Origin of the sequence: Pseudomonas sp. UFMG81 (assembly GCF_015354575.1) — a bacterium.
In the GTDB taxonomy this organism is placed as follows: domain Bacteria; phylum Pseudomonadota; class Gammaproteobacteria; order Pseudomonadales; family Pseudomonadaceae; genus Aquipseudomonas.
Genome location: NZ_JACAFQ010000031.1, coordinates 1 through 57,671 on the forward strand (window position 1 = coordinate 1; position 57,671 = coordinate 57,671).

A 57,671-nucleotide genomic window follows, 5' to 3' on the forward strand; every position below is an offset into this window, starting at 1 on the left:
GGTGATGGTTTTACGCTCGGGAGAGCTCAGCGGCAGGCCTTTACGCGTAGCATCAACCCAGTTGTCGAGCGTTTTGACGGACATCTCAAGCTGACGTGCAGCTTCAGTTCTGCCAACGCTTTCGGCTAGAGCTACGGCTTGCGTTTTGAACTCATCGGTGTAGTTGCGGCGAGTACGTGGGTACATGGCGACCTCCAAGAGAACGATGTAAGTATCGCTTCTTGGCGTCCGTTGTCAGGGGACAGGCCCACCAAAAAATGCTCGCTCCATTCATACGGCCCCTGCGCTGCGCTCCGGGGTTCCCTCACTCCGGTCTTGCTCCCGGGAGTACGCACCGAAGGGCCATCCATGGCCCATCGGTGCTCGACGGGCATCCATGCCCGTCGCCTCCCTCCGCAAGCCCTCCGATCGGCCTCCTGAAGTCGCGAAGTTAGGGGCGGCGCCTATATTGGCGCAGCTGTCGCTGGTTGATTGTTTTGTTGAACTTCAAACTGCAATCGCTGGCAAGTCGCAGCGGCGAACCGCAGCTCCCACAGGTACTGTGCTGAACTCGAAACTTACGCGAACACTGTGGGAGCCGGCTTGCCGGCGATGAGGCCATTTCAAACAACAGATCAAGAACTATTTAACACTCGCCGCTCTTGCTCTTGCTCTTGCTCTTGCTCTTGCTTCTAAGCGCGCGATAGTCCAGTCACCGCCAAACGCGACTTCAGGAGGCCGAACGTAGGACTTGCGGAGCGGGGCGATGGGCATGGATGCCCATCGAGCACTGATGGGCCATGGATGGCCCTTCAGTGCGTCCACGCGGGAGCAAGGCCGGAGTGAGGGAACCCCGGAGCGAAGCGTAGGGGCCGGATGATGGAGCAAGGATTTTTTGGTGACTTTTTGATCCTTCAAAAAGTTACCCGCCGTAAGGGCGGAAAGGTAAATGAGCGTCTCCATCGCCAATGGATACTCACTCAATACCAATACCCACACACTACATGCTCGACCTCGACCTCGACCTCGACCTCGACCTCGACCTAGCCCCCATCTTCAATCCCGCGCCAGCCCCTTAGAACCGCACATCCATCGCCACCTCAAACGTCCTAGGCGCCCCCATGTAGTACTGGGTGTTGTACGCCTGCTTGGCATACACCTCATCCGTCAAATTACGCACCCGCGCAGTAAGCGTGGTATGCGCATCCACCCGATAACGCGCAAAAGCCCCGAACAACGTATAGCCAGGCGCCTTGAGCGTATTGGCGTTGTCGGCATACACCGAATCGACGTAACGCGCATCCACGCCCGCCGTCCAGTCCGGGGTAAAACTGTAGGTCAGCCACAGGTTGCCCACGTTGGCCGGCACGTTGACCGGCGCATTGCCCTTGCGCGACACCGACTTGCCGGCCACCGCTTCATTGAACTCGTCATACCGCGCCTCGACGTAGGCATAGTTGGCTTCGGCCAGCAGCTGGGGCGTGACCTGCAACCGCCCCGACAGCTCCACCCCGCGCGAAGTCTGCTGCCCAGCCTGCACGGTCTGGTTGGGGTTGTTCGAATCGGCCACGGCAAAGTCCTTGCGCACGATCTGGTACACCGCCAGCGTCGCCGCGCCCCGGCCATCGAGGAAGTCGAACTTGCTGCCGGCCTCCCATTGCTCGCCCTTGGACAAATCGAACAGACCGACGTTGGAGTAAGTCGCCGCGGCCAGCGAACCTGCCGGCAGGTCAGCCGCAGTGCTGTATTGCACGTAGACATTGGCCGATGGGGTCAGCGCGTAGGTCAGGCCGATACGCCCGGACAGCGGCTCCCAGCGGCGCTCAAAGAAGGCCGGTGCAGTGGGGGTGACGGCACCGTAGTTGGTCACCTCCATGTCCAGGTAGTCGTAGCGCAACGCCGTCAGCAGGGCCAGGCGGTCAGTCAGTTGCAGGCGGTTCTCGGCGAACAGTGCGCGGTTGGTCGTCACATGGCGGCGCTGTTTGCTGAGCCCGGTGTTCACCCCCGGGATGTCGTAGAAGCTGCCTGGGTCGAAGTGGTCCGGGTCGACCGTGTCGCTCCAGCTGCCCGATTTGGGGTAGAGGCTCTGGCGCATCTGCGACCAGTCCAGCCCCGCCGACCACTGGCTGGCCAGGCCAAACAGCGTGTTGTCGTGGCGCAGTTCGAGGCGGTTGCCCAGCACGCTCTGCTGGTGGCGTTGCAGGTACGGGCTGGAGCGCACCACGTTGCCGGCGCCGTTGTAGCGGTAGCGCTCCAGGTTGCGGTAGTCGCGCTGGGCTTCGTACTGGTACAGGGTGTTGTGCAGGCTGGTGCGGTCGCTGACCTGGTAGTCGAGCATCGAGCGCAACCAGCGCACCCGCTGTTCGTAGCGGCCATCGGCGACGTTGTAGTTTTCGAAGCGCCGGCTCTTGTCGATCTTCATGGTGCTGCGCCCGGGCAGGATCGGCGAACCCCAGTAAGGGCTGTCCTCCTTGTCCTCCTGGTATTCGATGGCCAGGGTGTGGGTCAGGTCGGGGGTCAGGTCGCTGAGCAGCGAGAAGGCCAGGCTGTCGGTCTGGCGCTCGTTGCGGTCGATGTAGCCGTTGCCCTGGCTGCGGCTGAAATCCAGACGGGCGAAATGGCGAGCGTCGGCGGGGTTGTCGGCCAGCGCCTGGTTGATGCCGAAGGCGTATTCGGCGTCGTCGTAGCTGCCATAGCGGATGCGCCCGTCAACGGTCTGCTGGTCGCGGCTGGCCAGTTTGCTGATGTAGTTGATCGAGCCGCCCACGGCGCCGGCACCGTGCAGGAACGACGACGGCCCACCCAACAGCTCGACGCGGTCGATCACCCAGGCATCCACCGGGCGGGTGGCGCTGCTGTAGCCCAGGTTGATGCCGTTGTACAGCTGGGTCACCTGGTTCTGGGTGAAGCCGCGGTAGGTGACGAAACCACCATAACCAGGGTTGGCCGAGGCGTTCACGCCGGTCATGGCGTTGATCACTTCCTGGGTGTCGCGGGCATCGCGCTGCTCGATCACCCGGCGGTCCGAGACGCTCACCGAGGCGGGGGTTTCCCGGGCGGTGAGGCCCAGGCGCGAGCCGGTGGCGATGGGTTCGTCCAGCTGCACGCCGCTGGGTGCTTCGCGTTCGCCATCGACGGTGGTGGCGGTCAGTTCGACAGGCGCGCCTTGCGCCCAGGCACAGTGGCAGGTGGCACTCAGCACGAGCACCAGAGAGGAGTTGCGGATCATGTTGTAAGGGTTCCACGCAAAGGTCTTGGCGTGCCTGGCCCACAGGCGCACACACGAGCGTGCTGGCCAGGGTCAGGCGAAGTGAAGGGCTGCGGGGAACGGGGGAGGGGAGGCGCGGGGGTNGGTTGATGGCGTGGCGCAGGTAGCGTGGCGGTGGTTGTGCCCAGCTGCGGGTGACGATGGGCGCCGGGGCCTGGCCATGTGCGGCGGTGAAGGTCCAGCCGGCACTGCTCAGCGGTACGGCCATGGCGAACGAGGAGCACACCGGGCAGTCCAGCTGCGCCATGTGCTGGTCGCCGCCGGTACCGTCCAGGTCGATGGCCGGGCCGTGGCCGCTGTCCATGCTGCAGTAGCCGCCTTCCAGGCCCGACAGGCGCAGGCCAGTCATCTGGCCATGGTGCAAACCACACAGCAACAGGCTGAACAGGACGCTGGCGTAGAGCGTCCATGCGGTCAGCGAGCGTGTCCGACGAGTGGTTTTCATGGCGGCGAATCTACCATTTGAAGGGTTTCACCGGGCTTTGGGTTGGTGTGGTGGATTGTCGCAGGGCGTAGCGTTTGCCTGCACCGGCCCTATCGCCGGCAAGCCGGCTCCCACAGATGTTGCGCTGATCCTGGCTTAGCGCTGTACCTGTGGGAGCCGGCTTGCCGGCGATAGGGCCCTGGAGGCGAACTCAGCTGTTGCCCAGCGCCTTCACCACCTGCTCCACGCTGGCCTTGAGCCCGGCCACGGTGTCCTGCGGGTCGCTCTCCACCACCAGCAACCGGGCACCTCCGGCCTCGATCGCGGCGGCAACCTTGGCGTCCGGCTGATGGTGGTGCAGCACCAACGCCACGTCCTGCTGCTTGAGGTTGTCGGTCAGCGCCTTGAGCGTGGCGTCGTCCCACTGCTCGCCAGCCGGCAGCGGCTGTTCCACCACATCCAGGTTCAACCCGCTGGCCAGGTAGCCCAGCCGCTCGGACAGGCTCACCACGCTGAGGTTATCGACCTCGGCCAGCTGCGCCTGGCTGCTGGCACTGAGCTCCAGCATCTGCCGCTTCAGGCCAGCCAGGTTGCCCTGGATCTTGGTCTTGTCCGCCGGCGACAGGCGCTCCAGGTCATTGGCCACCACATCGGCCATACGCCCGAGGTTGGTCGGGTTCAGCCACGGGTACGCGGCGAAGGCCTCGTCGCCCTTCACCGCGATACCGGGCAGGGCGCCGTCCACCGGGCGTGCGGCATCGATCTCGACGATGCGGATATTGCTGCGCCGAGCCATCGGATACAGCGGGTCGTCACGCCAGATCGAACGTACACCGATCACCGCGTCGGCCTGCTGCGCGGCCTTTTGCAGGCTGGCGCCGCCACGGCCCTCGAAGTAGGACGGCTGGCGGCTGGCCGGCAGATTGCCCGGCACGGCGCTTTTCAGCTGCACCGAGGTACCGTCGAGCAGCACTACCGCCAGGCTATGGGTCACCGGCAAGGTGGTCAGCACTTGCGTGGCGTTGGCCAGCACCGGCAGGCCGGCCAGAGCCAGCGCCAGGGTGAGTTTTTTCAGGGTCATGCCGGGTTTCCTTGCAGGCGGGGGACGAGGGCGCGGGCCAGGGCGCAGAGGGCGAAGCAGCTGCCGGCGACCAGGATGATCGCCGCGCCCGACGGCACCGGCAGGTCGAACACTATCGGCAGCAGGATGCCGAGCAGCGTGCTGACGGTGGCGATCAGCACCGAGATGAAGAAGAAGCCCTTGAGCGATTGGCTGACCAGGCGCGCGGCAGCGGCCGGGATCACCAGCAGGGCACCCACCAGGATCGCCCCGATCACCTTCACCGCCGCCACCGTGACCAGGGTCACCAGCACCACGAACAGGTAGTCCAGGGTCTTCACCGCCACCCCGCGCACCGCCGCCAGCTGCGGGTTGAAGCTGGCCAGCATGATGCGGTTGTACAGCGGCAGCGCCAGGGCCAGCACCAACACCGCGACGATGCCCAGCACCACCAGGTCCTGGCCACTGACGGTGAGCACCGAGCCGAACAGCACGTTCTCGAGGATGTGCACGTTGATCTTGCCGGCCAGCATCAGCAGCAGGCTCGCCCCCAGTGCCAGCGACACCGAGAGGAACACCCCGATCAGGGTGTCTGGCGACAGCCCCGTGCGGTTGCGCAGGAAGTTGAGCAGGATGCCGAACAGCAGGCAGTAGCCGAACAAGCTGCCATAAGGGCCGGTGTAGGGCTCGCCGAGCAGGATGCCGATGGCCACGCCGGTGAGCGCGGCATGGCCGACCGCCTCGGAGAAGAAGGCGAAGCGCTTGACCACTACCAGGGTGCCCAGCCCGCCCAGCACCGGGCCGATCATCAGGCCGGCGAGCAGGGCGTTGACCACGAAGCCGTAGGCCAGCGCCTCGGGCAGGTAACCCGCGCCGGCCCACTCCTGGACCAGCTGGCGGAAGGTTTCGAAACTCATGCAAGGCTCTCGCTGCGAGGGTGGACGGAGAACAGGCTGAGCAGGCGCTCGGGGGTGAGCGCCTCGGCCGGCGGGGCGTCGAACAGCACCTGGCGGCTCAACCCGGTGACCCGGTCGGCCAGGCGCAGTACCGCCTGCAGGTCGTGCTCGATCCACAGCACCGTGGTGCCGGCCTGGCGCCAGCCCTGCAGCAGTTGCTCGAACACCTGGATACCGGCCTCGTCGAGGGCCGACATCGGCTCGTCGAGCACCAGCAATTGCGGCTCAGGGATCAGCCCCTGGGCCAACAGCACCCGCTGGCGCTCGCCACCGGACAGCGCGCCCATGCGCCGCTTGCGCTTGTCGAGCATGCCGACCTTGGCCAGCGCCGCATCGATGGCCGGGCGCACGCGGCGCGACAGCCCCAGGAACGCCGGACGGCGCTGGCACATGGCGGCCATGAAGTCGTCGACGGTCATCGGCAGGCCACGGTCGAACTCCAGCGCCTGGGGCACATAGCCGATCACCTCGCGCTCGCCTGGCCAGTGCAGGGTCAGCTGGCCCTGGTGCGGCATCTGCCCGAGCAGGGTCTTGATCAGCGAACTCTTGCCGCCGCCATTGGGGCCGACGATGGCGTGCACGCTGCCGGCGGCGACGTTGAAGCGCACGCCTTCGAGGATGCGCGTGCGGCCCAGCGTGAGGTCGATGCCGTCGAAGTCGATGCGCGGCCCGCTGGCGGCGCTCAGGTTGGCGGCGGCGGTCACGCGCGGTTCTCCTGGATGGCGCGGACCACGGTGTCGAGGTTGCGCTTCATCTCCACCTCGTACTTGTCCTTGGTGTACTCGCCGTAGGAGATGTGGGTGAGCGGGTACAGGCGCACGCCCGATTCGCGCTGGATGGTCTCGACATAGGCCGACGGGAAGTCCATCTCCGAGAAGATCACCTTCACGTCCAGCGCCTTGAGCTGGTCGATGGTCTTTTTCAGCTGCGCCGGGCTCGGCTCGATGCCATGGGCCGGCTCGACCACCGCGGTGACTTCCAGGCCGAAATCACGCACCAGGTAGTCGTAGGCGGCGTGGATGGTGGCCACGCGGAAGGTCGCGTCCGGCGCCTGGGTGACCTTGGCCAGCGCCTCGGCACGCAGGGCACGCAGGCGCTTGGCGTAAGCGCGGGCGTTCTGCAGGTAGAACTTGGCGTTGTCCGGGTCGAGCTTGCCCAGCTCGCGGGCGATGTTGTTGACCTGGGCGATGGTGGCGCTGATCGACAGGAAGGTGTGCGGGTTGACCACCTTGCCGGCACCCCGGGCGGCGATGCCGGTGGCCGCCAGCAGCGGCACGTTGGCGTTGGCTTCGATGGTCTTGATGTCGGGTTTTTCGCTGGCGGCGATCATGCGGTCGGCGAAGTCATCGTGGCCGACGCCATTGAGCACCACCACGTCGAGGCTGCCGATGCGCTTGATGTCCTCGGCGCGCGGCTCGTAGGCGTGGGGGTTGAAACCGGCTGGGATCAGCGGCACCACTTCGGCCTTGTCGCCGACGATGTTGCTCACGTAGCTGTAGTAGGGGTGCAGGGTGATGCCGATGCGCAGCGGCTTGCCGTTGTCGGCCAGGGCCAGGGCGGGCAGGGCGCAGGCCAGGAGCAGCGCCAGGGTGCGGCGGGCGAAGCGGAACATGGGCAGGTCCTTAATGACGGTGTTGGCGGGTGACCCCGGCGTCGTAGTGGGTGACGACCTGCCGCCAGCCGGCGGCGATCAGCGTGTCGTGGTCCAGCGCGTCGGGGGCGAGCGCGCTGCTGTCGCGGCGCAGCCAGATATCGGGCTGGGCGTCGGCGGCGCTGGGCAGGATCAGCAGGAAGCTGCCGGCCACCTGCGCGTCCTGGCTGCGGCCCAGGTAGGCACCGTTGCCCAGCAGGGTCCATTGCGGGTTGCCACGGCTCTGGCTGCTGGCATCGGCCACGAACGGCGGTAGGCCTTCTTCGGCCAGGGCCTGGGCGTCGGGGGCGACGCCGGTGTCCTCGTGCAGCGCGCGAATCTCCTCCACGGCCACCCACAGGTCGGTGTGGATGCCCTGCTCGGCGGCGTTGAGGTCGCGGCGGGCGTCGAGCTGGTGGGCGGCGATGGCCTGCTCGTCCTCGCGCTCGCCGCGCAGCGCCACTACGCTTGCGGCCAGCAGCACGATCAGCGCGGCGGCCAGCAGTACATAGAGGGTTTCATGCCCGGCGCCGGCCGGGCGTACCACCTGTGCGCGGCTCATGGCGCACCGATGTCGGCGTGGTCCACTTCCACCACGTGGCCGGGGCCGGCGTCGAACAGCACGTAGAACTCGCCGTCGGGGCGCTTGAAGGTCAGGGTGGAATCGTCACCGAGCTTGCTGGCCAGCAGCACCTGCTCGTCGTAGCCGATCACATCCAGGGTCACCCCCGGTGCGCCGCTGCCATCGGAGAAGCCGCCCTTGCAGGTGATCTGCTCGCCGGCTTCGGTGCATTCGCACATCGGGTTGTGCGCCAGCGCCGGGGTGGCGGCCAGCAGCAGGAAGGGCAGGGCGAGCCTGCGCAGCTGCGAAATCATCATTTGCCTCCTTGTTTCTCGAGCCAGGCCACGGTGGCCGGCGATGCCTTGGCCAGCGGGATCGAAGTCTGGTGCATCTGCCCGTCCCAACCCTCGAAGGTGAGCCACAGCTCGGCGTCGGGCTTGGTCTTGGCCGGGATGTTGACCACCCCGGTCATGCGGTACGGGGTGCCGGAGAACAACGCCCCGGCGGCGCGCAGGCTGCGCGGCTTGCCCACCCGCAGGTACACCGCCTTGACGTCGTTGCATTGCGCGCACAGGGCGATCTTGAACTGCTTGAAGTAGCCGGCCGGGCCGTCGGAGCGCGGCGCCTCGTCGAAGCGCTCGGCGATACGCACGCTCCACGGGCCGGCCTGCAGCTCGCCGAGCTCGCGCTCGCCCAGGCCGATTTCGCCACGGTTCATCGAGGCTTCGTGCAGGTACTTGGGCATCAACCCGAGCGGGATCAGCACCAGCAGGATGTTCAGGTGGAAGCGCCATTTCAGCCACAGGCGGCGCGCGGGGGATTGGGGCAGGGCAGTGCGCGTGCTCACAGGCTGGCCTCCGAAGGGGTGTCGAGGGTGGCGCGCGGCTGGCGCTTGAGCGCGGCGGCGGTGGCCTGGGCAGTGCGCTTGGTCCAGATCAGCAGGCCGCTGAGCACCATCAGGGTGAGGATCAGGCCGAAGAAGGCCCAGATCAGCTTGACCCAGATGCCGCCGAAATCACCGGTGTGCAGCGGGCGCATCGACTCGGTGACGAACTCCAGGGCAGTGCGGTCGCCGACCATGAACGAAGCCTCGACCTTGTTGTTGTAGGGGTTGACGTTGACCGTCTCGAACATCAGCGGGTACCAGCCGCGCCCGCCCATGTAGTAGTGGCTGTAGGCGTTGCCGGGCAGGGTGATGAAGGTCACCTCGAAGCCGGGGAAGCGTTCGTGGGCGGCGCGCTCGGCATCGTCCAGGCTGACCGGCTGCGGAACCTGCCCGTCGCTGCCGCGCGGCACGTCCTCGCGGGCGATGGCCGGCACGATCGGTTCGCTGGAAATGGTCACGTGGTTGTCGGCCAGGGTCGCCTGGATCAGGAACCAGGTGCCGGTGATGGAGATGGTGGCGATGAACCAGATCGACCACACCCCGCTCAGGCGGTGCAGGTCGCCCCAGAAGATCCGCGAACCGTGGCCCAGGCGTGGCAGCTTGAAGAAGCCCTTCCAGAAGCGCTTGTACACCACCAGCCCCGTGACCAGCGACGCCAGCATCGGCAAGCCCAGCAGCGACACCAGGTACCAGCCCCAGCTGTAGCCATTGGTGAACGGCACCAGCCACCAGCCGTGCAGGGCGCGGGTGAAGGCCTCGAAGTCGAAGGTCGGGCTCTGGCCCTGGATCACCCCGGTGTAGGGGTTGACGTAGAGGATCGGCGAGGTGCCGTCGGGGTAGGTGACGCTGGCGGTCAGGGCGAAATGCGACTCGCCCGGCTTGCTGATGTAGTTCACCGCAATGGCCGGGTCGGCCTTGTGGATGGCGTCCAGCACCTGCTGGTAGCTCAGCAGCGCGGCGTCGTCGTGGGGTTTGCTGGCGCGCACATCGGGGTTGGCCAGCCATACGATTTCCTGGCTGAGCACGGCCAGGGTGCCGGTGAAGGAGACGATCAGGACGAAGAACCAGATGGGCAGCGCCAGCCAGCTGTGCACCAGGAACCACAGTTTGGAGCGGGACTTTTTCGACATGGGGACCGGTCTTTTTGCGCAAATAGGGTACGACAGCGCGCAGTGTCGCTTGGGCGACTGGTCGCAACTGAATCGCATTCGTTTCTATTTAGGACGGATGAGATGGAAAAACCTGCCAAAGAAAATGCAAACAAATGTTTCAAAGTGCGCCGAGGTGCGCCGCGCGGGTGGCCTAAATCCGTTCATTTGAGTTTCGTTCCTAACTGCATGCGTGTGCCCCGGCACCACGAACGAACCTGAAGGAAGACGCCCAGCATGAAACCCGAAGACGCCGAGAAGCTTGCCCGTCGCTTTATTGCCCTGCCGCTGGAGAAGCGCCAGCTGTTTCTCCAGGTGCTGGGCCGCGAAGGGGTGGAATTCTCGCAGTTGCCCATCCCCGCCCGGGTCGAGGGTGTCGAGCGCGCCAAGCCGTCCTACGCCCAGCAGCGCATGGGCCTGCTCTGGCTGCTCGACCCGCAGGGCGCGGCCTACAACCTGCCGGGCGCCGTGCGCTTGCAGGGCCGTTTGGATGTGGCGGCGCTGACGCTCGCCTTCGAGGCGCTGGTAGCCCGCCACGAGCCGCTGCGCACGCTGTTCCGCCTGGAGGAGGGTGTCTGGTACCCCGACGTGCAGGCGCCAGCGCCACTGCCGCTCGAGTTTCATGACTTCGCCGCTGGCGAAGAGCGCGAGCAGCGCCTGGCGGCCTGCGCCCGCGAGCAGGCGAGCCTGCCGTTCGACCTGGAGCGCGGCCCGCTGCTGCGCGTGTGCCTGGTGCGCATGGCCGAGCAAGAGCATGTGCTGCTGGTGACCCTGCACCATATCGTCGCCGACGGTTGGTCGATGAACGTGCTGATCGACGAGTTCAGCCGCCTGTACGCCCAGTGCCTGGCCGGCCAGGCGCCGCAGCTGCCGGCGCTGCCGATCCAGTACGCCGACTACGCCCTGTGGCAGCGCAGCTGGCTGGAGGCCGGCGAATTGCAACGCCAGCTCGACTACTGGTGCGCGCAGTTGGGCGACGAGCAGCCGGTGCTGGAGCTGCCCACCGATTTCCCGCGCCCGGCGGCGCCGAGCTACCAGGGCGTGCGCCTCGAATTTGCAATCGACCCGGCGCTGACCGCGCGCCTGCGCAGCCTGGCCCAGCAGCAGGGAGTGACCCTGTTCATGCTGCTGCTGGCCTCGTTCCAGGTGCTGCTGCACCGCTACACCGGCCAGCAGGACATCCGCGTCGGCGTACCCGTGGCCGGGCGCGGCAAAAGTGAAACCGAGGGCCTGATCGGCCTGTTCGTCAACACCCAGGTGCTGCGTGGCCAGCCCCGTGGCGACCAGCCGTTCAGCGCGCTGCTGGCCGAGGTGCGCAGCGCCGTGCTGGGTGCCCAGGCGCACCAGGAGTTGCCGTTCGAGCGCCTGGTCAACACCTTGCAACCCTCGCGCGATACCGCCCACTCGCCGCTGTTCCAGGTGCTGTACAACCACCAGCCACTGATCACCGACGTCGAGCAGTTGCAGATTGCCGACGGCCTGAAGGCCTCGCGCCTGGAGCTGGGCGGGCGCACCACCCAGTTCGACCTGGCCCTGGACACCCTGGAGAAGTCCGGCGCGCTGCATGCGGCCTTGACCTACGCCTGCGACTTGTTCGAGCAGGCCAGCATCGAGCGCCTGCGCCAGCACTGGCTGAACCTGCTGCAAGGGATCGTCGAGGCGCCCGATGCGCGCCTGGGCGACCTGCCGCTGCTGGCGGCGGATGAGCGCCAGCACATGCTGCTCGACTGGAATGCCACGGCCCAGCACTACCCAGGCGGCCCCTGCGTGCACACCCTGATCGAAGCCCAGGCCCGCCTGACGCCGGATGCCCCGGCGCTGGCCTTCGCCGACCAGCAGCTCAGCTACGCCCAGCTCAACGCCCGGGCCAACCGCCTGGCCCATCGCCTGATCGAGGCCGGCGTCGGCCCCGAGGTGTTGGTGGGCATCGCCGTGGAGCGCTCGCTGGAGATGGTCGTCGGCCTGCTGGCGGTGCTCAAGGCCGGCGGCGCCTACGTGCCGATGGACCCGGACTACCCGAGCGAGCGCCTGGCCTACATGCTCGAAGACAGCGGCGTGCGCCTGCTGCTCAGCCAGGCGGCGCTGCTGCCGCGCCTGCCGGTACCTGACGGGTTGACGACCCTGTGCCTGGACGCCGCCGACGGCGACTGCGCCGGCTACCCCGCGCACGACCCGGTTTGCCGCGTCAGCGGCCACAGCCTGGCCTACATGATCTACACCTCCGGCTCCACCGGCCGGCCCAAGGGCGCCGGCAACAGCCACCAGGCGCTGTTCAACCGCCTGGCCTGGATGCAGCAGGCCTATGGCCTGGGCGCTGCCGACAGCGTGCTGCAAAAGACCCCGTTCAGTTTCGACGTGTCGGTGTGGGAGTTCTTCTGGCCGTTGATGGTCGGTGCCCGCCTGGTGGTGGCCCGCCCCGGCGCGCACCGCGACCCCGCGCAGCTGATCGAGGTGATCCGCGCCCAGGGCATCACCACGCTGCACTTCGTGCCGTCGATGCTCCAGGCGTTCATCCATGAGCCGGGCGTCGAAGCCTGCGTCAGCCTGCAACGCATCGTCTGCAGCGGCGAGGCGCTGCCCGCCGAGGCCCAGGCCCAGGTGTTCGCGCGCCTGCCCGGCGCCGGGCTGTACAACCTCTATGGCCCCACCGAGGCGGCCATCGACGTCACCCACTGGACCTGCGTCGAGGACGGTCGCCACAGCGTGCCGATCGGCCGCCCGATCGCCAACCTGCGCACCCATATCCTCGATGCCGAGCTCAACCCGGTGCCGGCCGGCGCCGCCGGTGAGCTGTACCTGGGGGGCGTGGGCCTGGCTCGTGGCTACCACCGCCGCCCGGCGCTGACCGCCGAACGCTTCGTGGTCGACCCGTTCGGCTCGGGCGAGCGCCTGTACCGCACTGGTGACCTGGCGCGCTACCGCGAAGACGGGGTGATCGACTACCTCGGACGCCTGGACCACCAGGTTAAGATCCGTGGCCTGCGCATCGAGCTGGGCGAGATCGAGGCCGGGTTGATGGCCCATGCCGCGGTGAAGGAAGCCGTGGTGCTGGCCCAGGACAACAAGCAGCTGGTGGCCTACCTGGTGGCCCCGGTGACCGATACCACCGCGCTGGAGGCTGAGCTGCGCGCGCAGCTGCAACAGAGCCTTCCACTGTTCATGGTGCCGGAGTTCTTCATCCACCTGGCGCAACTGCCGGTAACCGCCAACGGCAAGCTCGACCGCAAGGCGCTGCCCCGCGCCGGTGCCGAGCGCCAGCAGCACGCAGCGCCGCAGAGTGAGCGCGAACAGGCCCTGGCGCAGATCTGGCAGCAGCTGCTGGGCGTCGAGCAGGTCGGCCTGGACGACAATTTCTTCGCCCTGGGCGGCGATTCGATCATCGCCATCCAGGTGGTCAGCCGCGCCCGTCAGGCCGGCCTGCGCCTGAACCCGGCGGATGTATTCAAGCACCAGAGCCTGCGCGCCCTGGCCGAGGCCGTCGAGCAGGCGCCGGTGCTGAATATCGAGCAAGGGCCGCTGCACGGCGCGGTGGCCCTGACGCCGATCCAGCACTGGTTCTTCGCGCAAGCCATCCCCCAGCGCCAGCACTGGAACCAGGGCGTGCTGCTGACCCCGCGCGAGCCCTTGCAGGCCGAGCGCCTGCACGCCGCGCTGGAGCGCCTGGTGCAGCAACACGATGCCCTGCGCCTGCGCTTCCGCGAGGTGGCGGGCGTGTGGCAGCAGGCCCACGCCGACGCCGCCCCCGTGCAGCTCTGGCAGCGCGAGGCCAACAACGCCGAAACCCTGCGCCGGCATTGCGACGAAGCCCAGGCCAGCCTCGACCTGGCCGACGGCCCGCTGCTGCGCGCGCTGCTGGTGCAGATGAGTGACGGCAGCCAGCGCCTGCTGCTGGCGGTGCACCACCTGGTGGTCGATGGCGTGTCCTGGCGCGTGCTGCTCGAAGATGTGCAACAGGCCTACCGCCAGCAGGCGCTGCCGGCCAAGACCACCGGTTACCAGCAATGGGCCGCGCGCCTGGGCGACTACCTGCCACACGCCCGCCAGCAACTGCCGTTCTGGCTGGCGCAACGGGCCGCCGCCGAGCTGCCCCAGGACCACCCCCAGGGGCGCAGGGTCAATGCCACCGAGGCTTCGCGCCGCTGGCGCCTGGATGCCACGCGCACCCGCCAGCTGCTGCAAGGCGCAAGCACCGCCTACCGCACCCAGGTGAACGACCTGCTGCTGGCCGCCCTGGCGCGCAGCGTGACCCAGTGGAGCGGGCAGCCGGACTGCCTGGTGCTGCTCGAAGGCCATGGCCGCGAAGCGCTGTTCGACGACCTCGACCTGTCGCGCAGCGTCGGCTGGTTCACCAGCCTGTTCCCGGTGCGCCTGAACGCGGCCGAGGCGCCGCAGGCGCTGATCAAGGGCGTGAAGGAGCAATTGCGTGCGGTGCCGGACAAGGGCGTCGGCTACGGCGTGCTGCGCTACCTCGATGCCGAGGCGGGTGCACAACTGGCGGCCCAGGCGCAGCAGGGCATCCTGTTCAACTACCTCGGCCAGCTCGATCAGCAGTTCGGCGACGACGCACTGTTCGGCCCCGCCGGCGAGGGCAGTGGCCAGGCCCAGGACCCGCAGGCACCGCTGGCCAGCGCCCTGAGCCTGGAAGGCCAGGTGTACGAAGGCGAGCTGATGCTGGAGTGGCGCTACTGCCGCGAGCGCTTCGACGCCGCCACCATCGAGCGCCTGGCCGAAGGCTATGGCGTGGCGCTGAACGCGCTGCTCGACCACTGCCTGGCGGGCAACACCGGGGTGACCCCATCGGACTTCCCGCTGGCCCGGCTTGACCAGGCGCAGCTCGACGGCCTGGGCCTGGACTGGGCCCAGGTGGAAGACCTGCTGCCGCTGTCGCCCCTGCAACAGGGCATGCTGTTCCACAGCCTCTACGAACCCCAGGCCGGCGCCTATATCAACCAGTTGCAAGTGCGCATCGACGGCCTCGACGTGGCGCGCCTGACCGCCAGCTGGCAGGCCGCCATCGAGCGCCACGCCGTGCTGCGCAGCCGTTACCACTGGGAAGGCCTGGCGCGGCCGCTGCAATCCATCGCCCGCCAGGCAACGCTGCCGGTGCACGTGGTGCAGGGCGATCCCGAAGCGCTGGCCCGCGCCGAACGCGAGCAGGCCTTCGCCCTCGACCATGCGCCGTTGCTGCGCCTGCTGCTGGTGCAACTGGGCGGCGACAGCTACCAGCTGATCTACACCAGCCACCACATCCTCATGGACGGCTGGAGCAACGCCCAACTGCTGGGCGAGGTGCTGCAACGCTACGCAGGTGGGCAACCCGCCGTCAGCGCCGGCCAGTACGCCGACTACCTGGCCTGGCTGGAACAGCGCGACCCGGCCCGCGACGAGGCGTTCTGGCGCGAACAACTGGCACCGCTGGAAGCACCGACCCTGCTGGCCGAGCTGCTGCCCAACGAGCGGGCAGCAGCCGGGCAGGGCGAACTGCTGCACGTGCTGGACGCAGGCTTCAGCCAGCGCCTGGCGGCCTTCGCCCGCGCGCGCCAGGTTACCGTCAGCGTGCTGTTCCAGGCGGCCTGGGCGCTGCTGCTGCAACGCTACGCCAACCAGGCCAGCGTGGCCTTCGGCGCCACCGTGGCCGGGCGCCCGGCGCAGCTGCCGGGGATCGAGCAGCAGGTGGGCCTGTTCATCAACACCGTGCCGGTGGTCTGCGCGCCGCGCCCGACCCTGAGCGTCGGCGACTGGCTGGCCGAGGTGCAGGCGCAGAACCTGGCCCTGCGCGAATACGAATACACCCCGCTGGTGGATATCCAGCGCTGGGCCGGCCAGCAGGGCGCGCTGTTCGACAGCCTGCTGGTGTTCGAGAACTTCCCGGTGGCCGAGGCCCTGCGCCAGGGCGCGCCGGGCGGCCTGCGCTTCGGTGCGGTGAGCAACCATGAACAGACCAGCTACCCGCTGACCCTGGGCATCGAGCAGCACGCGGGTCTTGAGCTGACCTTCAGCCATGACCGCACCCGCTTCGCCGACGCCCAGGTCAAGCAGCTGCGCGATGGGCTGGTGTGGCTGCTGGAGCAGTTCGTCGCCGATCCGGCCCAGCCATTGGCCAACCTTGGCCTGCTCGATGCCCATCAGCATGCCGAGCGCCTGGCCCTGGGTGGCCAACCGCGCCTGGCCCTGGACAGCCCGCTGCTGGCGCACCAGCGCTTCGAGCGCCAGGCGGCGCTGACCCCGGACGCGCTGGCGCTGATCGCCGGTGACCAGCAGCTGACCTACGCCCAGCTCAACGCCCAGGCCAACCGCCTGGCCCACCGCCTGCGCGACTGCGGTGTCGGCCCCGGCCAGCGCGTCGGCCTGTCGGTTCGCCGGGGGCCGGCGATGATCGCCAGCCTGCTGGCGGTGCTCAAGGCCGGCGCCGCCTACGTGCCGCTGGACCCGGACTACCCGGCCGAGCGCCTGGCCTACATGATCGAGGACAGCGCCCTGAGCCTGCTGCTGATGCAGCCGGGCCTATTGCAGGTGCCAGAGGGCATGCCGTGCCTGTTGCTGGAGGAGGGCGAACAGTGGCTGCAAGGCTACAGCGCCGCCAACCTGGCCAACCTGGCCCGCGCCCAGGACCTCGCCTACCTGATCTACACCTCCGGCTCCACCGGCCAGCCCAAGGGCGTGTCGATCGAGCACGGGGCGCTGCGCGAGTTCTGCGTGATCGCCGCCGATTATTCGCAACTGGTGCCCGAAGACCGGGTGCTGCAATTCGCCACCTTCAGCTTCGACGGCTTCGTCGAGCAGTGCTACCCGCCGCTGTGCGTCGGCGCCTGCCTGGTGCTGCGCGGCGACGAGCTGTGGGACACCGCCACGCTGTACGAGCAGATCATCAGCCACGGCGTGAGCCTGGCCGACCTGCCGGCCGCCTACTGGTTCCTGCTGGCCCAGGAATGGGCCGCCAGCGCCCCGCGCAGCGCCGGGCGCCTGCGCCAGGTGCATGTGGGTGGCGAGGCGATGTCGGCCGAAGGCCTGAAGCTCTGGCACGCCGCAGGGCTGGGCCATGTGCGCCTGGTCAACACCTATGGCCCGACCGAGGCCACGGTGGTGTCCAGCACCCACCTGTGCCAGCTGGCCGACAGCGCCGGCGCCATCCCCATCGGCCGTGCGCTGCCCGGGCGCGGCCTGTATATCCTCGACGGCCACGGCAACCTGGCCCCGGCGGGCCTGGCCGGCGAGCTGTGCCTGGCCGGCGGTGCGGGCCTGGCGCGCAACTACCATGGCCGCGCGGCATTGACCGCCGAGCGCTTCGTGCCCGACCCGTTCGCCGACGCACCGGGCCAGCGCCTGTACCGCAGCGGCGACCTGGCGCGAGCGCGGGTCGATGGCGTGGTGGAGTACATCGGCCGTGCCGACCACCAGGTGAAGATCCGCGGTTTCCGTGTCGAGCTGGGCGAGCTGGAGGCCCACTTGCAGGCGCTGCCGATGATCCGCGAGGCGGTGGTGCTGGTGCACGAGGCGGCCACCGGCAAGCAGTTGATCGGTTATGCCGTGGCCACTGACCCGGCGCAGAGCAGCGCCGAGCTGACCCGCGCCGTGCGCCATGCGCTCAAGGCCAGCCTGCCCGACTACATGCTGCCGGCCCAGGTGATCGCCCTGGCGGCGTTGCCGCTGAACCGCAACGGCAAGCTCGACCGCAAGGCCCTGCCAGCGCCCGAAGTGCAGCAGGCCAGCGCCAGCGAACCGCTGCGCGAAGGCCTGGAGCAGCGCCTCGGGCAGATCTGGCAGCAGGTGCTGGGCATCGACGGCCTGGGCCGCGACGACAACTTCTTCGAGCTCGGCGGCCACTCGCTGCTGGCCACCCAGATCGTCTCCCAGGTGCGCCTGCAACTGGGGCAGGTGGTCAGCCTGCGCGCACTGTTCGAACACCCACGCCTGTGCGACTTCGCTGAACAGGTGCAAGCCGCCAGCGGCCAGGCCGCCCCTGAGCGCCCGGCGATGGTCCGTGGCGCGACGGGCGACCGGCCGCTGTCGTTTGCCCAGCAGCGCCTGTGGTTCCTCTGGAGCCTGGAGCCGCACAGCTCGATGTACAACATGCCTGGTGCGCTGCGCCTGCGCGGCCCGCTGGACCCTGACGCCCTGCAACGCACCTTCGAGGCGCTGCTGGCACGCCACGAAGTGTTGCGCAGCACCTACCACGAAGCCGACGGCGCCACCTGGCAACGGGTGCGTGACGACCTGCCGCTGGCCCTGCGCCACAGCGACCTGCGCGGCCAGGCCGACGCCGAGGCTCGCGCCCAGTTGCTGGCCCGCGAGGAAGTGGCGCAGCCGTTCGACCTGGTCAACGGCCCGCTGCTGCGCGTGCACCTGCTGCAGCTGGACGCGCAGGACCATGTGCTGCTGATGACCCTGCACCACATCGTCGCCGACGACGGCTCGTTCCGCGTGCTGATCGACGAGTTCGTCAGCCTCTACGGCGCCTTCGTCGCCGGGCAGCCGCAGCCGCTGCCGGCCCTGGCCCTGCAATACGCTGACTTCGCCGGCTGGCAGCGCCAGTGGCTGGAGCAGGGCGGCGAGTTGCAGCGCCAGCTGGACTGGTGGCAAGCGCGCCTGGGCGAGCGCCACGAGGTGCTGGAACTGCCCCTGGACCCAACCGCCGAAGCCGCCGTGGACGGGCAGGGCGGCAGCCTGCACTTCACCCTGGCGGCCGAGCAGAGCGCGGCCCTGCGCCAGTTTGCCCAGCAGCGCCGGCAATCGTTGTTCAGCGTGCTGCTGGCGGCATTCAACGTGGTGTTGCAGCAGCGCACCGGGCACACCCGCGTGCGCATCGGCACCGACATCGCCAACCGCAACCATGCCGAGCTTGAGCGCATGGTCGGCTTCTTCGTCAACCAGCTGGTGCTGCAGGTCGACCTCGACGCCGAGCTTTCCAGCGACCAGCTGCTGGCCCGTTGCAGCGAGAGCCTGATCGGCGCCGCCGAACACCAGGACCTGCCGTTCGAGCGCCTGGTCGAGGCCCTGCGCCTGCCACGGCGCAGCGGCCGCTCGCCGCTGTTCTCGGTCAAGCTGATCCACCAGGAGGGGGTTGGCCGCCTGCCGTCGATGGGCGCGCTGAGTGTCGAAGACTTCCCGTCCGGGCGCCAGGCCGCCGAGCTGGACCTGGTGGCGGCGTTCTACAACGACGACGCCCACATCCACCTGAGTTTCGAATACCCCGCCGAGCGCTTCGCCCCAGCCACCCTGGAGGCGATGTTCGAGCAGGTCCGCGCGGTATTGCAGGCCCTGCTCGATGGCGCCACTTCCCTGCGCGAACTGACCGCGCAGGCCGAGCGGGTCTGGCGTGAATGCCAGGACCGGCAGAACAGCCAGCGTGCCGCACGCCTGAAAGGGCTGCACCCGATCCGCCGACGCCGCTCCAGCGCCGTCGAATGAACCCCTTATCCAACGCTTCTCGCGGCGGCGGGTCACCCGCCGCCCCGGCCCAGTTCCAGGAGGAGTCATGTCTGTAACCCCATTGTCCTCGCGCCCCATGCGCGGCGCGCGCAAGAGCATCTCGAGCGACACGTCGAGCCTGGTCAGTTTCCGCCCGCTGTTCGACGAAGGCTTCCCGCTGCTGTGCACCCCCAACGTGCCGGGCGTCGACCTGGTGGCCTGGGCGGCGCAGAACCGCGCGCTGATCCAGCAGCAGATGCACAAGGGCGCGGCGATCCTGTTCCGCGGCTTCGACGTGCCCGGCATCGATGCCTTCAACCAGTGCATCGACGCCATTTCCGGCGGTGCCTTGCAGTACCTGTTCCGCGCCTCGCCACGCACGCAGATCACCGGCCAGTTCAATATCTACAGCTCCACCGACTACCCGTCCGGCGAGCGCATCTTCCCGCACAACGAGCACTCCTACTCGCCAGTGTTCCCGCTGCACCTGTACTTCTACTGCGACACCCCGTCCGAGACCGGCGGCGAAACGCCGCTGGGCGACACCCGGCTGATCCTCGAGCGCGTCGACCCCCAGGTGCGCGAGGAATTCGCCCGCAAGGGCATCCTCTACGTGCGCAACTACGGCGACGGCATGGGCCTGCCCTGGCAGACCGTGTTCCAGAGCGAGGTTCGCAGCGAGGTCGAGGCGTACTGCGCACAGATCGGCGTGGAGGCCGAGTGGAAATCCGGCAACCGCCTGCGCACCCGCCAGCGCGGCCCGGCCATCGTCCGCCACCCGCAGACCGGCGAGCGCATCTGGTTCAACCACGGCACCTTCTTCAACGCCTTGACCCTGCCCGACAGCATCCGCGACAACCTGCTGCGCGAGTTCGGCCCGCTGGACCTGCCGCAGAACACCTTCTTCGGCGACGGCACCGCCATCGACGACGACGTGGTGCGCCACCTGCAACAGATCTACCGCGACGTGATGGTCGAGTTCGCCTGGCAGAAGGGCGATGTGGTGCTGCTGGACAACATCCTCACCGTGCACGCGCGCAACGCCTTCACCGGCCGCCGGAAAATCCTCACCGCCATGGCGATCGCGCAGAAAAGCGCCGACCTGGCCCTCGATTAAGGAGCTTCATACATGACCACTCAACACCAACCCGGCCATGGCGAAGCGCCAAGCGGTGAACTGTTCCAGACCTCGGCCCAGCAGGCACTGAGCCTGCAGCAGGCCGGCCATGCCTGGGTGCACCTGGCGCTGGCGCGCCTGCCCGAGGCCGCCGAGCTGAGCGTGCACCTGGCCACCCTGGGCGCGCGCCACGAAGTACTGCGCACCCTGTACCGCCGCCTGCCGGGCATGACCTGGCCGCTGCAGGAGGTGCTGGAGCAGCTGCCGCTGGCCCTGCATGCGCAGGCCGACCGCGACCTCGACCAGGCCCTGGCCTGGGCCCGCGAACACGTCGCGGGCGCCAGCCAGTTCAGCCTGGCCGTGAGCGCCGTGGCCGGCGCGCAACCGAGCCTGCTGCTGCTGGGCAGCGCCGCCAGCCTGGACCGCGCCACACTGGTGGCGCTGGCCGATGAGCTGGCCACGCTGTGTGCCGGCGGCACCCTGGCCGACAACGAGGAAGAGTTGCAGTACGTCGATTTTGCCGCCTGGCAACAGGAGCTGCGCGACGACGAACTGGGCCGCCAGGGCGCGGCGTTCTGGCAGGAGCGCTTGCGCGGCTACCAGGTCGCGCACCGCCTGGCCTTCGAAACCGCCGGCGCGGCGAGCACCGCGCGTCATCAGGCCAGCCGTGCCGGCGACAGCCTGTTGGCGGCCGTGGCAGGCGAGGGCGGTGAAGCCCGGGTACTGGCGCTGTGGGCAGCCTTCCTGGCCCGCATCAGCCAGCAGGACCGCCTGCTGATCGGCGTTGCGGTCGATGGCCGCAACGAAGAGCTGGCCTCGGCCTGGGGCCGCTACAGCCGCGCGCTGCCGGTGGCCTTCGACAACCGCCGCAGCGCCAGCCTGGATGAGCTGGCCGGCGAAGTGGCGGCCAGTATCGAGCAATCGCGCTCGTGGCTGGACTGCCTGAACGAATTCGAGCTGGGCCTGTGCAGCTATGGCTTCGCCCATCAGCCGTCCACCGCCCTGGCACTCGACGCCGAAGGCCCGGCCGAGCGCCTGCGCCTGGTGCTGGGCACGGGCAAGGCCTGCCTGGATGGCGATGCCGAGGCGTTCAGCGTCGCGGCATTGGAGGCACTGCTGGGCCAGTTCCTGCACTTCGCCGAGCAGGCCCTGGCGGCGCCCGCGCAGGACCTGGGCCACGCCGGGCTGCTGGATGCCGCCGGCCGTGAGCAGGTGCTGCATGGCTTCAACCCGCAGGCCGCATCGCTGCGCCAGGCCCGCACCCTGCAATCGCTGTTCGCCGAGCAGGCCGCGCGCAACCCCCAGGCCATCGCCCTGAGCGTTGGCGGCGAGCGCCTGAGCTACGCCGAGCTGGACCGCCAGTCCAACCAGGTGGCCAACACCCTGCGCGCCCAGGGCGCCGGCCCCGACCAGGTGGTGGCGGTGTACGGCCAGCGCAGCCGCGAGCTGGTGGTGGCCCTGCTGGGCATCCTCAAGGCCGGCGCCGCCTACCTGCCGCTGGACCCCAACTACCCGGCCGAGCGCCTGGCCTTCATGCTCGCCGACGCCGGTGCCCGCCAGGTGCTGGCCGGGCTGCCGCTGCCCGAGGGCTGGGCGCAGGATGCGCAGTTGCAGGTGACCGAGCTGGCCGCCGGCGCGCCGGTCTGGTCGGCCAGCGAACAGGCCCCGGCCGAGCTCGGCAGCGCCGACAACCTGGCCTATGTGATCTACACCTCCGGCTCCACCGGCAAGCCCAAGGGGGTGATGGTCAGCCACGCCAACGCCGTGGCCTCGACCCTGGCCCGTGGCCAGTTCTACCGCGAGCCGCTGGGCAACTTCCTGATGCTTTCGTCGTTCTCCTTCGACAGCTCCGTGGCCGGTGTCTTCTGGGCCCTGAGCCAGGGCGCCACGCTGACCCTGCCCGACGAGCACAGCCACAAGGACCCGCAGGCCCTGGCCGCGCTGATCGCCCGCGAAGGCGTGACCCACTACCTGACCCTGCCGTCGTTCCACGGGCAGATCCTCGAACAGCTCGACGCCCCGGCCCTGCGCTGCGTGATCGTTGCCGGCGAAGCCTGCGCCAGCGAGGTGCTGCAACGCCACGGCGAGCGCCTGCCGGGCGTGGCGCTGGTCAACGAGTACGGCCCCAGCGAAGCCACCGTGTGGTCCACCGCCACCTACCTGGACCTGGCCGACCGTCACGGCATCGCCATCGGCAAGCCGGTGCCGGGCCTGCGTGTGCACGTGCTGGACGCCGACCTGGAGCCGGTCGCGCCGGGCCAGGAAGGCGAGCTGCACGTGGCCGGCGACGGCCTGTGCCGTGGCTACCTGCAACGCCCGTCGCTGACCGCCGAACGCTTCCTCCCCGACCCGTTCGCCAGCGCCCCGGGCCAGCGCCTGTACCGCAGCGGCGACCTGGCGCGCTACCGCGTGGACGGCAACCTCGACTACCTCGGGCGCCTGGACCACCAGGTGAAGATCCGCGGTTTCCGCATCGAGCTGGGCGAAATCGAGAACGCCCTGCGTGGCGGCCGGGGGGTCGACGATGCCCTGGTGATCGCCCGCGACACACCGGCGGGTAAACAATTGCTGGGCTTCGTCGTTTCTACACAGGAAGGTCACGAGCAACTGGGTCTGGACCTGCACAGCCACCTGTCCCAGGTGCTGCCCGAGCACATGCTGCCGGCGCGCATCCGGGTTCTGGAACGCTTCCCGCAGACCCCCAATGGCAAGCTCGACCGCAATGCTTTGCTCGCCCTGGACAGCCGCCGCAGCCAGTACATCGCGCCGCGCACGGAGCTGGAGCAGACCCTCGCCGCGATCTGGGCCGATGCCCTGCAAGTGGAGAAGGTCGGTGTGCTGGACAGCTTCTTCGAGCTGGGCGGCCACTCGCTGCTGGCAACCGGTATCCGCACGCGGATCCAGGAAGCCCTGGGCCTGAGCATCCCGCTGCGGGTGTTCTTCGAGGGCGAGACCCTCGAGCGCCTGGCGCAGGAGATCGAAGCATTGCGCGAGCAAGCCGGTAATCAGCAAAACACAGTGGACTCCCTGGAGGCGCTGTTCGACGAGGTTGAAGCTCTATGAATGCGGTACCGGACAGAATGCTGGCGCTGGCGCAACGTTTTGCAGGCATGTCGGGCGAAGCCCGCCAGGCCCTGCAAGGCAAGATGCGCGAGCAGGGCCTGACCCTGGAAGCACTGCCGATCCCGCCGCGCGCGGCGGGTGTCGATGTGCTGCCGGCGTCCTACGCCCAGCAACGGCTGTGGTTCATCTGGCAACTCGAACCCCAGGCGCACGCCTACAACCTGACCGGTGCCTTCCGCCTGCGCGGCCAACTGGACCGCGCGGCCCTGGAGCAAACCCTCGGCGCGCTGCTGGCGCGCCATGAAGTACTGCGCACCACCTTCCGCCTGGAAGGTGGCAGCGTGCAGCAAGTGATCCATTCGCGCATGGCCTGCCCGCTGGAGCAGGTCGATGCCGACCCATCGCGCCTGGAGGCCGCCCTTGCCGAGGCGGCCCAGGCACCCTTCGACCTCGAGCATGGCCCGCTGCTGCGGGCGCGCCTGATTCGCCTGGCCGAGCAGGACCATGTGCTGGTGCTGACCCTGCACCACATCGTCACCGACGGTGCGTCGCTGCCGATCCTGATCGAGGAGTTCACCCGCCATTACGCCGCCTTCGCCAGCGGCCAGCAGCCTGACGTCCAGGCGCTGCCGATCCAGTACGCCGACTTCGCCCAGTGGCAACGGCTGTGGCTGGAAGCCGGCGAGGGCGAGCGCCAGTTGCACTACTGGCGCGAACAGCTGGGCGACCAGCACCCGGTATTGAGCCTGCCGCTGGACCGCAAGCGCCCGGCGGTGTCCAGCCAGCAGGGCGACAGCGTCAGCCTGCAAGTGCCCGCCGAGGTGCTCGAAGGCTTGCGCCAACTGGCCCGGGAGCAGGGCTGCACGCTGTTCGTGGTGCTGATGGCCGCGCTGCATGCGCTGCTGCACCGCTACAGCGGCGAAAGCGATATCCGCGTCGGCGTGCCGGTGGCCAACCGCACCCGCAAGGACGTGCAGGACCTGCTGGGCTTCTTCATCAACACCCAGGTGTTGCGCAGCCAGCCTGTGCCGGAGCAATCCTTCGCCAGCCTGCTCGACGCCCTCAAGCGCGCGGCAGTGGATGCCCAGAGCCACCAGGACGTGCCCTTCGACCAGCTGGTCGATGCCCTGCAACCGGAGCGCAGCCTCAACCACAGCCCGCTGTTCCAGGTGATGCTCAACCACCAGCAGGCCGCCGCCGAGGGCAATGCCCGCTGGGCACTGCAAGGGCTGGAGGTCGAGGTGCTGGGCGTGGACGAACGCAGCACCAAGTTCGACCTGATGCTCGACACCGTCGAAGCTGCCGACAGCCTGAGCGCGGCCTTCACCTACGCCACCGAGCTGTTCGACGCCAGCACCATCGAGCGCCTGGCCGGCCACTGGCTGAGCCTGCTGCGCGCCATCGTGCGTGACCCGCGCCAGGCCCTGGGCGACCTGCCGATGCTCGATAGCGCCGAACAGGCCGCCGCCCTGGCCGAGTGGAACCCGGCGCCGGCGCTGTATGAAAGCGACGACTGCCTGCACCAGCGCATCGAGCGCCAGGCCGCCCTGCGCCCGCAGGCCACCGCCGTGGTGTGCGATGGCCAGCGCCTGAGCTATGGCGAACTCAACCGCCGCGCCAACCGCCTGGCCTGGCACCTGCGCGCCCAGGGCGTGGGCCCGGACGTGATGGTCGGCATCGCCATGCCGCGCTCGCTGGACATGCTGGTGGGCCTGCTGGCCATCCTCAAGGCCGGCGGCGCCTACGTGCCGCTGGACCCGGAATACCCCGAGGAGCGCCTGGCCTACCTGCTCGAAGACAGCGGCACGCGCCTGCTGCTCAGCCAGGCCGAACTGGCCGCGCGCCTGCCATTGCCCGAAGGCATCAGCACGGTGCTGCTCGACGGCGAGCCGGCCTGGCTGGCCGAATGCCCCGAGCATGACCTGCCCAACCTGACCGGCCCGGACAACCTGGCCTACGCCATCTACACCTCCGGCTCCACCGGCAAGCCCAAGGGCACCTTGCTGCCGCACCGCAACGTGCTGCGCCTGTTCGATGCCACCCAGGGCTGGTTCGCCTTCGACGAGCGCGACGTGTGGACGCTGTTCCACTCCTATGCCTTCGACTTCTCGGTGTGGGAGATCTTCGGTGCGCTGCTGTACGGCGGCACCCTGGTGGTGGTGCCGTTCGCCACCAGCCGTTCGCCCCAGGACTTCCATCGCCTGCTGCGCGAGGAAGGGGTGACGGTGCTCAACCAGACCCCGTCGGCGTTCCGCCCGCTGATCGAGGTGGCCTGCGCCGCCCGCGACCAGGGCCCGCTGGCCCTGCGCACGGTGATCTTCGGTGGCGAGGCGCTGGACGTGGCCGACCTGCGCCCATGGTTCGACGCCTTCGGCGACCGCCAGCCGCAGCTGGTGAACATGTACGGCATCACCGAGACCACGGTGCACGTGAGCTACCGCCCGCTGAGCCGGGCCGACCTCGATGCGAGCAACAGCAGCCCGCTGGGCGCGCCGATCGGCGACCTGAGCTGGTACGTGCTGGACAGCCGCCTGAACCCGGTGGCCAAGGGCTGCGTCGGTGAGCTGTATGTCGGTGGCGCGGGCTCGGCCCGTGGCTACCACCAGCGCCCCGACCTGACCGCCACGCGCTTCATCGCCGACCCGTTCAGCCCGCAACCCGGCGCGCGCCTGTACCGCACCGGCGACCTGGCGCGCTACAGCGCCGACGGCAGCCTGGAATACATCGGCCGGATCGACCACCAGGTGAAGATCCGTGGTTTCCGCATCGAGCTGGGCGAGATCCAGCGCTGCCTGCAAAACCACCCGCAGGTGGCCCAGGCCCTGGTGCTGGTGGACGAAAGCGGCCCGAGCAAGCAATTGGTGGGCTACCTGGTGGCCAAGGCTGGCGTCGAGGCCGGTGGCAGCACCTTCCGCCAGGGCCTGCGCGACTACCTGCGCAGCGAACTGCCCGACTACATGGTGCCGGCGCACCTGATGGCACTCGATGCCTGGCCCTTGACCAGCAACGGCAAGCTCGACCGCAAGGCGCTGCCGAAACCCGACGCCAGCCTGTCCCGTGGTGCCTGGGTGGCACCGCAGGATGCCTTGCAGGCCGAGCTGGTGGCGCTGTGGGAAGAAGTGCTCAAGCGCCAGCCGATCAGCATCGACGACAACTTCTTCGAACTGGGCGGCGACTCGATCATCTCCATCCAGCTGGTCAGCCGCGCGCGCCAGGCGGGCATCCGCTTCAGCGCCAAGGACCTGTTCCAGCACCAGACCGTGCAGAGCCTGGCGCGGGTCGCCCAGCGCAGCGAAGTGCTCGCCCAGGACCTGGGCCCGGTGGTTGGCGAGGCGCCGCTGACGCCGATCCAGCACTGGTTCTTCGAACAACCGGTGGCGCACCGCGCGCACTGGAACCAGTCGGTGCTGCTCGACCTGCGCAGCCCGATCGACCCGCTGCACCTGCGCGGCGCGCTGGCCAGCGTGCTGCGCCAGCACGACGCGCTGCGCCTGCGCTTCACCGAACAGGCTGGCCAATGGCAGCAGCACCACGCCGCCGAGGGTGCCGAGCAAGCCGTGCTGCACCTGGCGACTGCCAGCGATGAAACCGAACTGCTGGCGCTGTGCAACCAGGCCCAGGCCAGCCTCGACCTGAGTGCAGGCCCGCTGCTGCGCGCCTTGCTGGTGGACCTGGCCGACGGCGGCCAGCGCCTGCTGCTGGTGGTGCACCACCTGGTGGTCGATGGCGTGTCCTGGCGCGTGCTGCTCGAAGACCTGCAACAGGCCGCCCGGCAACTGGCCGCCGGCCAGCAACCGAACCTGCCGGCTAAGACCTGCGCCTACCAGCACTGGGCCCAGCGCCTGCAACAGTACGCCACCAGCCCCGCGCTGCTGGCCGAGGCCGGCTACTGGCAGGCCCAGTACGAGGGTGTCGAGCCAGGTCTGCCTGGCCAGGCGGAGCAGGGCGCCACTGCCGGCGAAGTCCGCGCCGTGGAAACCCGCCTGGACGCCGAGGCCACCCGCCAGCTGCTGCAACAGGCCCCGGCGGCCTACCGCACCCAGGTCAACGACCTGCTGCTGACCGCCCTGGCCCAGGTGATCTGCGCCTGGACCGGCCAGGCCTCGACCCTGGTACAGCTGGAAGGCCATGGCCGTGAAGAACTGTTCGACGAGATCGACCTGAGCCGCACAGTGGGTTGGTTCACTTCGATCTTCCCGGTCAAGCTCACCCCCGCCAGCGACGCCGCCGGCAGCATCAAGGGCATCAAGGAGCAGCTGCGCGCGGTGCCGAACAAGGGCATCGGCTTCGCCATCCTGCGCTACCTGGCCGATGCCGGCCTCAACGGGCTGCCGGCCCCGGCGATCACCTTCAACTACATGGGCCAGTTCGACGCCAGCTTCGACGCCCAGGCGGCCTGGCAGCCGGCCCGCGAGAGCGGCGGCGACGAGCAGGCGCCGGGCGGCAGCGTGCTCGATGGCCTGAGCATCAACGGCCAGGTGTATGACGGCGAGCTGTGCCTGAGCTGGTCGTTCGCTGCGCAGCACTTCACCGAGGCGCAAGTGCAGGCCTTGGCCGATGCCTACGGCCAGGCCCTGCGTGCGCTGGTCGCCCACTGTCTGGCCAGCGAAGGCGGGCTGACCCCGGCGGATGTGCCGCTGGCGCAACTGCAACAGCCGCAACTGGATGCCCTGGGCCTGCTGGCGCGGGATATCGAAGACCTCTACCCGCTGTCGCCGATGCAGCAGGGCATGCTGTTCCACAGCCTCTACGACGACGAGCCCGGGGCCTATGTGCACCAGCTGCGCCTGGACGTCGAGGGGCTGGATGTGGAGGCCCTGCGTGGCGCCTGGCAAGGTGCACTGGACGCCCACGACACCCTGCGTGCGCGCTTCCTCTGGGGCGACGAACTGCGCCAGCCGTTGCAGGCCATCCAGCGCCAGGTGCGCCTGCCGCTGGACTGCGTCGACCTGCGTGGGCAACCGCGCGCGGCGCTGGACGCCTTCGCCGAGGCCGACCGCCAGCGCGGTTTCGACCTGGCCCAGGCACCGCTGCTGCGGGTCAGCGTGCTGGACAGCGGCGAAGGCCGTCAGCACCTGATCGTCACCCACCACCACATCCTGCTCGACGGCTGGAGCACCTCGCAGCTGCTGGGCGAGGTGATGCAGCGCTACGCCGGCATCGTTCCGGCCGTGGGCGCCAGCCGCTACCACGACTACATGGCCTGGCTGGCGCGCCAGGACGCCCAGACCGCCCAGGCCTTCTGGAACGGCCAGCTGGCCGAGCTGCAAGAGCCGACCCTGCTGGCCGGCTGCACCCTGGGTGACGCGGCGCAGGCGGGCTTCGGCGAGTACTTCCAGGTGCTCGACCAGGCCGCCAGCGACCGCCTGGCGGCGTTCGCCCGCCAGCACAAGGTGACCCTCAACAGCCTGGTGCAGGCCGCCTGGCTGCTGCTGTTGCAGCGCTACAGCGGGCAAGCCTGCGTGGCCTTCGGCGCCACCGTGGCCGGGCGCCCGGTGGAGCTGCCGGGTATCCAGCAGCAGCTGGGGTTGTTCATCAACACCTTGCCGGTGATCGCCAGCCCGCAGCCGGCGCAGTCGGTGGCCCAGTGGGTGCAGGCGGTGCAGGCGTTGAACCTGGACCTGCGCGAATACGAGCACACGCCATTGGCCGAGGTGCAGCGCCTGGCCGGGCTGGGCAACCTGTTCGACACCTTGCTGGTGTTCGAGAACTACCCGCTGGCCGAAGCCCTGCAACAGGGGCCGGACACTGGCCTGCGCATCCTCGATGTCGAGGGCCGCGAGCAGACCCACTTCCCGCTGACCGTGTCGGCCGACTTCGGCGCGCGCCTGTCGCTGCGCTACAACTATGCGCGCAGTGCCTTCGCCGACGCGTTCATCGAGCGCCTGCACCAGCACCTGGGCAACCTGCTGCTGGGCATGGTCGAGGACGCCGAGCGCGCCTTGGGCCGCCTCGACCTGCTGGCCGCCCCTGAGCGCGACCGGCAACTGCTGGCCTGGAACGACACTTCGGTGGCATTCGCGCCGATGCAACCGGTGCAGCGCCTGTTCGAGTGGCAGGCCGAGCGTGCGCCGCATGCCCCGGCGCTGGTGTTCGGCGAACAGCAACTGGACTACGCCGAGCTCAACCGCCGCGCCAACCGCCTGGCCCACCTGCTGCGCGCCGAAGGCGTGGGGTCGGAGGTGCTGGTGGGTATCGCCGCCGAGCGTTCGCTGGAGCTGGTGATCGGCTTGCTGGCGATTCTCAAGGCTGGCGGCGCCTACGTGCCGATGGACCCGGACTACCCGGCCGACCGCCTGCACTACATGCTCGAAGACAGCGGCGTGAAGCTGCTGCTGACCCAGGCCGGGCTGCGCGAACGCCTGCCGCTGGCGGACGGGGTGCAGGTGCTGTGTCTCGACCAGCTCGACCTGACGGTTGGCCCGGACCACAACCTGGGCTTGAACTGCGACGGCGCCGCGCTGGCCTACATGATCTACACCTCCGGCTCCACCGGACGCCCGAAAGGCGCCGGCAACCGCCACGACGCGCTGTACAACCGCCTGGCCTGGATGCAGGAAGCCTACCCGCTGGGCGCGGGCGACACGGTGTTGCAGAAGACCCCGTTCAGCTTCGACGTGTCGGTGTGGGAGTTCTTCTGGCCGCTGATGACCGGCGCCCGCCTGGCCATCGCCGAGCCGGGGGCGCACCGCGACCCGGCGCAGCTGGTGGCGCTGATCAACCGCCATCAGGTGCACACGCTGCACTTCGTGCCGTCGATGCTGCAGGCCTTCGTCCGCGACGAGGGCGTGGCCAGCTGCCACAGCCTGCGCCAGGTCATCTGCAGCGGCGAGGCGTTGCCGGCCGAGTTGCAGCGCCAGGTGCTGCGCACCCTGCCCAAGGCCGGCCTGTACAACCTGTACGGCCCCACCGAGGCGGCCATCGACGTGACCCACTGGACCTGCCGCGACGACGGCGGGCACAGCGTGCCGATCGGCCAGCCGATCGCCAACCTGCACACCTTCATCCTCGACAACAGCCTGCAATTGCAGGCCGCCGGTTGCGTCGGCGAGTTGTACCTGGGGGGCGTGGGCCTGGCGCGTGGCTATCACCAGCGCCCGGGCCTGACCGCCGAACGCTTCGTCGCCTCGCCGTTCAATGCCGGCGAGCGCCTGTACCGCACCGGTGACCTGGCGCGCTACCGGGCCGACGGGGTGATCGAGTACGTCGGCCGTATCGACCACCAGGTGAAGATCCGCGGCCTGCGTATCGAACTGGGCGAGATCGAGGCGGCGCTGGTCGAGCAGCCAGGGGTCGCCGAAGCGGTGGTGCTGGCGCTGGACATCGGCAAGAGCAAACAGCTGGTCGCCTACCTGGTGGCCGACGGCGGTGCCATTGACCAGGGCGTGCTTAAAGCCGCGCTGGGCGAGCGCCTGCCGGAGCATATGCAACCGGCGCAGTTGATCGAGCTGGACAGCATGCCGGTGACCGCCAACGGCAAGCTCGACCGCCGCCGCCTGCCGGCGCCGCAGGCACGCACCTCACTGGGCCGCGCCCCGCGCAGCGTGGAAGAGGCCAGCCTGCTGGCGATCTGGCAGGCGCTGTTCGAGCGTGACGATATCGGTATCGAGGATGACTTCTTCGAGCTCGGTGGCGACTCCATCGTGTCGATCCAGGCCGTGGGCCTGGCGCGCAAGGCGGGGCTTGCGATCAGCCCGAAAGACCTGTTCAGCCACCCGACCATCGCCGCCCTGGCGCAGGTTGCCACCGGCGTGGCGCCGGTCACTGCGGCCGTACCGGAATTGGCCTCGGTGGTGCTGTCCGAGGCGCAGCTGGCCACACTTGGCCTGACGGCCGGGCAAGTGGCGGACGCCTACCCGCTGTCGCCGATGCAGCAGGGCATGCTGTTCCACTCGCTGCAGGACGGCGACGACGGGCTGTACGTCAACCAGATCGAAGTGGGCGTGGTCGGTGTCGATCCGCAGCGCATGCTCGCGGCCTGGGCGGCCGTAGCCGAGCAGCACGCGATCCTGCGTACCGCGTTCCTCTGGGAAGGCGAGAAAGAGCCGCTGCAAGTGGTGCTGCGCGAGGCGCCGGCGCTGCTCGAGGTGCTCGACTGGCGTGACCGCCCGGATGCCCGCGATGCCGTGCGCGCCCTGGCCGACGCCGAGCGCGAGCGTGGTTTCGCCCTGGGCCGCGCGCCGCTGCTGCGGGTGCTGCTGGTGCGCACCGAGGAACAGCGTTACCGGTTGATCTGGACCTACCACCACATCCTCATGGACGGCTGGAGCGTGTCGCGCCTGATCGGCGATGTGCTGCGCCACTACACCGGCGAACAACTGCCGGCCGTGGCCGAGTACCGCCACTACATCGGCTGGCTGCAACAGCAGGACCCGGCTACCAGCGAGGCATTCTGGAAAACCGCATTAGCCGAACTGGAGGGGCCGACCCACCTGGCCCGCGCCTTGCCGGTCAAGCAACCGCAGAGTGGCTACCACGCACTGTACAGCCACCTGGACGCCGCGCAGACCGGGCGCCTGCAACAGTTCGCGCAAAGCCAGCGGGTCACCCTCAACACCCTGGTGCAGGCTGCCTGGCTGCTGCTGTTGCAGCGTTACAGCGGGCAGCCCACGGTGACCTTCGGTGCCACGGTGTCCGGCCGCCCGGAAAGCCTGGACGGCTCCGAGCAGATGCTCGGGCTGTTCATCAACACCCTGCCGGTGGTCAACACGGTGCCCACCGAACAGCCGGTCGGCGACTGGCTGCGTGAGGTGCAGGCCTACAACCTGCGTATCCGCGACCACCAGCACACCCCGCTCAGCGATATCCAGCGCTGGGCCGGGCAGGGTGGCCAGGCGCTGTTCGACAGCATCATCGTGTTCGAGAACCAGCCGGTGGACCGCACCCTGCGCGAGTGGGACGGCGAGTCGCTGCGCTTCGAGGACGTGTCGGACTTCGGCCTGACCAGCTTCGCCATGGACCTGATGGTCAGCGTCGACGACGGCGGCCTGCGCATCGAGTACATGCACCAGCGCGAGCAGTTCGACCTGGCCACGGTCGAGCAACTGCGCGCGCATATGGAGAGCCTGCTGAGCCGCCTGTGCGACGACGCCGCGCAGCCGGTCGGCCGCCTCGGCCTGGTCGAGGGCACGCCGCGTCAGTTGCAGGCGCCGTTCACGCCCGTGGTGAATACGCCGGTGCACGAACTGATCGCCCGCCGCGCCAAGGAACAACCGGAGCACCCGGCCCTGGTGCTGGGCGACGAGGCGCTCGACTACGCCACACTGGACCGCCGCGCCACCGCGCTGGCCGTGCGCCTGCGCGAGATGGGCGTGGGCCCGGAAACCGTGGTCGGGGTGTTCATGGAGCGGTCGCTGGAACTGGTGGTGTCGCTGCTGGCGGTGCTCAAGAGCGGCGGCGCCTACGTGCCGCTGGACCCGGAATACCCGGCCGAGCGCCTGCGCTACATGATGGGCGACGCCGGCATGGCGGTGCTGCTGACCCAGCAGCGCTTGCTGGGCCGGGTGGACACCGCGCTGAATTGCCTGGCGGTGGACACCCTGGACCTCGACGCGCCGGTGGCCGACACGACCCTGCCGGCCGCCCGTGACCTGGGCCTGGCCTACCTGATCTACACCTCCGGTTCCACCGGCAAGCCCAAGAGCGTGGCGGTGGCCCATGGCGCCATCAGCATGCACGTGCAGGCCATCGCCCGGCTGTACGAGATGGACAGCAGCAGCCGCGAGCTGCACTTCATGTCGTTCGCCTTCGACGGTGCCCACGAGCGTTGGATCACCACCCTGATCAGCGGCGGCACCCTGGTGATCCGTGACAACAGCCTGTGGACCGCTGAGCAGACCCTGCAGGTGCTCAAGGCCCAGCGCATCAGCATCGCCTGTTTCCCGCCGGCCTACCTGCTGGAGCTGGCCGAACAGGCCGAGGCGCTGGGCGAGGCGCCGCCGGTGCGCATCTACTGCTTCGGCGGCGATGCGGTACCGGACGCCAGCTTCGAGCGGGTCAAGCGCAGCCTCGCGCCGCAGTACCTGGTCAACGGCTACGGCCCGACCGAGACGGTGGTCACGCCATTGCTGTGGACGACCCCGGTGAGCGGGCACTGCGAGGCGATGTATGCGCCGATCGGCCTGGCCGTGGGGGCGCGCACGCTGTATGTGCTGGATGGCGACCTCAACCCGCTGCCGCCGGGCTTCGTCGGTGAGCTGTACATCGGTGGCGAGGGCGTTGCCCGTGGCTACCATGGGCATGCGCAGCAGACCGCCGAGCGCTTCGTCGCCGACCCGTTCGGCGCGCCGGGGGCGCGGCTGTACCGCACCGGCGACCTGGTGCGCATGCGTGCCGATGGCGTGGTCGACTATGTGGGCCGGGTCGATCACCAGGTCAAGGTGCGGGGCTTCCGTATCGAGCTGGGCGAGATCGAAGCGCGCCTACGTGAGCAGGCAGGGATCAAGGATGCCCTGGTGGTGGTGCGCGACACCCCGCAAGGCCGTCAGTTGATCGGTTATGTGGTGGCGGCGGCCGAGGAGGGGTTGGCCCAGCGCCTGCTGGCGGCCCTGCGCGAGCGCCTGCCGGACTACATGGTGCCGGCCCAGGTGGTGGTGTTGGCACAGTTCCCGCTGACCCCCAACGGCAAGCTCGACCGCAAGGCATTGCCCGACCCGGACTTCGCCAGCCGCCGCCACGTGGCGCCGCGCACGCCGTTGCAGGCAAGCCTGGCGCAGATCTGGCAGCAGGTGCTGGGGGTCGAGCAGGTGGGCATCACCGACAACTTCTTCGAGCTGGGCGGCGATTCGCTGCGCACCCTCAAGGTGATCTCCAAGGTGCGGGCGATACCAGCGCTGGGCTTCGAGCTGAAGCTGCGCGACATGATGGCCAACCCGACCATCGAAGGGCTGACCGCAGGCCAGGCCCAGGCGCCGGAGCCGCTGTTGCTGCTCAACCAGCAGGTGGCCGACAGCGCACCGCTGTTCTGCCTGCACGCAGGCTTTGGCACGGTGTTCGACTACGAGCCGCTGGCACGCCGCCTGGAAGGGCTGCGCACGGTGTATGGCGTGCAGTGCCGGATGCTGCTGGACCGACAGTGGCAGGACAGCTCGCTGGAACAGATGGCGGTCGACTATGCCGCGGCCATCCGCGCCAAGCAGCCGGAAGGGCCGTATCACCTGGTCGGCTGGTCGCTTGGTGGCGCCCTGGCGTTGCTGGTCAGCCGTGAGCTGGAGGGCCAGGGGCAGGCGGTGCGTTGGTTGGGCCTGGTGGACAGCTATGTGCCGTTGGATGTGGAGCCGGTTGCCGACGAGGCGCGTGAGGACTTGCAGGAATTCCTTTGTGCCACCCTGGGAATGGACCCGGCGGCGGTGCAGCCGGTGCTTGCAGGGTGCCAGGTGGTCGAGCCGGCGCAGGTGGCTGGGTTGATCGACGGGGTGATCCAGGCGCTGCCGGAGCAGGCTGATGGCTTGGCGCTGCTGGGTGCCGACGAGCTGGCGCACACCTTTATCGTCAGCCAGCGGCTCAAGCAGTTGTCGCGGGAGTTGCCGGTGTTGCCGGTGCCAAAGGCGGCGCTGCGCTGCTGGTGGGCCAGCGGTAATGTGACGGGGGAGCGGGCGGCGTTGTTGGCGCAGCAGCCGCGGGTTGTCGCCAGTGAAGTGGTGCAGGCCAGTCACTATGACATCCTGCACCGGGTTGAATGCCTGGATGGGTTGATTGCCACTTTGCAGGGGGAAATGGTGGGGCAGGTGTAGGGTCAGGCGATGGTCTTGCAGCGATCTTGAGATCGAGCGCCGCCCGCGCGGCGCATCGCTGGCAAGCCAGCTCCCACATCTGTTTCGGGCCAGTTATTTCTGGTCCATCTCCACTGTCCGCCCTGTTTGTACGACGCGGTTTCAGCGTTGGCGCTGATGCCGCCCCACCAGACTTGAGTCATGCACCAAGGCGGACAGTGGAGACNTCACAGGATGGATTGGCCCGAAACAAATGTGGGAGCTGGCTTGCCAGCGATGCGCCGCGCGGGCGGCGCTCGATCTCAAGGGCGCCACAACCCTCTCGCCAAACACCTCGAAAACCCACCTCGAAAACCCACCTCGAAAACCCCTCACTCAGCCCCCGCGACTAAATACCCACGCTCGACTTACGTCAGTGAGTCGAGCGTGATTTTTTCTGGAGGCCGAACGATGCCGCTGCACCCCGATATTGAAGGATTCCTCGAACTGGTCGAGTTCGGTCGCCTGACCGGCAAGAGCCAGCCCATGCACGAACTGACCCCCCAAGAAGCACGGCGCCAGTTCGAGGCGGCCTCGCTGCTGCTGGACAGCGCCCCGGCCGGCAACCTCGAAGTCACCCAGCTGAGCATCGCCACCCGCGATGGCGCGCAGCTGGCGGCGCGCGCCTATCAGCGGGCGCAACCGAGTGCGCAGGCACGCCCGGTGCTGCTGTATTTCCACGGAGGCGGCTACGTGGTCGGCAGCCTCGACTCCCACGACACCCTGTGCCGGCGCCTGGCGCTGGCCGGGGATTTCGTGGTGCTGGCAGCCGACTATCGCCTGGCCCCGGAGCACAAGTTCCCCACCGCCTTCAACGACGCCGAGGATGTAGCGCTTTGGCTGCTGGCCGAAGGCGCACGGCATGGCCTGGACGCCGGGCGGGTAGCACTGGCCGGTGACAGTGTCGGCGGCAGCCTGGTGGCGGCGCTGGCCATCCGCGCAGCTTCGGCGCCGGAGCAGTTGCCGTTGCAGCCACGGGTGCAGGTGCTGCTGTACCCGGTACTGGACGCAGCCGTGGAGCGTGCCTCGCTGGAGCGCTTCGCCGAAGGCTATCTGCTGGAAAAGGACTCGCTGCGCTGGTTCTACCGCCAGTACGAACGCGAAACGGCGGACCGGCTGGACTGGCGTTTCTCGCCGATCTACGCCGAGCTGCCGGCGCAACTGGCGCCAACCGTACTGTGGCTGGCTGAGTTCGACCCGTTGCTGGACGAAGGACTGGCCTACGCCGAGCGCGTGCGCGCGGCGGGCCTGGCGATCGATTGCGAGGTCAAGGCCGGCATGACCCACGACTTCGCCCGCATGGGCGAGGTGGTCGCCGAGGTGCCGGGTATGCTCGAGGCCCTGGCGCAACGCATCGGCCAGGCGCTGGCGGGCTGAGCCTCAGGCGGCCCGCTCCAGCACGTCGAGCAGCTCGACGAATTCCTGCGCCAGGCGGTGCCGGGGTGCCAGGTGCACCAGCGGCACTGCGGCTTCGTGGGACTCGCGCATCTTGATCGAGCTGCTCAGGTACACCGGCAGCACCGGCAGCCCTTCACTGCGCAACTGCTCGACCAGGGTCTGGTGCAGGGCGGTGCGGTTGGCGAACTGGTTGACCACCACGCCTTCCACCTGCAACGCCGGGTTATGGTCCTGGCGCAGTTCCTCGACCTCGGCCATCACGCTGAGCAGCGCCTGGCGCGAGAAGCTGTCGCAGTCGTAGGGGATCAGCAGCCGCTCGGCCGCCACCAGGGCGCTGAACGTGTAGAAGTTCAGCGCTGGCGGGGTGTCGATGTAGATGCGCTCGTAGTCCGCCGACAGCGCCACCAGCAGCTTGCGCAGTTTGTTGATCTTGAACTTGCTCTCCAGCTTGCCTTGCAGGTCGGCAAGGTCGTGGCTGGCGGTGACCAGGTGCAGGTTGGCGTAGCGGGTTTCGGTGATCGCCACCCGGTGCTGCTTGCCGGTGGCCGGGGCGGGGGCGAGGGTCTGGCGGAAGAAGTCGGCGATGCCCGACGGGATTGCATCGCCGGTGAGCCCGGTGAGGTAGAAGGTGGCGTTGGCCTGCGGGTCGAGGTCCACCAGCAGCGTGCGATAGCCCTCGGCGGCACTGGCGGCGGCGAGGTTGCAGGCGATGCTGGACTTGCCGACTCCGCCTTTCTGGTTGAACACGACGCGACGCATGGCTGGGTCATCCTTGAGGAAAATGTCAGGTTTGGGTCAATCCTATGACCGCAACATGACAATTTTAAGACAAGGTTTGTTACATGTAGGCCTTGTTGGCGGACAGGGGTGATCTCACAGGCATCGCTGGCCCGAAACAGATGTGGGAGCCGGCTTGCCGGCGATGCGCCGCGCGGGCGGCGCTCGATCTTGAGGGCGCTGCAAAGCTGTCGGCAGGCACTTGGTGGCCCTCATGCGATCTAAAGACAGGCGCATGGGTGTCACACCGCTGGACTTGGATAAGCAGTATTGCGCGCTGGCCTGCGGGTGCATGTCTGGGTATCGCTTGAGGGCCACCAGGTGCTAGCCGGTGCTCTTGCAGCGTTCTTGAGATCGAGCGCCGCCCGCGCGGCGCATCGCCGGCAAGCCGGCTCCCACATCTGTTTCGGGCCAGTTTTGCCTGTGAGGTCACCGCCGTCCGCCTTGCTGGCATGACATGGCATCACGGGGCGGCCTGTTGCAGACCTCGCAGCTCCTTCTCGACCTGCTGCATCCGTTCTTCGGCCACCGCCTGCACCTGCGGGTCGCGGGCGCTTTCGCGCATGAAACCGGTGAGTTTCTCACTCAGGCGCTTGCCTTCCTCGGTCTCGCCCAGCGCCTTGGCCTTGGCCGGGTCGCGGGTGGCGGCGACGATGGTGTCGAACTCGGCGTCGCTGAAGTGCTGCTCGCTGTAGAGCTTGAACAGGTCCTGGCGCTGGTCCTCGACGGTGAGGTGCTTGCGCAGCACCGTCTTGATCTGTTCTTCGGGCACTTGCGGGTGGGTCATGGCCAGCAACTGCGCCATGCGCCCGATGTTGTGCTCGTAGGCCTCCTGCAAAGGCAGGTTGGCGAGGATCTGTTCTTCGCGGCTGGGCTTTTGGTCGCAGGCGGCGAGGGCGGCGAGCAGCAGGAAGGGGAGCAGCAGGTTCGGCAAACGGGGCATGGGGTGGGGCCTTGGGCACGGTCAGGCTGGCGAGTGTACTGCATGCGCTTGGCGCCTGTGCGTGGCAAATGGCCTGATCAAGGCCTGGGTCAAACATGACGTTGTTTGACGGCGCTTGTACCGTCATCTAGTTATGTCCTGCCGACTCACCAATCCCACCAATGCATGACAGGACAAGGCCATGTACGACAACGAAGTGATCGAGTATGCCAAGGAGCAGGAAGCGCAGGCCGCAGTCCTGGAGTACCGTGTCCACGCGGTGGACCATGGGCGCTCCATGGGGCGTCAGGCACTGATGCGGGACTATGCACGGATCTTGTACTCCTCCTCGTTCCGCCGCTTGCAAGGCAAGATGCAGTTGCTGGGTATCGACGCGGGGCGCTTCAATCGTAATCGCCTGACCCATAGCCTTGAGGTGGCACAGATCGCCCGCTCCATTGCCAGTGACCTGAACATGAGGGAAACCGTAGTCGTCGAGGCGGCCGCGCTGGCCCACGACATTGGCAACCCGCCGTTCGGCCACCATGGCGAAACCGTGCTAAACGAGCTGTGCGGCGGGTGTGGCGGCTATGAGGGCAACGCCCAGGCGTTTCGCATCCTGCGCACGCTTGAGCGCAAGCACCATGCCTACGACGGGCTGAACCTGAACGTACGCACGCTGATGGCGGTGACCAAGTATTTCCACCTGCGCCAGAACAATCCGAAGAAATTCCTCTACGACGATGACCACGCGTTCCTCAGCGCCGAGCTGGACAAGAAGGAACTGCACATCAGCAAGAGCATCGACGCCGAAATCATGGACCTGGCCGACGAGATTGCCTATGCCGCCCACGACCTTGAGGATGCCTTGAGTTTTGGCCTGATCAGCCTTGGCGAGATCCTCCACGAGTTCAAGATCAGCGCGCGCTTCAGCGAGGCCTACCCGGTCATCGAGACCTTGGCCAAGGAGGTTCAGGCCGATGCCATGCAGGCCAAACGGTTAGGCACTTCGGAAGAGTACGCCATGGTGCTGAAGAAGGAGCTGACCTCCAAGATCGTGCACATTCTGTGTTCCGATATCGGCTTGGTCGACGGCAAGCTGGGTTACAAGGCGCACGCCAAGTTGGCCGAGGGCCTGAAAAAACTGCTGTTCAAGGCAATCCTGCGCAAGAAGGACGTGCAGTTGTACGAAAAGAAGGGCGAGCAGGTCATCAGGAAGTTGTTCGAAGTCTACAGCGACCCGCAGTACAACAAGGGCAACATGCTCCTGCCGCCGGAGCTACGGTCGATCAATGACTGCCAGCAACGCCTGGTGACCGACTACATCGCCGGGATGATGGACCTGTATGCCATCCAGGAGTACGAGCGTTACTTCGGCAAGGGCAGCCTTGATCGTTACTACTTTGGCTGAGCGCTCCTGGCCAAGCGGGCGTTACACCAGCAGCGCCGACCAGGCTGTCACCAGCAGCAACTCGCCCAGGCCCAGGCCGATGTCCTGGTCGACGTGCGCGTGCAGGTAATCGCGAGCCACCTGGGCGCTCAGTGGCAGGCGCGGGTGTTTAGAACGATTGTGCAGTCCTTAGCGCTGAGCGAACGCCAGGTTGATACCCAGCCCGGCGAACGAGGCGGCAAAGCCCCGGCGCAACCAGGCCTGAACCTTGGGCGAGTCGATCACCGCGCGACGGAACAGGTGGGCGAGCAGGCCGTAGAGCACGAAGACGATGAAGGTCATCAGCATGAACACTGCGCTCAGGCCGAGCATCTGCACGGTGGCCGAGCCTGCCTGCGGGGCGATGAACTGCGGCAGGAAGGCGAGGAAGAACAGCGTCAGCTTGGGGTTGAGGATGTTCAGCAGGCAGGCCTTGAGCACCCGCTGGCTGGCGGCGGCTGGCGGGGCTTTTTCGTCCACGGCGAAGGCTGCGCGATCACGCCAGGTGGCATAGGCCAGGTACAGCAGGTAGGCCACCCCGGCGAACTTCAGGCCCTGGAACGCCAGGGCGCTGGCGTGCAGCAGTGCCGACAGGCCGAGCACCGAGGCCAGCAGGTGCGGGACGATGCCCAGGGTGCAGCCCAGCGCGGTCCACAGGCAGGCACGGCGCCCGGCAACCAATGCGCTGGAGACGGTGAGGATGACCCCGCTGCCGGGGATCAGCACGATGATCAGGGCGGTGATCAGAAACTCCAGGCTAGGCATGAATGACAGCTCCTTGCAGTCGGGGGAAACGCCACTATACGCCGGGGCCGACGGGCTGCAACACGCCCTCCGGGCGCAACGCGTCGAAGCGTTCGCGCAGCCAGCCATGCAACTGCGCCACCGCCGGGGTGAGCTGCTTGCGGTGCGGGCACACCAACGTGACCGGGGTGGATTCGCCGGGGTATTCGGGCAGCACGATCTCCAGGGCACCGGCGGCGATGTCGGCGCTGACGTCCAGCCATGACTTGTAGACGATGCCTTCGCCTTCCAGGGCCCAGCGCCGTACCACGTCGGCGTCGTCGCTGAACAGCGGGCCGCGTACCTGCACGGTGCGGTTGCCCAGGCGCCATTTGTCGTACACCCGGCTTTGCTGCGAGTACAGCAGGCAGTCGTGCTGCTGCAGTGCTTCGGGCGTTAGCGGCCGGCCGTGGCGGGCCAGGTAGTCGGGGGCGGCGACCACCACCCGACGGTTCCAGGGGGCCAGGGGCAGGGCGATGTAGTTGGCGTCTTCGTTGAGGCCGTAGCGGATGGCGACATCCACCGGGTCGCGGTACAGGTCGGCCATCTGGTCGGAGAGCAGGAAACGCAGGCTCAGGCCGGGGTGCTCGCGGCGGAACGCGCTCAACCACGGGCGCAGCAGGTTGCGCCCCAGGTCCGAGGGCGCCGCCACCTGCAATACACCGCGCAGGCTGCTGTGGTCACCGTGCAAGTCTTCGCGGCCCTGGCGCAGGGTGTCGAGCACGCGTTGCGCGGTGGGCAGGTACAGCTCGCCCTCGGCGGTCAGGCGCAGGCTGCGGGTGGTACGGGCGAACAGGCGCACGTCGAGTTCGCGCTCCAGGCGCTTGATCGCCGCGGCCACCTGGCCGGGCAGCAGGTCGGCCTCGTGGGCGGCGGCGGTGAAGCTGCCCAGCGCAGCGGCGCGGGTGAACAGTTCGAGGTCGGCGAGGCGCAGCATTTTCACTCCAGGGATGAAAGTGTTGCTGCATTGTGCTGGTTTTTCTTTGCGGTGGCGAAGATAAGATGCGCCTCAATCCCGATCATCCAAGGAGTCACCGCTGATGGACACCGTTGCCCTGGCCAAGCGCCGCTACACCACCAAAGCCTACGATGCCAGCCGTCGCATCCCCCAGGCCACCATCGACGCGTTGCTCGAACAGCTGCGCCACAGCCCTTCGTCGGTCAACTCGCAGCCCTGGCACTTCATCGTCGCCGACACCGCCGAAGGCAAGGCGCGCCTGGCCAAGAGCACCGAGGTGGGCTTCACCTACAACACAGCGAAGATCCTCAATGCGTCCCACGTGATCGTGTTCGCCACCCGCACCGACATGACCGAGGCGCACCTGCACGCGGTGCTGGAGCAGGAAGGCAAGGACGGTCGTTTCCGCAGTGACGAGGCCAAGGCGGGCCAGGACCAGAGCCGGCGCTTCTACGTCAACCTGCACCGTCACGACAACAAGGACTTGCAGCACTGGATGGAGAAGCAGACCTACCTGGCTTTGGGCACCGCGCTGCTGGGGGCCGCGGCGTATGGTCTGGACGCCACGCCGATCGAAGGTTTCGACCCCAAGGTGATGGATGCTGAACTGGGCCTGCGCGAGCGCGGCTACACCAGCGTGGTGGTGCTGAGCCTGGGCTACCACAGTGAAGAGGACTTCAACGCCGGGCTGGGCAAGTCGCGCCTGCCAGCGGCCGAGGTGTTCACCTTCCTGTAAGCGCATCACCTCGCCCCTGGGGGATCCGCCTGCCCATCCCCAGGGGCAGCCTTGCGCGGGGTGTTGATCCGGCCACGATAAAACCGGTCAGTGAGTACCTGCCCGCGCAGGGCCGCCATGCCAGGACGATGTACATCACCTGACCAGGCGAAGTTAGTTCCCGTGCTGTTTCCCCGCCAATGCTGCTATTCCTACGAGACCGCAGGAAACTTCCCAAGCTGTTTGGCCTGACATGATTGGTTTCAAGTTCAGAGACGTCCTACATATCGGCAGCTGTTCTTCTGCAAGACGGTTCTGAAAGCGTCCGCCAACGGGCTGACTGACAGGCAGGGCGTGGTCAATACTCACGCCTTCATTGCAGAAGGATATTGCCGTGCCGAACCCCACCGCCTCGCAGATGATCGATGCCCGTATCGCCGCCCTGACCGACTGGCGCGGGCGCCGTCTGGCCCACATACGCGCCCTGATCCGCAAGGCCGACCCGGTGGTGCGCGAAGAAATCAAGTGGCTGGGTACGCCGGTGTGGTGCCATGCCGGCATCATCTGCACCGGGGAATGCTACAAGGACAAGCTCAAGCTGACCTTCCTCAATGGCGCGCACCTGGACGACCCGGCCGGGCTGTTCAACGCCAGCCTCGATGGCGGCAAGCGGCGTGCCATCGACCTGTTCGAAGGCGACCGGCTCAATGAGCGGGCCTTCATCGCGCTGATACGGGCGACGGTGGTGTTCAACCTGGGCTGAGGCTTTACCGCGCAGCGTGAACGTCTACTACCAGAGTGCAGCGGCTGCGGCGCCGATTACCCGCGTGAACACCTCGATCGCCTTTTCCACCTCTGCCTCACTGGTGTAGCGGCCAATGCTCAGGCGCACGCTGTTTCGCGCCTGTTGCTCGCTCAGCCCGAGCGCCAGCAGCACGTGGGAGGCCGCATTGCTCGCCGAATTACACGCCGAAGTGGTGGACAGCGCCAGCTCGCTGGCCAGCAGACGGCTGTTGAAGCCGCTGGCCTCGATTCGCAGGTTGAGGGTGTGGGGAATGCGCTGTGCCGCACAGCCATTGAGCGACACCCCAGGCAGCGCCAGCAGGCCGTCGCGCAGGCGTCGGGCGAGCTGCTCCAGGCGCTGGTGTTCGGCATCGCCTGGTTGGCCGGCGAGCTCGAAGGCACTGCCCATACCAACGATCTGGTGGGTGGCCAGGGTGCCGGAGCGCAAGCCGCGCTCATGGCCACCACCGTGCATCTGCGCGCGCAGGCCGTTGCGGGCGCGGGGGCCGACGTACAGCGCGCCGATGCCCTTGGGGCCATACACCTTGTGCGCTGAGAACGACATCAGGTCGACCGCCTGGGCGGCCAGGTCGATGCGCACCTTGCCCACCGCCTGGGCGGCGTCCACGTGCAGCAGGGCGCCGTGCGCGCGCACCAGGGCGCCGATGGCGGCGAAGTCGGTGAGGGTGCCGAGTTCGTTGTTCACCGCCATCAGCGACACCAGGCGGGTGTCCGTGCGCAGTGCTGCGCGCACGGTTTCGGGTTGGATCAGGCCGTTGGCATCGGGGGCCAGGCGGGTCACCGCCCAACCTTGGCGCTCCAGTTCTGCCACGGTGTCCAGCACCGCCTTGTGCTCGAGTTGGCTGGTGACCAGGTGGCCGGGCTGTTCGAACGCTTGGGCGATGCCCTTGAGCGCGAGGTTGTTGGACTCGGTGGCGCCGGAGGTCCAGACCACGTCGTCTGGGTGCGCGCCGATGCGCTCGGCCACCTGGCGTCGGGCGTGGTCCACCACCTGGCGGGCAGCCTGGCCGTGGAAGTGGCCGCTGGAGGCGGGGTTGCCGAACGTGGCCGCGCGCCCCAGGCAACCGAGCATGGCCTCGATGACCCGGTCGTCGACGGGGGTGGTGGCGGCGTAATCGAAGTAGAGGGGCGTGGCGTGGGTCATCGTGGGCTTGTCCGTGCGGGACGCCGCCAGTCGGCATCCATGAACGGCATGTTACGGGGCCTGGGGAATGAAGGTTTTTCCTTCTGTCCCAGCGCTTTAATGTCTTTTGTTTGTTAATTCTCTATTTGTGCTGGGCTGGAGAAAAATTTTCTCCAGCTGGTGACGTGAGTGTCAGAACCATTGCCAGGGCGCTGGTTTGCCCACCATCACCAGCGCCATCAGGCACATCCCGGCAAAGCCGACCACGCCCATTGCCGGCCCGGGCGCGAGGAAGGGTTACTTCTGGCAGAGGTAATCCTGGGTGATGGTGGTTTGCAGGCAGTTGTATTGGCCCATGGTGCGGCAGATGTTCTTTTCGCTGCCGGTGATCTCGGCGCCCTTGTAGCCCCAGGTCTTGCAGCGTGCGGTGGCGACGGCCAGGCCCTGGCCGGCGTCGGTCTGGCCGCTTTCGAACTGGCCGAGTTCATAGGAGGTCTGGACCACGCCATCATTCTTGCTGCCGCCGGTGGCCTCCCACTGCTTGGGGGTGGCGCAGCCGGTCAGGAACAGGGCGGCGAGGGTGAGGGTGGCGAGGGTAGTCTTCATGTCGGCAGGGTCCTTTGCAGGGCCCCGCAGCCGCTGGAGGTGGCGGTGCGGAGCCTGTTTTTACTTGAGGAGAACGCTGTCGACGGTAGCACGGGACCCGACGCCGGCCGATAGCACGGGTGTGCTAATGGCGCGCTGGCATCATGCACTTTCCAGGGCTTGTTGTTCTTGCACCACCACCCGTTCGCACAGCTCGATGATCTGCTCGCGCATCCAGCGGTTGGCCGGGTCCTGGTCGGTGCTCTCGTGCCAGTACAAGTGGGTTTCCAGGGCCGGGACCTCCACTGGCAGCGGCTGGTGCGGCAACTGGTGGCGACGGGCGAAGCGCTCGGGCACGGTCATCACCATGTCGGTCTGCTGCAGCACCAGCGAGGCCATCAGGTAATGCTGCGAGCGCAGCGCCACGCGGCGCTGCACGCCCATCTTGCCCAGGGCCAGGTCGACATAGCCCAGGCCGTTGCGGCGGCTGGAGATATGGATATGGGTCATGCCCAGGTAGCTGTCGAGGGTGAGCTTGCTGTCGGCCAGCGGGTGGCCGGGGCGCATGGCGCAGACGTAGCGGTCTTGCATCAGCTTGACGTGGCGCACCTGCGGGTCGGTGTTCAGCGGCGCGTCGACGGCGAAATCCAGGCGCCCGGCGGCCAGCTCCTTGGTGGTCTCGCGGCGCTTGCACGGGAAGCTCTCGATCACCAGTGCCGGAGCCAGGCGGCGCAGGCGCTGGAACAGCGGCGGCAGGATCACCGCCTCGGTGAGGTCGGTCATGCTGATGCGGAAGGTCTTGCTGGCCTGCAGCGGGTTGAAGATGCGGCTTTCCTGCACCGAGGTGCGCAGCAGCGACAGGGCGTTGCGCACCGGGCCGATGATGTTCTGCGCCATGGGCGTGGGCACCATGCCTTGCGCGGTGCGCACGAACAGCGGGTCGTTGAAGGTTTCGCGCAGGCGCGACAGGGCGTTGGACACTGCCGGCTGGGTGATGCCGACGATCTGCCCGGCGCGGGTCAGGTTGGCTTCGGTGTAGATGGCGTCGAAGACGATGAACAGGTTGAGGTCGACCTTGCTGAGGTTCATGGGCGCCGCTCTTTGTTGGAGTTATTGGCCGATCATATATCGGTTATGAATGTTTATACACGTAGAAAATAGACTAGGTGGATGAAGGGCGGCTGTTCTAGGCTCTGCCCATGTTCTTCATTGACGGAAGGTAGCCCCGATGGATTTCGCCTATTCGCCCAAGGTCCAAGCGCTGCGCGAGCGTGTCAGCGCATTCATGGACGCATACGTGTACCCGGCCGAGCCGGTGTTCGAGCGCCAGGTTGCCGAGGGCGACCGCTGGCAGCCCACCGCGATCATGGAAGAACTCAAGGCCAAGGCCCGCGCCGAGGGCCTGTGGAACCTGTTCCTGCCCGAGTCGGAGTACGGCGCGGGGCTGACCAACCTTGAATATGCGCCGCTGGCCGAGATCATGGGCCGCTCGCTGCTGGGGCCGGAGCCGTTCAACTGCTCGGCGCCCGACACCGGCAACATGGAAGTGCTGGTGCGTTACGGCAGCGAGGCACAGAAGGCCCAGTGGCTGGAGCCGCTGCTGCGCGGCGAGATCCGCTCGGCGTTCGCCATGACCGAACCCGACGTGGCCTCGTCGGACGCCACCAACATGGCCGCCACGGCTGTGCGCGATGGCGACGAGTGGGTGATCAACGGCCGCAAGTGGTGGACCTCCGGTGCCTGCGACCCGCGCTGCAAGGTGATGATCTTCATGGGCCTGTCCAACCCGGACGGCCAGCGCCACCAGCAACACTCGATGATCCTGGTGCCCACCGACGCGCCCGGGGTGAAGATCGTCCGCCCGCTGCCAGTGTTCGGCTACGACGATGCGCCCCACGGCCATGCCGAGGTGCTGTTCGAGAATGTGCGCGTGCCCTACGAGAACGTGCTCCTCGGTGAGGGCCGTGGCTTCGAGATCGCCCAGGGCCGCCTTGGCCCTGGCCGCATTCACCATTGCATGCGCTCGATCGGCATGGCCGAACGCGCCCTGGAGCTGATGTGCAAACGCTCGGTAGAGCGCACTGCCTTCGGCCGGCCGCTGGCGCGCCTGGGTGGCAACGTCGACAAGATCGCCGATTCGCGCATGGAGATCGACATGGCCCGGCTGCTGACGCTCAAGGCCGCGTACATGATGGACACCGTGGGTAACAAGGTGGCGCGCAGCGAGATCGCGCAGATCAAGGTGGTGGCGCCGAACGTGGCGCTGAAGGTGATCGACCGGGCGATCCAGATCCACGGTGGCGCGGGCGTGAGCGGCGATTTCCCGCTGGCTTATATGTACGCGATGCAGCGCACCCTGCGCCTGGCCGACGGCCCGGACGAGGTGCACCGGGCGGCCATTGGCAAGTATGAGATAGGCAAGTATGTGCCCAGGGAGATGTTGCGCAGCGGGCATTGAATGGCGCTAGCGTCCATGCAGAAACCGCGTCGTACCAACAAGGCGGACAGTGAAGACCTCACAGGCAAAACTGGCCCGAAACAGATGTGGGAGCAACTGTCTTGCGCAGGATCTTGTAGGAGCGGCCTTGTGTCGCGAACGGGGTGCGCAGCGCCCCCAGGATCTCGGGTACGCCCAAGATCGCCGGGGCCGCTCTGCGGCCCTTTCCGACCGGTCCGGCGCCCCGGCAAGGCCGCTCCTACAGAGACCGCGCAAGATGTGGGAGCCGGCTTGCCGGCGATGCGCCGCGCGGGCGGCGCTCGATCTTGAGAGCGCTGCGAACCTGTCGGCAGGCACTTGGTGGCCGTCATGCGATCCCAAGACAGGCATCTGGGCGCCACACCGCTGGACTTGGATAAGCAGAATTACGCGGGGGCCTGGGTGTGCATGTCTGGATATCGAGTGAGGGCCACCAGGTGCCTGCCGGTGTTTTTGCAGCGCTCTTGAGATCGAGCGCCGCCCGCGCGGCGCATCGCTGGCAAGTCGCAGCGGCGAACCGCAGCTCCCACGTTTGTTTCGGGCCAATTATGCCTGTGAGGTCTCCACCGTCCGCCTTGTTGGCACGACCCGGCATCGCGTTGGCGCTGCTGGTGCTGCATATGGCGTGTGAATGCGGCGCAAGGTGGTTCCATCCTTCTGACAGATCACAACTCGAGGATGTTTGTTGTTCAGGGCAAGCCATGGCCGAGTGAGCATTCCGCCTTTGCTGTAGGACGTTTCCTGATCTGCTTCCGGCGCCGCCGGAGGCGTCATCGAGCTGCTAGCGTTCGGCGTTTTCTGCGCACAAGGAAAGGCCGCATGATCAGCAACCACTTCAAGGGCATCGCCGCAGGTGAGCGCCCATGACCTATCGCATCGTAATCTACGGCAAGGGCCAAGGCCTGGTGGGCGACCGCACCACCACCGGCGCCACCTGCATCGGTGACCGCGCAGCGGGTAACGTGAATGGCCGCGCCTGGCTGCTCGAAGGCGACCAGACCACCGCCTGCCCGAAGTGCGGACAGGTGGGCACCCTCATCGATGGCGAACAGCGCTTCCTCCAGGATGGCGTGCCCACCGTCGTCGATGGCGCCCGCGTACGCTGTGGCTGCCCGCTGGGCAGCAACCGCCTGATCGCAGCGTCGGATGCCGCCCCGGCCAATGCTCCTGCATCCTCATCTGTGGCTGCCCAGCATGCCGCCCCCTCCCCACAGGCCGCCGTGGCGACCCCTGCCGCGCTGCAACCCGGCTTCTACATCGTGCCGCGCAGCATGACCGGCGAGCAGGTGCTGCAACAGCTGGCTGCGCTGCCGGGCAACCTGCCGCTGTCGCTGGTGCGCCGGCTCAACCCCACCTTCGACCTGGGCTTCAAGGCGGGCGAGCTGTTCGTGCTCGGCGCCCCCGAGCGCAGCTACGCCTGCACCCGCGAAGAAGCCGAGCTGATGGCCGCGGCGCGCAGTGCCCGGGCGTCGCTGGCGCTGCTCAGTACCGAGGAAGCCGACTTCATGATGCGGCACATGGCCGAGATCGCCGGCGTGCTCAACGGCGCGAGCCAGTCGATGGGGGTAGGCAAGGACATGCTGTCGCGAGGGCTGGGGCAGGTGACGGACACGCTCAACGGCATCGAGCGCTTGCACCAGCGCGAGTTCATCGCACATCGGCACCTGAACAGCCCGCAGTTTTTCGCCGAGCGCAAGGCGCTGTATGGCCAGCTGAACGCGCAACTGCGCAGCGCGTTTCTCGGCAAGTACCTGAACCTGGGGCAACACGAGGACCTGCGCCGTGGGCTGGGGATCTCGACCAAGAGCCTGGTGCATCACTGGTCGAAGGCCGGTGCGCCGGGGGCTATTCCAGGGTATGCGACGCACCTGGATGAGGTGGCGAAGATGACCAAGTACCTGAAATACGGCGGGCATGTGGCGGTGGGGTTGGGGGCGACTTCGTCGTACATGAAGATCTACGAGGCGTGCCGGGCGGGGGAGACCGAAGAGTGCAAACGGATTAGGTTCACTGAGACAGGCAGCTTTGCGGGTGGGTTGGCCGGAGGAACAGCTGGCGCTTTGGCCGGGCAGTCGGCAATCAAGTACGTTTGCTACTTCGGTCCCTGGGGGCGAGCAGTCTGCGGAATAGCGATGGTCGGCACTGGCTCTTATGCGGGTGCAACACTGATCGGCAAAGGTGGCGAAATGTTCGGAGAAGGAATATATGAGCGCGTTTATGATCGATCTGAGTGACTGGCCGCCAGATTTCAAGATCGTCGCTTTGTTGATTCCATTTGTTGTGATGTTCGCAGGCATGGCGATCCATGTGCATATTGCAGCCTCTCGGCACTATGAGGTGATGTGCGTGGCCTTGCAACGCAGTCAATGCCTGTATGAGGAACTGAGAAAGGGAGGGAGTGTCACCCTGAAGTTTCGCTGCATGACGGTCAGCGCAATGACAGACGCATTGATTTGGCCAACACTATCGATCCGCATGGGGGCGCTGGATCCGGAGGATTATCGAGCATTTCCGGCTTACTTGAAGAAGCGTATGAAAACTGCCTTGTATTGCATGGTCATTGGTATGTGCTGGATAGCATTTATTGTTCTTTTCGTTAAATTCAAGCGCACCGAGGCCGCGTTTGGATAGAGACTGAACGCGATATCGCGGGCTTTGGATAATCAGGTTTACGCGGTTCCTGCAGTTGCATGTCGGGATGTCGGGTGATCGCCACCAAGTGCTTGCCGGCTTTTTTGCAGCGTTCTCAAGATCGAGCGCCACCCGCGTGGTGCATTGCACGCAGTCCGGCGCCCCGGCAAGCCCACTCCCACATCGGTTTCGGGCAATTTGTACCTGTGAGGGTAACGCCGCCCTGCCTGGCAACGACCGCCAGCACTGACCAACGGTTGCGCTGGCGCCGAACAGCCAGTGCCTGTGGGCATCAAACGCTGTGTAGACCATCCTCCAAGGGAGGAACGCACCATGCGCACTCATCACTATGGGCTCTGCGCGGCGCTGCTGGTGGCGCTGGCCATGCCCTGGACACTGGCGGCAGCCGCCGACCTCAATGCCCCCATCGACGCGCAAGCCGTGCAGTTGCAGGAACAGCAGCAGAACGGGATCCGCTACCTGCAAGGCGGCATCGGCCAGGATGAAGCCAACGCCTTGCGCCGCACCCCCGGCTATGACCTGCACATCACCCTGTCCACCGGGCCGGAGGGCAAGTTCCAGAGCGGCGCGGCGCTGGACATCCAGTCGGCCCAGGGCCAGCCGGTGCTGGCGCTTCAGGATGTCGGGCCGTTGATCCTCGTGCAGTTGCCCCCGGGGCATTACCGCGTGACCGGCAATGCCGACGGCCAGACCGTGCAGCAGCAGGTGACCGTGGACGGCAAGTCCCCGGCGCGGGTTGACCTGAACTGGCGCTGAGCCTGGTAGAGGAGGGATGTCGTGGACAGCCTGCAAACCCTCGACGAGCAGGGTTATGTGTTGATCCGCGGCGTGCTCGAGCCGCTGCAAGTCGCCTTGCTGCGCTGCGCCATCGACGACTTGCAGCCGTTGCATTGGGACTATCAAGGCTTGTTGGAACACTACAAGTGCGTGTTCAACCGCGATCCGCTGTGGCTGCCGTTCCTCGACCTGCCACCCTTGATCGAGCTGGCGGAGACCGTGCTCGGCAGTGATTGCCATGTGATCGGGCAGACCGCCTGGCGCAGCCATCCCGGCTACCCCGGCATAGCGCTGCACCTGGATCATCTGTCCATGGAACTGCCAGAGCAACTGCGCGGGCAGTTGAGCCTGCCTGCGCAAATCCTCACTGCCCAGTTGTACCTGTGCGACATCGACCCGGCGCTGGGGCCGACCACCGTGGTGCCGGGCAGCCACCGCGCCAGCCGCCCGCCACGCGCGGGCGAGGACAGCTGGCAAGGGCAGAGCGTGTGGCCGCTACTGTGCCAGGCGGGGGATGCCCTGGTGTTCCGTAGCGATCTCTGGCACGGCGGCGGTGCCAACCACAGCAACGGCCAGGTGCGCGACATGCTCCAGGTGCACTATGGCCGGCGCATGGTGGCGCAGAAGTTCTCGCCGTACCTGCACTGGCGCTTCAACCCCGAAGTGCTGGCGGCGGCCACGCCACGCCAGCGTCGGTTGCTGGGTGAACACGAAGAGTCGGTGTACGACTGATTTCGCTCGTTCAAAACAGCGCTCCTGGCCAATAGTGGCAAAGCACTTTCAACTTTCCGACTGTTCGGTCGATAATCGAGAAATTATTACCACTTGTGACCTGGTTGGATGTGCCAGGCCGCCGGTGCATAACGAGGGGCATAGCCCCCGCTTGCCACAGCCCGCGCGCCATACGTGCGGGCTGTTCGTGAAGACCATCAGGAGAAGTCGTCGATGAGAACCCGTCTTGCCAGCTCGCTGGCCGCTGTCGTGCTGGCTTTCGCCGGGGCCAACCTGGCCCAGGCCGCGCAGGTAACCGGTGCCGTGGGCGCCACCGGCCAGGGCGACATGACCTACCGTATCGGCCTGTCGTTCGACTGGGACAAGCAATGGTGGCAAAGCAGCACCGGCCACCTGACCGGATACTGGGATGCGGCCTACACCTACTGGGAAGGTGGCGACTACAGCGGTGCCCATTCGCTGTCGGTCAGCCCAGTGTTCGTCTATGAGTTCAGCGGCTTCACCTACACCCCGTACATCGAGGCCGGCATCGGCCTGGCGGCGTTCTCCAAGACCGATGTGGGTAACCAGCGCCTGGGCTCCTCGGTCAACTTCGAGGACCGCATCGGCTTCGGCCTGAAGCTGCCGGCCGAGCAGAAGATCGGCATTCGCGCCATCCACTACTCCAACGCCGGCCTCAAGCAGCCCAACGACGGCATCGAGTCGTACTCGCTGTTCTACAGCAAGGCCTTCTGACCGCGGTTCGCCCGCCTAGCGCACGGCCTTGATCGCCAGCACGTTGCACAGGGGATGCTCCAGTACATGGGCGGTGGTGCCGCCCAGGAAGGTCTGCAGGGCATCGTGGCGATGATTGCCCATGACGATCACATCGACCCGACTGTGGCCGATGTACTGGGCGATCGCCTTGATCGCCGGGCCTTCCAGAAAGTGCCGGCGTTCCAGATCGATCTGGTGATGGTCGCCCAGACGGTTGAACGCCGCGCGCTGGGCGGTGCGCACGCTGCCATCGAAGCCGGGCATGGTCACGGTGCCCGCACCGAAATCGGCGATGTGGGTCTTGGCGGCGTCGCACACATGCAGCAGGTGCAGCTCGGCATTGCATTGCAGAGCCAGGGCATGGGCGGTATGGATCACCTGTTCGTCCAGATGTTCGCCAGCACCATGGCTGTTGAGGTCCACCGCAGCGGCGATCTGCCGGGGCAGGGGCAGGCGGATGTCGCTGACCAGGTGCACGGCCACCGGGCTGTCCTTGAGCAGTTGCCAGTCCAGCGGGGTCACCAGCAGGCGCTTGAGCACCGGCTCGTGCTGTACATCCTTGACCACCAGGTCGCACTCCAGCCGCTCGACCTGTTCCAGCACCGTGCCCAGCGGGTCGCGGGTCAGCAGCAGTTCGGTGGAGACATCCAGCCCGCTGTCGCGTAGCTGCTGCGCGGCGTCAGCCAGCCACTGGCGATTGTCATCAAGCTGGCGTTCGCGCTCGCGGCTGTCGCTCATCAGGCCAAAGGTGTCGACATCATCGACGAACACATTGATATCCAGCAACGCGCCGCTGGATTCGGCCAGTGCTGCGGCCCGCTGCAGGGCAGGGCTGTAGCGCATCTGCGGGCCGAGCATGACCAACAATCGCTTGAACTGGCTCATCGCACACCTCCACGTGTGGCAGCCCCCCGCTTGACGCTGGTTGCCCCGGGCCGTGCGCTGCGGCCGGGCGTCGTTCATTGAGTCTAGACCCTTGCCGGTGCGCGTCTGGCAAGTCGACAAAGCGCACTGACCCTGCATGAATTTTCAGTTAGCCAGCTAATCAAAGCTTTGACATTCACTGCCTAGGCAGTAATATTTTCACACAATTACCCGAGCAGACCCCGATGTCCCATTTCACCCCGGAAAATTTCCAGACCTGCGCCATCGGCATGCTGCTCGGCCGCGCCGCGTTGTTGAAGGACCGCATCCTCGACTGGCACCTGGAGGCCGACGGTGTCACCGCCGCGCAGTTCAAGGTGCTGATCATCGTCACCCAGTACCAGGTCGACACCCCGGCTGAGCTGTGCCGCTACCTGGGCCTGGACAGCGGTTCGATGACCCGCATGCTCGACCGCCTCGAGCAGAAGGGCCTGATCCTGCGCAATCGCTGCCCGGATGACCGCCGCCAGGTGCGCCTGGCCCTTACCGCCGACGGCCAGCGCCTGGCCGATCGCCTGCCGCAGGTGGGCGCGGCGGCGATGAACGAGCTGGTCGGCGTGTTGCAGCCCGAGGAGCTCAAGACCCTCGAAGGCCTGTTGGCGAAAATCCTGCTCGGCGCCGGCGACCCCCTGACGATCCGCCGTTTCGGCGACCGTTGATCCCTGTCACGCATTTTCCAAGGTACTGTCATGGCCACTCCCGCTGACACCTCCATCCCTGCCGCACCGGACAGCACACGCAAGCGCAAGGCCTGGCTGCTTGCCCTGCTGTTGCTGCTGATCCTCGCCGGGGCCGCCACGTGGGCCTGGTACAGCCTGGTCGGGCGCTGGCACGAAAGCACCGACGACGCCTACGTCAATGGCAATGTGGTCGAGATCACCCCGCTGGTGACCGGCACCGTCACCAGCATCGGCGCCGACGACGGCGACCTGGTGCATGCCGGCCAAGTGCTGCTGCAATTCGACCCGGCCGACAGCGAGGTGGCCTTGCAGGCCGCCGAAGCGAAGCTTGCGCGCAGCGTGCGCCAGGTGCGCGGGCTGTACAGCAACGTCGATGCGCTCAAGGCCCAGCTGCAAACCCGCCAGGCCGAATTGCAGAAGGCCCAGCAGAACTACAACCGGCGCAAGGTGCTGGCCGACAGCGGCGCCATTGCCCTGGAAGAAATCTCCCATGCGCGCGATGACCTGACCGTGGCCCAGGCCGCCGTCAACAGCGCGCGCCAGCAGCTCAACACCAGCACCGCGCTGGTCGACGACACGGTGGTGTCTTCGCACCCCGACGTCATGGCGGCCGCCGCCGACCTGCGCCAGGCGTACCTGGACCATGCCCGCACCACCCTGGTGGCGCCGGTTACCGGCTACGTGGCCAAGCGCACCGTGCAGCTGGGCCAGCGCCTGCAGCCGGGCACCGCGACCATGGCGGTGATCCCGCTGGACGAGGTGTGGATCGACGCCAACTTCAAGGAAACCCAGCTGCGCGACATGCGCATCGGCCAGCCGGTGCAGATCACCGCCGACCTGTACGGCAGCGAGGTGACGTACAGCGGCACCGTCGACAGCCTCGGCGCCGGCACGGGTAGCGCCTTCGCCCTGTTGCCGGCGCAGAACGCCACCGGCAACTGGATCAAGATCGTCCAGCGCGTGCCGGTGCGTATCCACCTCAGCCCCGAGCAGCTCAAGGACCACCCGTTGCGCATCGGCTTGTCCACCGTCGCCGAAGTCGACCTGCACGACCAGAGTGGCCCGGCCCTGGCCCAGCAGCCGCCACAGCAGGCCAGCTACACCACCCAGGTGTATGACCGCCAGTTGGTGGAGGCCGACGACCTGATCGCCCGGCTGATCCACGCCAATAGCGCCAACGGCAAGACGGCGCAGCGATGAGCCAGGCGGCCCCCGCACAGTTCACCCCGCCGAGCCTGCTGCTGACCACTATCGGCCTGTCGCTGGCGACCTTCATGCAGGTGCTCGACACCACCATCGCCAACGTGGCGCTGCCGACCATCTCTGGCAACCTCGGCGTCAGTTACGAGCAGGGCACCTGGGTGATCACCTCGTTCGCGGTGAGCAACGCCATCGCCTTGCCGCTCACCGGCTGGCTGAGCCGTCGGTTCGGCGAGGTGAAGCTGTTCATCTGGGCCACGCTGCTGTTCGTGCTGGCCTCGTTCCTCTGCGGCGTGGCCCAGTCGATGCCTGAGCTGGTGGGTTTCCGGGTGTTGCAGGGGGTGGTCGCCGGGCCGTTGTACCCGATGACCCAGACCTTGCTGATTGCGGTGTATCCGCCGGCGAAGCGGGGCATGGCCCTGGCCTTGCTGGCGATGGTCACGGTGGTGGCGCCGATCGCCGGGCCGATATTGGGCGGCTGGATCACCGACAGCTACAGCTGGCCATGGATCTTCTTCATCAACGTGCCGATCGGCCTGTTCGCCGCCGCCGTGGTGCGTCAGCAGATGCGTGCACGGCCAGTGGTGACCAGCCGCCAGCCGATGGACTATATAGGCCTGTTGACCTTGATCGTCGGCGTGGGCGCGTTACAGGTGGTGCTGGACAAGGGCAACGACCTGGACTGGTTCGAGTCGTCGTTCATCGTCATCGGCTCGATCATCTCGGTGGTGTTCCTGGCGATCTTCATCATCTGGGAACTCACCGACCGCCACCCGGTAGTCAACCTGCGGCTGTTCGTGCACCGCAATTTCCGCGTAGGCACCATCGTGCTGGTGGGCGGCTACTCAGGCTTTTTCGGTATCAACCTGATCCTGCCGCAGTGGTTGCAGACGCAGATGGGCTACACCGCCACCTGGGCGGGCCTGGCGGTGGCGCCGATCGGCCTGCTGCCAGTGATCATGTCGCCGTTCGTGGGCAAGTACGCGCACCGTTTCGACCTGCGCCTGCTGGCGGGCATCGCCTTTCTGGCGATTGGCACCAGCTGCTACATGCGTGCGGGTTTCACCAATGAGGTGGACTTTACCCATATCGCCCTGGTGCAGCTGTTCATGGGCATCGGCGTGGCGCTGTTCTTCATGCCGACCCTGAGCATCCTGCTGTCGGACCTGCCCCCCCAGCAGATCGCCGACGGCTCGGGCCTGGCTACGTTCCTGCGTACCTTGGGCGGCAGCTTCGCCGCGTCGCTGACCACCTGGATCTGGATCCGGCGCGCCGATCAGCATCATGCCTACCTGAGCGAGCACATCAGCAGCTTCGACCCGGCAACCCGTCACGCACTGGAGCAGCTGGGTGGCGCCAACCCGCAGAGCTACGCGCAGCTGGAGCAGATGCTCAATGGCCAGGCCTACATGATGTCGACAGTGGACTATTTCACCCTGCTGACCTGGGTGTTTGCCGGCTTGATTTTGCTGGTGTGGTTCGCCAAGCCACCGTTCACGGCCAAGGCGGGGCCTGCGTCGGCAGGGCACTGAGCAAGGCGTTGCAGCGGCCGGCGCCCGATCAGTGCCGCGTCAGCCGCTGCTTTACACACGCCTTGGCGTGCGCCGTCAGCTCGTCCAGCCGCTCATCGCGCAGCCGCTCCGCCTCGATCATCACCTCTTCGCCCTGCTGTTTGAGCAGGTAGGCGTGGATCTGCCGGACTTCGACGGTCTGGTAGATCGGCGCGATATCCAGCCGCCCGATCAATGCCCCGCTGGCGCGCCCGGTGCTGCTCATCAGCACCTGCGGCCCGGCGCTGGCCACCACTTGCAGCCCCATGCCCTCGAACCACGGCACCTGCTCGGCGAATGCGCTCAGCTCGACGCAGGCGTAGCGGCCGCGCAGGTCACCTAGCAATGCCCGGGCAATACCCTGCCGGCGGTGCGCTTGATGCACGGCGAGGAACGCCAGGCTGCAGGCCTGCGCATCATCCTGGGCCGGCAGTGCCAGGGCGAAGCCCAGCAGTTGGTCCGGTGCGTCGGCATCCAGTGCCAGGGTCAGTTCCACGGCCAGGCCACGGGTGCCGTCCAGGGCCATCAGGTACTGGTGCACCTCCAGACCCACGCCGTATTGGTACAGCGGGTAGAGCGGGTTGTCCGCGCTGATGGCGACGCTGCTGAGCTGGCCGACATGGTCGATCACCAACTGGCGGATCTGGTTCTGGAAGGACTCAGGCGGCACGCCGTCGAGGCGGCGGAGGATGAACATCGCGGGCAGGGCTCCGAGGGGAACGAGACGGGGCGCTCATTCTACCCGATCGCCGGCAAGCCGGCTCCCACAGGTACAGCGCAGGCCTTGAGCGTGTCACGTTCAGGAAGGGAGCAACTGCCTTGCGCAGGCTTCTGTAGGAGCGGCCTTGTGTCGCGAAAGGGGGGCGCAGCGCCCCCAGGATCTCGAGTACGCCCAAGATCGCCGGGGCCGCTCTGCGGCCCATTCCGGCCGGTCCGGCGCCCCGGCAAGGCCGCTCCTACAGGTGACGTGCAAGGCGCAGCCTTGCCAATTGACCTACAGCGCGGCCAGCAGCAGGTCGAGGTTCTGCACAGCCGCCCCCGAGGCACCCTTGCCAAGGTTGTCGAATACCGCCGTCAGCAACACCTGGCCGTGCTCGGGGTTGGCGAACAGCGCCAGGCGCAGGTCGTTGCTGTCGTTCAAGGCCTGCGGGTCCAGCGCCGGCGCCGCGCCCGCCTGGT

General features: G+C 67.4%; 37 protein-coding genes and 1 pseudogene (1 of these 38 running past the window's edge). 17 read left to right on the forward strand and 21 right to left on the reverse strand.

The annotated features are described in order from the left end of the window. From IX761_RS20225 to IX761_RS20275, 11 genes and pseudogenes are all read right to left on the reverse strand, one after another. A partial coding sequence (locus IX761_RS20225; protein WP_194791280.1) for a transposase occupies positions 1-186 on the reverse strand: 186 nt, incomplete at its 3' end. An 868-nt stretch (positions 187-1,054) separates the two neighbouring features. Next, entirely contained in the window at positions 1,055-3,208 is a 2,154-nt protein-coding gene (locus tag IX761_RS20230; protein ID WP_194791281.1) for a TonB-dependent receptor, read from the reverse strand. Positions 3,209-3,280: 72 nt separating this feature from the next. Beyond that, positions 3,281-3,692 (reverse strand): annotated as a pseudogene (locus IX761_RS20235) (DUF2946 family protein). A 190-nt stretch (positions 3,693-3,882) separates the two neighbouring features. Then, entirely contained in the window at positions 3,883-4,752 is an 870-nt protein-coding gene (locus tag IX761_RS20240) for a metal ABC transporter solute-binding protein, Zn/Mn family (protein ID WP_194791282.1), read from the reverse strand. Beyond that, positions 4,749-5,648: a metal ABC transporter permease gene (locus IX761_RS20245; protein WP_194791283.1), complete on the reverse strand. Its 900-nt coding sequence runs from the start codon at positions 5,646-5,648 to the stop codon at positions 4,749-4,751. The genes IX761_RS20240 and IX761_RS20245 overlap by 4 nt, the downstream gene beginning before the upstream one ends. Then, positions 5,645-6,391, reverse strand: a complete 747-nt coding sequence (locus IX761_RS20250) for a metal ABC transporter ATP-binding protein (RefSeq protein ID WP_194791284.1) — start codon at positions 6,389-6,391, stop codon at positions 5,645-5,647. Before IX761_RS20250 ends, IX761_RS20245 begins: the two co-directional genes overlap by 4 nt. Next, a complete protein-coding gene (locus IX761_RS20255; protein ID WP_194791285.1) occupies positions 6,388-7,299 on the reverse strand; it encodes a metal ABC transporter substrate-binding protein in 912 nt (303 codons plus the stop codon). The genes IX761_RS20250 and IX761_RS20255 overlap by 4 nt, the downstream gene beginning before the upstream one ends. Positions 7,300-7,309: 10 nt before the next feature. Continuing rightward, complete coding sequence (locus tag IX761_RS20260; protein ID WP_194791286.1) at positions 7,310-7,879, reverse strand: DUF6162 family protein; 570 nt, start codon at positions 7,877-7,879, stop codon at positions 7,310-7,312. Continuing rightward, the gene (locus IX761_RS20265) at positions 7,876-8,196 is read right to left on the reverse strand and encodes a hypothetical protein (RefSeq protein ID WP_416366806.1); all 321 of its coding nucleotides are present in this window, start codon (positions 8,194-8,196) and stop codon (positions 7,876-7,878) included. Before IX761_RS20265 ends, IX761_RS20260 begins: the two co-directional genes overlap by 4 nt. Next, complete coding sequence (locus IX761_RS20270) at positions 8,193-8,726, reverse strand: thiamine pyrophosphate-binding protein (RefSeq protein ID WP_194791287.1); 534 nt, start codon at positions 8,724-8,726, stop codon at positions 8,193-8,195. Before IX761_RS20270 ends, IX761_RS20265 begins: the two co-directional genes overlap by 4 nt. Continuing rightward, entirely contained in the window at positions 8,723-9,895 is a 1,173-nt protein-coding gene (locus IX761_RS20275; protein ID WP_194791288.1) for a PepSY-associated TM helix domain-containing protein, read from the reverse strand. Before IX761_RS20275 ends, IX761_RS20270 begins: the two co-directional genes overlap by 4 nt. Before the next feature lie 255 nt (positions 9,896-10,150). Between IX761_RS20275 and IX761_RS20280 the strand changes: the two genes are divergently transcribed. The 5 genes from IX761_RS20280 to IX761_RS20300 all read left to right on the forward strand — a co-directional run bounded on the left by IX761_RS20280 (position 10,151) and on the right by IX761_RS20300 (position 36,628). Beyond that, positions 10,151-19,321, forward strand: a complete 9,171-nt coding sequence (locus IX761_RS20280) for a non-ribosomal peptide synthetase (RefSeq protein ID WP_194791289.1) — start codon at positions 10,151-10,153, stop codon at positions 19,319-19,321. A 67-nt stretch (positions 19,322-19,388) separates the two neighbouring features. Then, positions 19,389-20,438, forward strand: coding sequence for a TauD/TfdA family dioxygenase (locus IX761_RS20285; RefSeq protein ID WP_194791290.1), 1,050 nt, complete (start codon positions 19,389-19,391; stop codon positions 20,436-20,438). Between the two features lie 12 nt (positions 20,439-20,450). Then, complete coding sequence (locus IX761_RS20290; protein ID WP_194791291.1) at positions 20,451-23,501, forward strand: non-ribosomal peptide synthetase; 3,051 nt, start codon at positions 20,451-20,453, stop codon at positions 23,499-23,501. Then, positions 23,498-35,233 carry an amino acid adenylation domain-containing protein gene (locus tag IX761_RS20295; protein WP_194791292.1) on the forward strand — a complete coding sequence of 3,912 codons (11,736 nt, stop codon included), beginning with the start codon at positions 23,498-23,500 and terminating at the stop codon, positions 35,231-35,233. Before IX761_RS20290 ends, IX761_RS20295 begins: the two co-directional genes overlap by 4 nt. 429 nt (positions 35,234-35,662) lie before the next feature. After that, positions 35,663-36,628 (forward strand): alpha/beta hydrolase, encoded by a 966-nt coding sequence (locus IX761_RS20300; protein ID WP_194791293.1) that lies wholly within the window; start codon positions 35,663-35,665, stop codon positions 36,626-36,628. 3 nt (positions 36,629-36,631) lie between these two features. Here IX761_RS20300 and IX761_RS20305 read toward each other — a convergent pair whose 3' ends face one another. Together IX761_RS20305 and IX761_RS20310 are read right to left on the reverse strand one after the other, a co-directional pair. Beyond that, positions 36,632-37,408, reverse strand: coding sequence for a ParA family protein (locus IX761_RS20305; RefSeq protein WP_194791294.1), 777 nt, complete (start codon positions 37,406-37,408; stop codon positions 36,632-36,634). Positions 37,409-37,889: 481 nt separating this feature from the next. Continuing rightward, a complete protein-coding gene (locus tag IX761_RS20310) occupies positions 37,890-38,369 on the reverse strand; it encodes a hypothetical protein (RefSeq protein WP_194791295.1) in 480 nt (159 codons plus the stop codon). A 181-nt stretch (positions 38,370-38,550) separates the two neighbouring features. Here IX761_RS20310 and dgt point away from each other — a divergent pair, with 181 nt between their 5' ends. Then, positions 38,551-39,759 carry a dGTP triphosphohydrolase gene (gene dgt / locus IX761_RS20315; protein ID WP_194791296.1) on the forward strand — a complete coding sequence of 403 codons (1,209 nt, stop codon included), beginning with the start codon at positions 38,551-38,553 and terminating at the stop codon, positions 39,757-39,759. 168 nt (positions 39,760-39,927) lie between these two features. Here dgt and IX761_RS20320 read toward each other — a convergent pair whose 3' ends face one another. Next, on the reverse strand, positions 39,928-40,542 hold the full coding sequence (locus IX761_RS20320) for a LysE family translocator (protein WP_194791297.1): 615 nt from the start codon (positions 40,540-40,542) through the stop codon (positions 39,928-39,930). Positions 40,543-40,576: 34 nt separating this feature from the next. Next, positions 40,577-41,497 (reverse strand): LysR family transcriptional regulator, encoded by a 921-nt coding sequence (locus IX761_RS20325; protein ID WP_194791298.1) that lies wholly within the window; start codon positions 41,495-41,497, stop codon positions 40,577-40,579. Between the two features lie 103 nt (positions 41,498-41,600). On the opposite strand from IX761_RS20325, the gene nfsB reads away from it, so the two are divergent. Beyond that, positions 41,601-42,254: an oxygen-insensitive NAD(P)H nitroreductase gene (gene nfsB / locus IX761_RS20330; RefSeq protein ID WP_194791299.1), complete on the forward strand. Its 654-nt coding sequence runs from the start codon at positions 41,601-41,603 to the stop codon at positions 42,252-42,254. A 397-nt stretch (positions 42,255-42,651) separates the two neighbouring features. Continuing rightward, a complete protein-coding gene (locus IX761_RS20335; RefSeq protein ID WP_194791337.1) occupies positions 42,652-42,996 on the forward strand; it encodes a DUF1801 domain-containing protein in 345 nt (114 codons plus the stop codon). Positions 42,997-43,023: 27 nt separating this feature from the next. On the opposite strand, the gene IX761_RS20340 is transcribed toward IX761_RS20335, so the two are convergent. The 3 genes from IX761_RS20340 to IX761_RS20350 form a co-directional block, all read right to left on the reverse strand. Next, the gene (locus tag IX761_RS20340) at positions 43,024-44,181 is read right to left on the reverse strand and encodes a cysteine desulfurase family protein (RefSeq protein ID WP_194791300.1); all 1,158 of its coding nucleotides are present in this window, start codon (positions 44,179-44,181) and stop codon (positions 43,024-43,026) included. A 276-nt stretch (positions 44,182-44,457) separates the two neighbouring features. Next, a complete protein-coding gene (gene yecR / locus IX761_RS20345) occupies positions 44,458-44,766 on the reverse strand; it encodes a YecR family lipoprotein (protein ID WP_194791301.1) in 309 nt (102 codons plus the stop codon). A gap of 141 nt (positions 44,767-44,907) precedes the next feature. Next, positions 44,908-45,834 (reverse strand): LysR family transcriptional regulator, encoded by a 927-nt coding sequence (locus tag IX761_RS20350; protein WP_194791302.1) that lies wholly within the window; start codon positions 45,832-45,834, stop codon positions 44,908-44,910. 139 nt (positions 45,835-45,973) lie between these two features. On the opposite strand from IX761_RS20350, the gene IX761_RS20355 reads away from it, so the two are divergent. The 6 genes from IX761_RS20355 to IX761_RS20380 all read left to right on the forward strand — a co-directional run bounded on the left by IX761_RS20355 (position 45,974) and on the right by IX761_RS20380 (position 52,117). Further along, positions 45,974-47,203, forward strand: a complete 1,230-nt coding sequence (locus IX761_RS20355; protein ID WP_194791303.1) for an acyl-CoA dehydrogenase — start codon at positions 45,974-45,976, stop codon at positions 47,201-47,203. A gap of 881 nt (positions 47,204-48,084) precedes the next feature. Beyond that, positions 48,085-49,455 (forward strand): PAAR domain-containing protein, encoded by a 1,371-nt coding sequence (locus IX761_RS20360; RefSeq protein WP_194791304.1) that lies wholly within the window; start codon positions 48,085-48,087, stop codon positions 49,453-49,455. Continuing rightward, complete coding sequence (locus IX761_RS20365) at positions 49,439-49,852, forward strand: hypothetical protein (RefSeq protein WP_194791305.1); 414 nt, start codon at positions 49,439-49,441, stop codon at positions 49,850-49,852. The genes IX761_RS20360 and IX761_RS20365 overlap by 17 nt, the downstream gene beginning before the upstream one ends. Positions 49,853-50,185: 333 nt before the next feature. Beyond that, complete coding sequence (locus tag IX761_RS20370) at positions 50,186-50,629, forward strand: carboxypeptidase regulatory-like domain-containing protein (protein WP_194791306.1); 444 nt, start codon at positions 50,186-50,188, stop codon at positions 50,627-50,629. A gap of 30 nt (positions 50,630-50,659) precedes the next feature. Next, a complete protein-coding gene (locus IX761_RS20375; RefSeq protein ID WP_194791338.1) occupies positions 50,660-51,382 on the forward strand; it encodes a phytanoyl-CoA dioxygenase family protein in 723 nt (240 codons plus the stop codon). A 213-nt stretch (positions 51,383-51,595) separates the two neighbouring features. After that, the gene (locus IX761_RS20380) at positions 51,596-52,117 is read left to right on the forward strand and encodes an acyloxyacyl hydrolase (RefSeq protein WP_194791307.1); all 522 of its coding nucleotides are present in this window, start codon (positions 51,596-51,598) and stop codon (positions 52,115-52,117) included. Between the two features lie 15 nt (positions 52,118-52,132). On the opposite strand, the gene IX761_RS20385 is transcribed toward IX761_RS20380, so the two are convergent. Then, a complete protein-coding gene (locus IX761_RS20385; protein ID WP_194791308.1) occupies positions 52,133-53,023 on the reverse strand; it encodes a universal stress protein in 891 nt (296 codons plus the stop codon). A gap of 224 nt (positions 53,024-53,247) precedes the next feature. Here IX761_RS20385 and IX761_RS20390 point away from each other — a divergent pair, with 224 nt between their 5' ends. From IX761_RS20390 to IX761_RS20400, 3 genes are read left to right on the forward strand one after another with little or no spacing between them, the layout of a single operon-like run. Then, on the forward strand, positions 53,248-53,721 hold the full coding sequence (locus IX761_RS20390) for a MarR family winged helix-turn-helix transcriptional regulator (RefSeq protein WP_194791309.1): 474 nt from the start codon (positions 53,248-53,250) through the stop codon (positions 53,719-53,721). 30 nt (positions 53,722-53,751) lie between these two features. Continuing rightward, positions 53,752-54,942, forward strand: a complete 1,191-nt coding sequence (locus IX761_RS20395) for an HlyD family efflux transporter periplasmic adaptor subunit (RefSeq protein WP_194791310.1) — start codon at positions 53,752-53,754, stop codon at positions 54,940-54,942. Continuing rightward, positions 54,939-56,474, forward strand: coding sequence for a DHA2 family efflux MFS transporter permease subunit (locus tag IX761_RS20400; protein ID WP_194791311.1), 1,536 nt, complete (start codon positions 54,939-54,941; stop codon positions 56,472-56,474). Before IX761_RS20395 ends, IX761_RS20400 begins: the two co-directional genes overlap by 4 nt. A gap of 28 nt (positions 56,475-56,502) precedes the next feature. Here the strand turns inward: IX761_RS20400 and IX761_RS20405 are convergent, their stop codons facing one another. After that, a complete protein-coding gene (locus IX761_RS20405; protein WP_194791312.1) occupies positions 56,503-57,189 on the reverse strand; it encodes a GNAT family N-acetyltransferase in 687 nt (228 codons plus the stop codon). Positions 57,190-57,486: 297 nt separating this feature from the next. After that, positions 57,487-57,671, reverse strand: the 3' portion of a protein-coding gene (gene argC, locus IX761_RS20410; RefSeq protein ID WP_194791313.1) for an N-acetyl-gamma-glutamyl-phosphate reductase. 742 nt of this gene lie beyond the right edge of the window; only the last 185 of its 927 coding nucleotides appear in the window; its start codon lies off the right edge, out of view; it ends in the stop codon at positions 57,487-57,489.

Bases quoted from the DNA above. Each gene is read 5' to 3' on its own strand.
- IX761_RS20335 (WP_194791337.1), top strand. From the start codon at position 42,652: ATGATCGATGCCCGTATCGCCGCCCTGACCGACTGGCGCGGGCGCCGT.
- IX761_RS20300 (WP_194791293.1), top strand. From the start codon at position 35,663: ATGCCGCTGCACCCCGATATTGAAGGATTCCTCGAACTGGTCGAGTTC.
- IX761_RS20260 (WP_194791286.1), bottom strand. From the start codon at position 7,879: ATGAGCCGCGCACAGGTGGTACGCCCGGCCGGCGCCGGGCATGAAACC.
- IX761_RS20370 (WP_194791306.1), top strand. From the start codon at position 50,186: ATGCGCACTCATCACTATGGGCTCTGCGCGGCGCTGCTGGTGGCGCTG.
- IX761_RS20395 (WP_194791310.1), top strand. From the start codon at position 53,752: ATGGCCACTCCCGCTGACACCTCCATCCCTGCCGCACCGGACAGCACA.
- IX761_RS20355 (WP_194791303.1), top strand. From the start codon at position 45,974: ATGGATTTCGCCTATTCGCCCAAGGTCCAAGCGCTGCGCGAGCGTGTC.
- IX761_RS20245 (WP_194791283.1), bottom strand. From the start codon at position 5,648: ATGAGTTTCGAAACCTTCCGCCAGCTGGTCCAGGAGTGGGCCGGCGCG.
- IX761_RS20230 (WP_194791281.1), bottom strand. From the start codon at position 3,208: ATGATCCGCAACTCCTCTCTGGTGCTCGTGCTGAGTGCCACCTGCCAC.
- IX761_RS20295 (WP_194791292.1), top strand. From the start codon at position 23,498: ATGAATGCGGTACCGGACAGAATGCTGGCGCTGGCGCAACGTTTTGCA.
- IX761_RS20365 (WP_194791305.1), top strand. From the start codon at position 49,439: ATGATCGATCTGAGTGACTGGCCGCCAGATTTCAAGATCGTCGCTTTG.
- IX761_RS20285 (WP_194791290.1), top strand. From the start codon at position 19,389: ATGTCTGTAACCCCATTGTCCTCGCGCCCCATGCGCGGCGCGCGCAAG.
- nfsB (WP_194791299.1), top strand. From the start codon at position 41,601: ATGGACACCGTTGCCCTGGCCAAGCGCCGCTACACCACCAAAGCCTAC.
- IX761_RS20305 (WP_194791294.1), bottom strand. From the start codon at position 37,408: ATGCGTCGCGTCGTGTTCAACCAGAAAGGCGGAGTCGGCAAGTCCAGC.
- IX761_RS20240 (WP_194791282.1), bottom strand. From the start codon at position 4,752: ATGACCCTGAAAAAACTCACCCTGGCGCTGGCTCTGGCCGGCCTGCCG.
- IX761_RS20325 (WP_194791298.1), bottom strand. From the start codon at position 41,497: ATGCTGCGCCTCGCCGACCTCGAACTGTTCACCCGCGCCGCTGCGCTG.
- IX761_RS20360 (WP_194791304.1), top strand. From the start codon at position 48,085: ATGACCTATCGCATCGTAATCTACGGCAAGGGCCAAGGCCTGGTGGGC.
- IX761_RS20350 (WP_194791302.1), bottom strand. From the start codon at position 45,834: ATGAACCTCAGCAAGGTCGACCTCAACCTGTTCATCGTCTTCGACGCC.
- IX761_RS20280 (WP_194791289.1), top strand. From the start codon at position 10,151: ATGAAACCCGAAGACGCCGAGAAGCTTGCCCGTCGCTTTATTGCCCTG.
- dgt (WP_194791296.1), top strand. From the start codon at position 38,551: ATGTACGACAACGAAGTGATCGAGTATGCCAAGGAGCAGGAAGCGCAG.
- IX761_RS20275 (WP_194791288.1), bottom strand. From the start codon at position 9,895: ATGTCGAAAAAGTCCCGCTCCAAACTGTGGTTCCTGGTGCACAGCTGG.
- IX761_RS20385 (WP_194791308.1), bottom strand. From the start codon at position 53,023: ATGAGCCAGTTCAAGCGATTGTTGGTCATGCTCGGCCCGCAGATGCGC.
- IX761_RS20390 (WP_194791309.1), top strand. From the start codon at position 53,248: ATGTCCCATTTCACCCCGGAAAATTTCCAGACCTGCGCCATCGGCATG.
- IX761_RS20320 (WP_194791297.1), bottom strand. From the start codon at position 40,542: ATGCCTAGCCTGGAGTTTCTGATCACCGCCCTGATCATCGTGCTGATC.
- IX761_RS20255 (WP_194791285.1), bottom strand. From the start codon at position 7,299: ATGTTCCGCTTCGCCCGCCGCACCCTGGCGCTGCTCCTGGCCTGCGCC.
- IX761_RS20290 (WP_194791291.1), top strand. From the start codon at position 20,451: ATGACCACTCAACACCAACCCGGCCATGGCGAAGCGCCAAGCGGTGAA.
- IX761_RS20310 (WP_194791295.1), bottom strand. From the start codon at position 38,369: ATGCCCCGTTTGCCGAACCTGCTGCTCCCCTTCCTGCTGCTCGCCGCC.
- IX761_RS20380 (WP_194791307.1), top strand. From the start codon at position 51,596: ATGAGAACCCGTCTTGCCAGCTCGCTGGCCGCTGTCGTGCTGGCTTTC.
- IX761_RS20265 (WP_416366806.1), bottom strand. From the start codon at position 8,196: ATGATGATTTCGCAGCTGCGCAGGCTCGCCCTGCCCTTCCTGCTGCTG.
- yecR (WP_194791301.1), bottom strand. From the start codon at position 44,766: ATGAAGACTACCCTCGCCACCCTCACCCTCGCCGCCCTGTTCCTGACC.
- IX761_RS20340 (WP_194791300.1), bottom strand. From the start codon at position 44,181: ATGACCCACGCCACGCCCCTCTACTTCGATTACGCCGCCACCACCCCC.
- IX761_RS20405 (WP_194791312.1), bottom strand. From the start codon at position 57,189: ATGTTCATCCTCCGCCGCCTCGACGGCGTGCCGCCTGAGTCCTTCCAG.
- IX761_RS20400 (WP_194791311.1), top strand. From the start codon at position 54,939: ATGAGCCAGGCGGCCCCCGCACAGTTCACCCCGCCGAGCCTGCTGCTG.